The following is a 53,281-nucleotide window of genomic DNA, read 5'->3' as shown; positions in this document are numbered from 1 at the left end:
CACACCGCTACCATTTCAGTCTTCTGAACACTCTCTCGACGTTGAATCCACCCCTGCGAGTGAGACGTCGCCAAGCACAAGCACCAGCGTTACTGAAGACGCCCCACAGCCCACCCTCCCCGCTACGGAGGAAAACGTCGAAGGCGTCAACATAGATCAACCACAAGAGGAAGTCATCGGCTTCACCGAGGCCCCCGGCGCGGCGCAGCCTACTCCGATGGAGAAAACCATCGAGTCCTGCGGTGATGTCTCGCTGCACGAAACCGGTACGGCATTCTTCAGCGATGGAACCTCTGGCTGGACGCAACAGTGCTCGGACGAGATGCTGGCTGCGAATCCTCCAGTTCAAGAAGCCGCCGCGGTGTATGAAGCACCCGCCGTGCAGGAGAACTATGTTCATCCCGGCGCGTATTGCAGCGGCGGAAGCGGCGTATCAAAGAGAGGTGTCCCGATGACGTGCGCACCTGCTTCTGATGGCAGGATGCGCTGGCAAAGCGCGTAACCTCATTCCGGCAGTTGAGGGCCTTTACCCTTCTTCCACAACGCAAAGGCGATGCCTCTGCGAATCAGTGCTGAAAGCCCCACGGGTAGGCAGCACAGGAAGGGCAAAGCGATGAGCATCTGCTCGATCCAGCCGAAGAGACCAACCGCCCCGATAACGACGAAAACGGCATCCAGGCGGAAATCTGTAATGACCTTCCGCTGCATGGGCAGGGAAACAAGGTAAGCAATTCCCAGAAACACGAGTGCGGGAAGAAGCACAAAGACTGCAAGGAAGCCACTCTCAGCATCAGTTCCTTGCGTATCGACGAAAAAGAGGGCCACCAGCAGCCCAACAAGCACGAACTCCACAAACGGTAACCGCAGCACAGGGAAATCTATAAGCCGCGGTGGCAGGGCGGAAGCGGGGCCGAACATACCGACAGTCTAGGTAAAATCATTTCCGCGTGGGCTTCGCCAAAGCTTTTAAGCCTTGCGGAGCGTGAACTCAACGACGTCGACTTCGTCGTCCTCAGCTAATCCGGGATAGTGAGTATCAAGCGCTTCATGAAGCTCAGCAAGAGAGCCAAAGCCATCTCTTCGGGCTTGTTCCTCCGTCAAGGACCTCCGCTGGGTAGAAACAACTGACGTGACCGCTGCGGGAATGGTGACGACCTCTCCGGATTCTTTCTCAAAGACAATCTGGGCGCTTCCTTCATGGAAGGGATCATCCACCCGAATGGTTTGTTGCTTTTCTCCGCTTCGAATTGATTCCTCGTAACCTTCCCACATATAGATGCGTTGCTCTTTGTCCATGTCACGCCAGTTATATGCGAACGGTAAGAGCTCTTCCACAGTGAGTGCTTCAAGTCCATTGCTTCCGCGCACGATGCACCGGATAGACGGATCAGTATCAAATAGCACTTGGCGGCACTTTCCACAGGGCGAAAGCACCTGGCCAGTCGGACCGTGGACGGCGACTACCGCTCGGATCGGATCCTCTGGATGACTAGCAGCGTGGTTAGCTAAGGCCGAGATTTCACCACAGGGGCCACCGAGAAAATGATATGCGTTTAAACCGAGCACGTGTTTGCCGGATTCGGTCAGGAGGGCTGCGGCTACGGTGTGATCTACCCCGTCGTGGAAACGCTGCGCATGGGTCGTGGCTGCGGTCAGTAGTTCTCGGAGTTCATTAGTAATCATCCTTCAAAGGTAGCTGCTACTGCCACAACTCCCAAGCCCAAGGGATCACAAATCTGTCGCTGTCATTCACGGTAAATAAGGGCGAAAAACTTCGAATTTCTGGCCGCTATAATTCCCCGAAGATATCAATAACCCCGGCGATTTACTCCTACTTTCGTAGTGCAGGGATCGTTCCGGGGTTTTCAAAGCGCACATTATCATATCCATATGGATAATCCAAGCCCAGCCCAAGTACAGCTGTCCCAGTGGTTTTCATCTGCGCGAATGAGCAGGTACGCCGATCATCCATCACCAGAAACGCTCTACCTTTGGAATACTCACCTCACGAAAACCTATCTCGCAGACATCGAACACCTCGAAGTACTCCTCCGAAATAGCATTCACAATGCCCTAACCGGAAGGTACGGCGAGCGATGGTTTGACGACGATCGAATCCCTTTCAACGATGCAGCGAAGAAGAATATCCGCAAAGCGAAGAAACGGGCCGGGAAGGAAGGTGCACCACCAGGAAAAATCATCGCTGAACTCAGCTTCGACTTCTGGCGTTTCCTCTTGAGTAGTCACTATCAGGCGAGTATCTGGCCCCAGGTAAAGAAGGCGTTGAAGAGAACGCCTGACAGTAGACAGCAGTTTGAAGAACTTGTAGTCATTGTTTACAAAATGAGGAATAGGTGCTCTCACCACGAATCAATCGTTCAACAACGCGATAGAGCCCGTGAAGTCGCACATCTCGACTCCGTTGATAACGCTATTCAAGAAGTAGCGGACTTCATTGATCCTCACGCCGCGGTATGGATCAAAGACAATTCACGCGTCCCCGCTATACGGGCACAACGACCTTAATCCATTGACGCTTTCTTGATACGTCGTACTGGCCTAGCGAACTCAGGCCACTGAAAAAGAAAAATCTCGAGACACCGACCGGAACGATGTCTCGAGACTTCACAGCGTGCCCGGGGCGGGACTTGAACCCGCACGTCCTATAAGGACACTGGCACCTGAAGCCAGCGCGTCTGCCAATTCCGCCACCCGGGCAGGGTATTGATGTCTTGGCGACTAGCTAACCTTAGCACGCAGTCCAACAGATTCTACAAATCCGCTGGCAAACCCGAACTTTCCAGGGAACTATAGGCCGCGCGTCTACGTTAAATAGAGGAAAGCAACCTATACTGATCGCTGCTATACCTCTCCCTTGAACATCCCGAAAGGAGGACGGCGTTACCCTATGGCATTTCTTGACAAGCTCGCCAAGCTGGATTCTTCCTTGCAACGCGGACTGGACAACGGCATGGCCTTTGTCTTCGGCGGTAAAGTCGTCCCCGCAGAGATTGAGGAGCTTCTCAAGCAGGAGGCGCAAGACAATCTGTCCCGCGGTGATGATGGCAAGCTTTATAGCCCCAACGTCATGACCGTCGGCGTGTCCTCCAAGGACATCGAGAATCTCTCACAGGACCGGGATGTTCCCAAGGATCTAGCTGATCAGCTCACCCGCTTCATCCGTAACAGTGGCTGGTCCCTCGCCGGGCCGGTCATCGTCCGCATCGCGGAGGAGTCGGGGCTGCGGACTGGGCAGTTGCGCGTGTCCTCTTTTTTGGATCACGAGCCCACCGAAGAAACCGGATTCGATGCGATTTTCCACCACGACCATGGTCAGGAGGACTCTATGACCCAGCCGCACAACGCCGACGAGGCCGCAACCACCGCCTTCATGGCCCCCACCCCGAATCAGCCAGCGCCGCAGGGCCCTGCGGTGACGCTCATGTTGCAGGACGGCTCCTCCCGCGTCTACCACGTGCAGGAGGGCTCCAATATTCTGGGCCGCAGCAACGACGCGGACCTGCGCCTGCCGGATACCGGTGTGTCCCGCCAGCACGCGGAGATCACCTGGAACGGCCAGGACGCCGTGCTGGTGGACCTGCAGTCCACGAACGGCACCACCGTCAACGACACCCCGATTGAGAACTGGCTGCTTGCCGACGGCGACGTGATCACCCTCGGTCACTCCCACATCGAGGTGCGCATCACCGGCCTCGAAGACCAGGGCTACTAAGCCGCCCGGCAAGTGTTCCCAGATTCTTAGCGTAAGGACTTTTCATGGATTCGATCGTGCTGCTCTCGCTGCGCATCGGCCTGCTGGTGTTGCTGTGGCTGTTTATCTTGGTCGCGCTCAACGCCATGCGCCGCGACGCCAATAAGGCCGCCGGCGTCTACCAGGCATCGTCCCCGGTGAAGGGGGCCCAGAGGCGTCGCGAAGCGCCGCGTGAAATCGCCATCGTGGACGGGCCGCTGCGCGGTTCCCACATGGAACTGGGCACGCTCGAAGACTGTACGATGGGCCGCGCGCAAGACTGTGACTTTGTCACCGGTGATGATTTCTCCTCCGGCCACCACGCCCGCCTGTTCCGCAGGGGCAGCGAGTGGTTCGTGGAGGACCTCGAATCCCGCAACGGCACCTTTGTTGGTGGCGTTCGCATTGACCAGCCAGAACGAGTCGGAGTCGGCTCCGATATCAAACTTGGCCGAACGACCGTGAGGTTGATGGCATGACTTTAAGCCTGACTTTTACTGCAGTGACGGACCGCGGATTGGTCCGCGAAAACAATGAGGATTCCGCCCACGCGGGCCCGCACCTGCTGGTGCTGGCCGACGGCATGGGTGGCCACGCTGCCGGCGAGGTCGCTTCCACCACCATGGTGGAGCACATGGCCTCCCTCGAGCGTGATCCGGGCGACAACGACATGCTGGCCCTGCTCGGCGCGGCGGCGGAAGACGCCAATGCGGCGATCCGCGAGCACGTGGATGAGCACCCGGAGACGGAGGGCATGGGCACCACGCTGACCGCCCTGCTTTTTAACGGCTCCGAGTTCGGCGTGTGCCACGTGGGTGATTCCCGCGGCTACCGGCTGCGTAAGGGGAAGCTGACCCAGATCACCAAGGATGACACTTATGTGCAGTCCCTAGTGGATGAGGGAAAGCTCGATCCGGAGGATGTCTCCTCCCATCCGCAGAAGTCGTTGATCCTCAAGGCCTACACGGGCCGCCCGGTGGAGCCGACTCTCTTTATGCTCGATGCTGAACCGGGCGACCGCCTCCTGCTGTGCTCGGATGGCCTATCGGATCCGGTAACGGCCTCCACCATCGAGCAGGCGCTGAAGCAGGGCACGGTCGAAGAGGCCGCTACCACCCTGCGGGATCTGGCGCTGCGCTCCGGCGGCCCTGACAACGTCACCATTGTGGTGGCGGAGGTCGTGGAAGCGGAGGGTGACGAGGACTCCCCCATCACCGTCGGCGCCATCCAAGGTGTTGTTCCGGAGCCGACGCACCCGGATTCTTCCGCGAGCCGCGCCGCAAAGCTGATCTCGCCCCCAAAAGCCCAGGCCGCTGAGGAGAAGCCCCAGGAGGAACCACAGCGGCGGCCCCAGCGAAGCCGGATTGGGTGGAAGGTGATTGCATGCCTTGCCATCGTCATCGTGCTCGTCGTCAGTGGCGGGCTCTGGATGAAGAATTATCTGGGCAATAACTATTACGTGGCTACGGATGAGGGTGGCACCCTCACTATCCAGCAGGGTGCGGATTATGAAATCTTTGGCCGCCCGCTGCACCACACGTATCAGAATGCGTGCCTAGGCAAGGACAATGCGCTCAAGCTCGGGCACGGAGAGTGCGCGGGCGACTTTGCGCCGTTCACGCTGAAGGATTTGCCCGAATCTGAACGTGCCGCTGTGGGCAACCTGCCCTCCGGCTCCTATGACGAGGTGCAAACGCAGCTGTCGCAGCTCTCGGACAAGGCGCTCAAGCCTTGCCCGAAGGCCTCGAAAGACGGAAAAGACGGAAAAGATGACAAGAGCGCGTCCAAAGGAAACTGCCGGGAGGTGAAGTAGGTGAGTAAATTCTTCTCCCGCGGCACCGAATTCGGCCTGCTCGTGCTGGCCACCGTGGTTTTCGCCATCACCTTGGTCAGCCTTGAGCTGTCCCAAGGCAACGTGCTGACACTCGATGTGCTCTACCTCGTCGGCGGTTTCATCGGCGTCTTTGCTGTCGCTCACTTGGTGCTCTGTTTCCTGGCACCCTATGCGGATCAGCTCATGCTGCCCATCGTCGCGGTGCTCAACGGCACCGGGCTCATTCTGTTGCAGCGCCTCGATCTAGCTAACGGAGGCGGGCTGGCGGTGCGGCAGGTGATGTGGACCATCGTGGGCCTCATTCTCTTCGCGCTGGTGCTCGTCCTCCTGCGTGATCACCGCTCGCTCACCCGATACTCCTATATCTTGGGTGCGCTCGGCCTGATCCTCCTCGCATTACCCCTGGTGTGGCCGCAGCCGCCGGGCGTCGACGCCCGCATCTGGCTGTGGCTCGGACCCTTTTCCATCCAGCCGGGTGAGTTCTCCAAGATCCTGCTGATTTTGTTCTTCGCCATGCTGCTGACCCAGAAGCGCTCACTGTTCACGGTGGCCGGCTACAAGTTCTTGGGTATTTCCCTGCCGCGCCTGCGAGATCTCGCCCCCATCCTGGTGATCTGGGGCATCGCGATTGTCATCATGGGCATTTCCAATGACTTCGGCCCGGCTCTGCTGCTGTTTAGCACCGTGCTCGGCATGCTCTTCATGGCCACCAACCGCGTGAGCTGGCTGCTCATTGGCGTCATCCTCGTGGGCATCGGTGGCTTCGGCATCTACCAGGTCTCGGAGAAGATCCAGCAACGCTTCTCCAACTTCCTGGATCCGCTGGCTAACTATGATTCCACCGGCTACCAGCTCTCCCAGGCGCTCTTCGGCATGTCCTCCGGCGGCATTACCGGCACCGGCCTAGGCCAGGGCCACCCGGACATGGTGCCGGTAGCGCACTCGGACTTCATCCTGGCCGGAATCGGTGAAGAGTTCGGGTTGGTTGGCCTCGCCGCGGTACTTGTGCTGTTTGCCATGCTCGTCTCCCGCGGCTTCCGCACCGCGCTGACCTGCCGTGATACCTATGGCAAACTGGTCTCTTCAGGGCTGGCCCTGACGCTGGCCGTGCAGGTCTTCGTCGTCACCGGCGGCATCTCCGCGCTGCTGCCCATGACGGGCTTGACCACGCCGTTCATGTCTGCGGGTGGCTCCTCGCTCATGGCCAACTACATGCTGCTGGCCATCCTGCTGCGCATCTCCAACGCGGCACGCCGCCCGGCGCGCGAGCTGAGCTCAAACGCACCCACTGACACGTCCATGTTCCCCGCCGTCCAGGAGGCCATCCGATGAACCGATCGATCCGCCTCGTCGCCCTTTTTTCCCTCATCCTCACTGCCATCCTCCTGGTAAACCTCACGGTGGTGCAAGCGTTTTCGACGGATAAGTACGCCCATAACCCTAAGAACGTTCGCGGCTACCTGGAGATGCGCACGACCCCGCGTGGCCAGATCTTCGCTGGCAACACGGTGCTGGCGCAGTCCACTGCCGACGCCGAGGGCAACTACTCCCGCTCCTACCCCGCCGACTCCCCGGCCTTTGCCAACATCACCGGCTACCTCTCGGAGCGCTTCGGCGCCTCCCAGCTGGAGGCCTCCCAGAATGACATCCTCAATGGCAAGGATGATTCGCTCCTGGCGCGCAATTGGCTCGATATACTCTCCGGCAAGCCGCAAAAGGGCGCGAACGTCGAAGTCACCGTCGATCCAGCCCTACAGCAAACCGCCTACGATCAGCTCGCTGGACCGGGCTATAACGGCGCGGCCGTAGCCATCCAGCCCTCGACGGGCAAGATTTTGGCCATGGCCTCCTCCCCCAGCTTCAACGTCTCCGACCTGCTCGGTGATAACGCTGGCGAGAAGTGGGAACAGCTGCAGAACCAGGAAGGCACCCCGCTGGTCAACCACGCCACGCAGGACACCCTTCCCCCTGGCTCCATCTTCAAGATCATCACCACTGCAGCAGGCCTGAACAACGGCTTCGAGCCGAACTCCACGCTGACCGGCGCAGCGTCCATTACGCTGCCCGATACCGTCACGGAGCTCACCAACTACGGCAACCAGTCCTGCGGCGGCGCGGACAGCGTCACCCTGCAGACGGCCTTCGCGCTGTCCTGCAACACGGCCTTTGTGCAGATGTCGGAGAGCATCGGCGCCGATGAGCTGCGCAAGTACGCCGAGGGCTTCGGCGTGGGTGAGAAATACTCGTTGGGTGTTAATACTTCCGCTGGCGCGCTCGGTGAGCTTGGCGACGGCGCCCAAGTCGCCCAATCCGCCATCGGCCAGCGCGACGTGACCATGTCCGCCCTCCAGGCAGCCATCATGGCCGGCACCATCGCCAACCAGGGCAAGCGCATGGAACCCTACCTGGTCAACCGCATCACCGATGCCCAAATGAATGAGCTGCGCACCACCACACCACGTCAGGCCGCCGAAGCTGTGGATGAAGAAACAGCCAACACCATCAAGGACCTCATGTTCGCTTCCGAACGCAGCACCTTCGGCTACGACGGAAACGGTTTTGCCTCGAAGACTGGCACCGCCGAGCACGGTGAGGGCCTCGCCCCGCACGCGTGGTACGTGGCCTTCGACCCAGACAAGGACATCGCGGTGGGCGTCGTGGTCAAGGACGGCGGGCACCTTGGCCAAAATGCCACCGGTGGCCAGGTCTCCGCGCCCATCGGCCGTGCCATCCTGCGCGCATACGGAGGTGAGCAGTAGTGAATAGTGCAGATAACAAAAAGCACCTCCAAGAACTGATCGGTGAGGACTACCAGCTGCAGTGGATCGTCGGCCACGGCGGCATGTCCACGGTGTGGCTGGCGGATGATGTCCACAATGACCGCGAAGTCGCCCTCAAGGTCCTGCGCCCCGAGTTCTCGGACAACAACGAGTTTCTCTCGCGCTTCCGCAACGAGGCCAAGGCGGCAGAGTCCATTGATTCCGAGAACGTCGTGGCCACCTACGACTACCGCGAGCTCGAGGACAACGGCCGCACCTTCTGCTACATGGCCCTGGAGTACATCCGCGGCGAATCCCTGGCAGACCTCTTGGCTCGCGAGGGCGCGCTGCCGGAAACGCTGGCGCTCGACGTCATGGAGCAGGCCTCCCACGGCCTGTCCGTGATCCACCACATGGGCCTGGTGCATCGCGATATCAAGCCCGGCAACCTCATGATTACCCAAAACGGGCAGGTCAAGATCACCGACTTTGGCATCGCCAAGGCCGCCGCCGCCGTGCCGCTGACCCGCACCGGCATGGTCGTCGGCACCGCCCAGTACGTCTCCCCCGAGCAGGCCCAGGGCTACGAGGTCGGCCCAACGTCGGATGTCTATTCACTCGGTGTGGTGGGCTACGAGATGCTGGCCGGCAAGCGCCCCTTCAGCGGTGATTCCTCGGTATCGGTGGCGCTGGCGCACATTAGTCAGGCGCCGGAGCCCTTGTCGACGTCGATTAGCGCGCCCACCCGGGAACTGATCGGCATGGCCCTGCGCAAGGACCCCAACACCCGCTTCGCTGATGGCAACGAGTTCACCAATGCGATCTCGGCCGTACGCCAAGGCCAGCGCCCGCCGCAGCCCAAATCCGCAGCACTCGCGCCCATCGCCGATGAACCCTCACCCTCCGCCTCGACGGAAATGCTGGCCAACATGGCGCAGCCCACCACGGTGCGACCAGCCGTCCAGCCTTCTACACCGCAGCCGGAGGAGCGCCCCGACAAGAAGGGTGGTTTCGGCACCGGGTTGCTCATCGCCGTGGCCATCGCCGCCCTCGTGGCCGTCGGACTCATGGCCTACCGGATGTGGGGGAACACGGCACCGACCCCACCACCAGCGCCGACGGAGGTCATCGTGACGGAGACAGTTGTGCCGGAGACCACGGAGGAAGAGGAAACGGAAACCCCCGAGACTGTCGAGATCACCACCGTCGAGGAGGAGCCGACCCGGGTCACCGTTACCACGACGCACTCGGTCATCCCCGCCCCGCCGGTGACCACGGAACGCACGACCCATCAGGAGCCGCCCGAGTTCCCTACGGAGGAGACGCAACCGCAGGTCAATGACAGCCCAACGCCCGCGCCCGAACTAGACTCACAGAGCAACCCCACCGAAGAATCCGCACTACAGGGAGGCCAGTAACCCACCATGGTCAGTGATCGGTACCACCTCCGCCAGTCCATCGGCACCGGCGGCATGTCCGAGGTGTACGAAGCCGAGGACTCCGTTTTGGGGCGCACCGTCGCCATCAAGATGCTGCGCCCCGACATGGCGCGCGACGTCAACTTCCGCGAGCGTTTCCGCCGCGAGGCCCAGAATTCCGGCAAGCTCAATCACCCGAACATCGTTGCCGTCTTCGACACGGGTGAAAAGGACGTCGAAGGCCTGATGGTTCCCTATATCGTCATGGAATACGTGCAGGGCCGCACCTTGCGCGACATCGTCCGTGAGGATGGCCCCATGCCGGTCGAAGAAGCCGCGCGCGTGCTCAAACCGGTGGCGGATGCTTTGCAGTCTTCCCACGAGGCCGGGATTATCCACCGCGATATCAAGCCGGCCAACATTATGCTGACCAACACCGGCCAGGTGAAGGTCATGGACTTCGGCATCGCCCGCGCGCTGGATGATTCCACGTCGGCGATGACGCAAACCTCTGCTGTCATCGGCACCGCGCAGTACCTTTCGCCGGAACAGGCCCGCGGCAAGCCTGCCGACGCCCGCTCTGACGTCTACGCTTTGGGCTGCGTCATGTATGAAACGGTTACCGGCCGCACGCCGTTTGAAGGTGAAACACCTTTTGCGGTGGCTTACCAGCATGTGCAGGAGGATCCGGCACCACCCTCGGAGCTCATCACTGAAGATCTGACGGAACGGCAGCGGCTCGGCGTCGACGCCGTCGTGCTCACGGCGATGGCCAAGCACCCTGCGGACCGCTACCAATCTGCTTGGGAGATGGGCGATGACCTCGAGCGTTTGGCCCAGGGCCAGCTGCCGGAGGCAGCACGCTCCCACGTCAACGATGAGGATCACCCCACCACGATGGTGGCACCCGTGGCCGCGCAGCACCGCGCACCGGTGGCCTCGACTCGTCCCTCTGAAGACGATGAGTCCGGCTCCGGTCTGAAGTGGCTGGCGGCGCTGCTCGCGGCCTCTCTCGTCGCCATCATTGGTTATTTTGCCTGGGACTTCTGGGATAGCTCCCGCCAAGAGGCCCGCGAGCGCGAGCAGGAGCAGCATGAAGCAGCCCAGCGCGCGAACATGGTGACTATCCCGAAGGTGGCCAACCGCCCGCGCAACGAAGTCGTGGAGGAACTAGAGAAGCTTGGCCTGCTGGTAAGCATCAACGAGGAAGCCAGCCCCGATGTACCGCGCGGCAAGGTCATCCGCATCAACCCTGCGGAAGGCTCAGAGCTGCAGAAGAACTCCTCGGTCACGCTGACGGTGTCCTCCGGCAAGGAGGTCACCGAGGTCCCGGATCTCACCGGCATGAAGCTGGATGAAGCCACCGCCGCGCTGGAGGAAGCCGAGCTAGAGCTCCACACCGACGTCGAGCAGGTGAATGATGAGGCCCCCGCGGGCGAGATCATTTCCCAGAACCCGGCGGGCGGTACGCAGCTGTCCAAGGGCTCGAAGGTGCGGATCACCGTCTCCAAGGGTCAGAAGGAAGTTAGCGTCCCGGATGTCAGCGGCATGGATCGTGACCGCGCGGTCGAGATGCTGTCCTCCATGGACTTTGACGTCAACGTGAACTCGGTGGACTCTGAGCTTCCGGAAAACCAGGTGCTCAGGGTCGTCGAGAAGGGCCAGAAGCTGCCCAAGGGCAGCCAGGTCACCCTGGAGGTCTCGAACGCGATGCTCATCCAGGCACCGGACCTGACGCATTCCACCCAGCAGGAAGCCGAATCCGCGCTGCGCGCCAAGGGCTGGTCTGGCTCCCTCGACGTGGGCGAGCGCATCCCAACGTCTAACCCGATCGACAGCGACAAGATTGGGTGGGCGTCGGCAAGCCGCGGCGATGTCATCCGCAAGGATGCGACCATCCACATCCGGTTCTGGGAGTTTGACCCTGCGGCGCTGCTGCCGCAGTAGCTCTAATTGCCGCAGCTGCTAAGGTATTCCACAGATTAACCCCCCTATTCTTCGTGAAGGTGTAACAATGCCAAAGTCCAAGATCACGACGGAGGGCTCCGCACTCCCGCAGTCCTCCAGCTCTGCTACTAACCGCACCCCGGTCAAGATCAACTCTGAGGGCACCCCGAAGTGGTACATCGCCATCATGCTGGGCCTCATGCTCCTCGGCCTGCTCTGGCTGGTCGTGAACTACCTGGCGGGCGAGTCCATTCCGTTCATGCAGGAGCTGGGCCCGTGGAACTACGGCATCGGCTTCGGCCTGGCCATCATCGGCCTGTTGATGACGATGGGCTGGCGTTAGTTTTCATCGCCGCCAATGAACTCCTCGAGGTTCTATAGCATCGCCGGTGTCGGCTGCATCATTCTGGTGATGCTCACCGTCACGGTGGACAAAAGCTTCCTCACCCCTGGCGCACTCGTACTCGCCGGCCTCGGTGTCACGCTGACGCCGCTGGCCCTCCGCTACCCTCTTGTGGCGGCCTGCGGATACGGTGCGCTTTTTGCGCTGACGGTGTGGCTCTCGGAGTGGCGGTCTTTCCTGCTCTTGGCGTGGAGCCCCGTCATCGTGGGCATCGTGGCGTTTCGCACGCGCTGGCTGTGGGCGGTCCTTCCAGCGGTGGCGTACACCTACCTCGTCACGACGGATCCTGCGAACAACTATCTTCCGGATTTCGATCCCTTGAACCTGTCGCTGCCTCTCATCTTGTATGCGGTAGCCATCGTCATTGGGGCCGCGCTGCGCAAAAACCGGGACCAGCGTCTTGCCGCCGAACAGCGCGCCGCCGAGCAACGCGAGGCGCTGATGACCGCCCTTCATGATTCGGTGGCTGCGACGCTAACCTCCGTGGTCATGCGCTCCGAAACCTTGGCGCTGACCCAAACGGACCCTTCCGCGGCTGACTCCGCGGAAGCGATTGCTAACGACGCCCGCCGGGCCATGGGCGAGGTCCGTGATCTATTGCGCGTGATGAAGAATGAGAGCGTGACTCAGGGAGTTAAGTCCTTGGAAGAAGACCTCGACACCATGGTTAGCTTCCTGAGCAGCCACGGCTTCCACTGCGAAGCACAGATCAATGTAGGCAAGAACGGTGAGCTCGCGCTACCGGAAAAGCTCTCCCTCGTGTTCTCTGAACTCGCCATTAACATCCTCAAGTACGCTCGCCCTGAATCCCGTGTGAGCATCGAGGCCACCGGCAGCTCCAAATCCATCGACCTCGTGATCACTTCCGAGATTGCGGCGCAACAATCACGCCAGTACATGACGACGAATCTGGGCTTGGGGGAAATCGCCCGCCGTGTTCGCAGGATGCACGGCAGCTTCGGCAGCGGCAAAGAAGGCAATCTCTGGGTCACACGCCTTTCTCTTCCGGCCGCCTGCCTAAGGAAAATATAGTAAGATTGCCCGATAGTCCGCTATTTCTTAGATTTTAAAAGGTTCGACATGCGTACTTCCCTCGCCGTTGCCGCCGCAGCACTCGCGCTGTTCTCGGCACCAATTGCCAGCGCTGCTGAGACTCCTGTTGAAGCTACCGCTGCAACCACCGCAACTGAGAGCACTGAGTCCACCGGATTCACCTTCTACAGGTCGTACGCGAGCGAATTCGCCGACCACTTCCGTTGCTCCACCAGCCCCCAGCGCTGGTGGTGCGGCTAAACTGTTTCTCCATGAGCATTCGGGTTTTCCTCGTTGATGATGATGAGCTCGTTCGCTCGACGCTCCGCGTCTATTTCCAGACCACCGAAGACATCACGGTGGTCGGTGAGGCAACCAATGGTGCGGATTGCTTAGCGCAGATTGAAGAAGTCAATCCGGACCTCGTCCTCGCCGATATTCACATGCCACACATGGACGGCATTACGCTGCTCAAGCACCTTAATTCTGGACCGAATCCCCCGACGTTTTTGGCGGTGACCGCCTTCGACTCGGATGACACGATGCTGAAGATCCTGCGGGCGGGCGGCGCGGGTTATATCTTGAAGAACCAACGCCCGCGCTCCATCATTGAGGCGGTTCGCGCCGCTGTGGAAGGTGGCACCGTCGTGGCGCCCGCCGCCATGCACCGTTTGGTCGACTACATCGGTGAGCCCGCCACCCCACGCGATCCCGTCGCCGCCGCCATTGAGAGCCACGAGCTTCACGACGCCGAAATAGCCGTCCTCAAACTCCTCCTCGCCGGCAACTCCAATTCAGAGATCGCCGCCGCCACCCACTATTCGGAATCGGCCGTGAAGAAGCACGTCTCGCGCCTCATCACCATCTTCGGCGCCAGCACGCGCCTGAACCTGGTGACCAAGATTCTGGGTGGCGCTGGCTCCTGAGCCCGACTTCGCTCTAGCGACAGAACCGACCTAGGACATGGGTGGGTGAGCTACGCCACTCTTGGCACTGCTACCTGGTGGTTTTCGGCGGCAGGGCGGGATTTTTCCGCACTAAATTGACCCAAGTCAGGGCATCCCTGGAAAAGGCATCTGACAAAAGGCATCTTTGGGTCTAAAAACGCCATCTGCAAGGCGTAAAAGGCGTTTTCAGCCGTGAAAACGCCTTTTGACGGATGCCTTTTATCAGACGCCATTTGTCGGATGCCTCCAGCATGTCGATGGAGGCACGCAGATGTTGCGCGTTGCGAGGGGATCGAAGAAGGTAATCCGTTTCGCGAAGATACGTGCAGTGCTCTACGGAAACGGTCATTGTGACCCGATTTTGGTCATGAGCGGGTGAGCAACGCCACTCTTGGCACTGCTACCTGGTGGTTGTCGGCGGTGGGACGGGATTTTTCCGCACTAAATTGACCTAAGTCATGCCAAACACCCCGCAACCAGAGCACTGTTAACACCTTGGGTACAAAGTTATCCACAGGGTGGGGATAACTCTGTGGACAACGAATTCCACAGCCTTTCTCCACACCCTGTGGATAAGTGTTTTCACGCTTCCCACAGCCCGCACAAAAACTTCGAACACAACCTAATACGCTGCTGATCTGCGGTTATCTTGGCCCACACGTTCGGTAAATTACAAAAATGTAGTTATCCACAATGTGGATAACTGATGTGGAATTCTTTCGCACAAAGGTTTTGGTGGATAACACGCCCAAGTTATCCCCAAAGCCCAGCTCCCAGCGCCGCTGCAACAACAGCTATCGCCCCGATAAGCCATATCCCTAGCCAACGCAGCCACGCGCGCTGACGAAAGAGAAATGGTGCCAACAGCAGTCCTGTGAACAAACCACCCAAGTGCCCCCACACGGAGACGTTCTCCGCCACGAAGCTGTAGATAACGTTGGCCACCACGAGGACGATGGGCGCTCGCAGATCCAGACCGCGGCTGCGGTACACACCAATGAGTAGTCCCATGAGCGCAAACAGGGCGCCGGAGGCGCCCACCGTGGGTGTGCCGAAATCCATCCACAGCACTGCGGCGGAAGAGCCCACAATGGAGATGAGATAGGCCGCTACATACAGCGCGCTGCCCAGAGCGCGCTCTACTTCCCTGCCCACAAAGAACAGCATCACCATGTTGACCAAAAGGTGCCCGGCATCGAGATGCATAAAGCCTGCGGTAATGACAGTTGTGGGGTGCTCGGACACTTCAGGGCCCCACAGCGTCCAATCTTGGGCCAGCAAGCTGCGATAGTAGGGCGTAGAGAGGGTCTTGGCCTGGATGGCCGTGACCAACCATGCCCCAATGCACAGCACCATGAGCACCAGAGTGGCCGGTGCTGATTTCAGATAGTTCTTCACGCAGACTCCTAAAACAACGAGCCCGCCACCACATCACGTGGCAGCGGGCTCAGATGAAAAGCTAAGAACGCTTAGGCGATCTCGATGGACTCGATGACGACGTCCTCAGCCGGACGGTCCATGCGGTCGGTGGAGACCTTAGCAATCTTGGACACGACCTCCTGGGAAGCCGGGTCGGTGACCTCACCGAAGATGGTGTGGTGGTTGTTCAGGTGCGGGGTCGGCGCCACGGTGATGAAGAACTGGGAGCCGTTGGTGCCCGGGCCGGCATTCGCCATGGCCAGCAGGAACGGGCGGTCAAACTGCAGCTCCGGGTGGAACTCATCTTGGAACTGGTAGCCGGGGCCACCACGGCCGGTGCCGGTCGGGTCACCGCCCTGGATCATGAACTGGTCGATGACGCGGTGGAAAATAGCGCCATCGTAGAACGGGCCGGACTGCTCGCCCTTGGCGTTCTGGGTGGTGTAGTCCTTCTCGCCCTTGGCTAGGCCGATGAAGTTCTCAACGGTTACCGGTGCGTGGTTACCGAACAGGTCGATAACGATATCACCGTAGTTGGTGTGCATCGTTGCAGTTGCGGTCTTCTGAGTCATGCCAGCCATTGTATGGAAATTTCCACCATTGCGTTGTTCCGCCGCGACGCTGTCAGCGATCTGCGTAGGGTTACAAGCATGATCCGCGCCATTCTCTTCGATCTCGATGACACCCTCATGGACCACACCGCCGCGATGCACGCAGCCGTTGAGGAGTGGTTGCCAGGCGGGCATCACGAGCGCTTCGCGGAAATTGAAAAGAAGTGGTTCGCCGCCTACGAGCGCGGCGAGGTGTCTCATCAGGGCCAGCGCGTAGAGCGCTGCCGCGAGTTCCTGGGCCGCCCGGAGATGACGGAGCAGGAGGCGCTGGCGGAATATGCCAAGTACCTAGCCGCCTACGAGAAGCATTGGTGCGCGGTGGAGGGCGCGCGGGAAGCACTCGAGTATGTCCTGGATTTAGGGCTCAAGGTCGGTGTGCTCACGAATGGGGCGCGAGACATGCAAATGGGCAAACTGCGGGCAGGCGGGCTCGACCTACCAGGAGTGGAGTTATTCCCCACTGTGGAGATGGGTCATCCGAAGCCGCACCGAGAGGCCTACCTTGAGGCTTGTCGGCGCTTAAAGGTGGAACCGGGCGCCACTCTCATGGTGGGTGATTCGGTGGCCAATGATGTCGAGGGCGCCCGGGCCGCGGGTCTCAAAGCGCTGCACTTCGATAGGTCCGGAAACGGAGACATCGCCGCGCTCAGTGAGCTGACGGCGATGGACGGTTTAAATCCAGAGATTTAAACCCCTACAGGCTGGAGCGGACCTCGTCACGGGCGAGGACCATGTTGCGCAGGGAGGCCTCGGTCTCCTCGTAGCCACGGGTCTTCAGGCCGCAGTCCGGGTTGACCCACAGGCGCTCGACCGGCACGTTCTTGAGCGCTGCGCGGATGAGCTCAGCCATCTCCGCCACGGACGGGATGCGCGGGGAGTGGATGTCATAGATGCCCGGGCCGATCTCGGAGTGGAACTTCTCATCGATGTCCTCGAGCAGCTCCATGCGGGAGCGGGCCGCCTCGATGGAGGTGACGTCGGCGTCCAAGCCGGCGACGGCATCGATGATCTGGCCAAACTCCGAGTAGCAGAGGTGCGTGTGGATCTGGGTTGCAGGCTTCGCCTCGAGCGCTACGAGGCGGAAGGAACGCACCGCCCAGTCGAGGTAGGCCTTGCGGTCCTGCTCGCGCAGCGGCAGCAGCTCACGCAGGGCGGGCTCATCGATCTGGATGATGTCGATGCCGGCTTCCTCGAGGTCGCGGACTTCGTCGGCCAGCGCCACGCCGAGCTGGTCGGCGGAGACGGACTGGTGGACATCATCGCGCACGAAGGACCAGGCCAGGATGGTCACCGGGCCGGTGAGCATGCCCTTGACGTGCTTCTCGGACAGGGACTGCGCGAACTTCGCCCACTCGGTGGTCATGGCCTTCGGGCGGGAGATGTCGCCGACGACGATTGGCGGACGGGTGCAACGGGAGCCGTAGGACTGGACCCAGCCGTTCTCGGTGACGACGAAGCCGTCGAGAAGCTCGGCGAAGTACTGCACCATGTCGTTGCGCTCCGGCTCGCCGTGGACGAGGACGTCCAGGCCTAGACGCTCCTGCAGCTCGATGACAGACTTGACCTCGTTGCGCAGTGCCTCGGTGTAGTCGGCATCGGAGAGCTCGCCCTTGCGGTGTGCGGCGCGGGCGGCGCGAATCTCAGCAGTCTGCGGGAAGGAGCCGATGGTGGTGGTCGGCAGCTGCGGCAGACCGAGGGCCTCCTGTGCCTTGTTGCGCTCGGCGAACTCCGGCTGGCGCTGAACCTGGCCCTCCGGCAGCTGCGCGGTGCGATCCTGCACTGCCTGGTCGTGGGTGCGGGAGGACTCGGCGCGGGTGCGCACGGCGCGGTCGGCCTGTGCATAGGCCTCCGGGGTGTCCAGCGGGCCGGCGGCGAGTGCTACAACCTCGCGGATCTTCTCGTCAGCGAAGGCGAACCAGGTGGCGACGTCCACCGGCAGGGAGGTCTCCGCCTCCACGGTGTGCGGCACGTGCTGGAGGGACACGGAGGTGGTCACGGTGACGCCTTCGCCGAGGCTCTCGAGCTTCTCGCGCAGGTCGCGCAGGTTGGCGGCCCAGACGTTGCGGCCGTCGACCAGACCGGCGGAAAGGTGGGTGGCCTCGGCCAGCTTGGCCACGCGCTCGAGGTAGGAGTTGTCTAGGGCCAGGGTCCCGACGGACAGATCCACCTGGACCGCTTCCGGCTGCAGCTCAGCGATGACATCGAGGCCAGCGTTGAGGGAACCATAGGGCGTGGTCAGGTAAACCTGCGGGCGCTTCTCCGCGCTCAGGATGCGGCCGTAGGCACTCTTGAGTGCGGCGGCGAGGGTGGAGTCGTCAGCGGCGGCGAGGTCGGCGACCAGGGCGGGCTCGGCGAGCTGAATCCATTCGACGCCGGCGTCGTGAAGCTCAGCCAAGACGGTGAGGTAGGACTCGACTGCCTGATCGAGGTGGTCCAGGGGCTGCTTGGTGGCACCCTCGGCCTGCTTGGACAGCGCCAGCAGGGTCACCGGGCCGACGAGGACTGGGCGCACGGTGTGACCGGCGGCGCGGGCCTCCTCGACGATCTTCAGCACGCGCTGCGGGCGGGCGCTAAAAGCCTGGTCATCGGTGATCTCAGGAACGATGTAGTGGTAGTTGGTGTCGAACCACTTGGTCATCTCCAGCGGCGCGGTGTCCTTGTTACCGCGGGCCAGGGTGAACTCATCATCGAGGCTCTCGCCCTGGGCAGCGCCCACGGTCAGTGCGGTTTCGAGGACGTGATCGTAGTAGGCGACGTCGGCCGGGATGGCGTAATCCTCAGTGAGACCCAGCTCCTTGAGGCGAGCGTAAGTATCGAGGCGCAGGGAGTGCGCGGCGGATTCGAAGGTCTCGGCGTCGATTTTGCCGGACCAGTAGGACTCCAGCGCGCGCTTGAGCTCGCGGTGGGCACCGACTCGTGGGTAGCCCTCAATCGTGGCCTTGGGGAAGGATGCGGTCATGGGATGGCTCCAATTCGATGTAGCAGGTCAGTCGTAATGTCTGGATTGTTGTGCGTGTAGATGTGCAGCCCGTCGGCGCCGGCGTTCATCACCGACTTCGCCAACGAGGCCGTAATCTGCATGCCGATTTCTTTCTCTTCCTCGGGGGAGGTCGCTGCCGCGAGCTGGTCAAGGACCTTGGTCGGCCCGTCCAACCCGGACAGCTGGCACATTCGCTCCACCCGAGCACGGCTGGTCATCGGCATGATCCCGGGGATGAGCGGAATGCGCACACCCGCCAGCCGGGCGCGCTGGGCGAAGCGGACGTAATCCTCCGCGTCGAAGAAAAGCTGGGTGATGGCGAAGTCTGCGCCGAGGCGCTGCTTGGCCAAGAGGACATCGATGTCCTCGTCCGGCGTCGCGGACTCGGCGTGGCCGTTGGGATAGCAGGCCACGCCCACCGCCAAGCGGCCGGCCGCCAAGCGCGCCACGCGGTCGGATTCCCAGCGGCGGATGAGCCGGACCAGGGAATCAGCGTGCGGCAGGTGACCTTCGGGCATGCCGCCCTCCGGCAGATCACCGCGGAGGGCGAGCAGGCCGCGGACGCCGGCGTCGACCAGCGTGTCGATCCAGCCAACGAGCTCTTCCTCCGTGCCGGCCGTGCAGGCCAGGTGGGCCAGGGGACGCATCGCGGTATCGCGCGAGATCTTCTCAATGAAGGCCGCGGTTCCCTCCAGCCACCCGGAACGCTGGGAGCTGGTGACGGCGATGTAATCGGGGTTATACGCGGCGAGCGTGGCGAGCAAACGGTCGATCTTGGCAGCGTCCGCATCGTGGCGCGGCGGGATCACCTCGAAGGAGAGAGCGGTGCGCTTGAGCTCCCTAGGCGTATCTTCGCTGATTTGGTCTAGTGGCGCGGATGCGGAGAGTCGCGGGGACATGCTCACCTCCTCTGCAGGTTATCGTTGTTTATCGTCGGTGTTGATGTCCCAAAACGTACCAAGCTGTCCATTTCTCGCGAAAGCGTTTTAGCATTGGTAATACCTTTAGAACCCAGTCAGCTGCGCCGTTAACGCAAACCCACAATGAATAAAAACCCGTCCCATCCGTACAAAGCTGTCTATTTTCTTTGAACAGCTCGCGGCCTTGCGCATATGGTGGCGGGACCTGCGCGCCGCCACTACGCTGAAAGGGAGTATCCAGCGCGAACGCGGGCACACCCCGGTTCGGCGCCGACAATCACTCCATAAACAGTTGTCCAACACAAATCACCTCAGTATTGACTAAAGGAGCACCTGAGCCCATGAACCCCGCCGCCCTGTCCACAGCCATCAGCGCCACCTCCGCCCTGGTGGAGCGCCTCAAGGAACGCCGCGATGAAAAGGCTCGCGAGGCCTACTCCGTCCTAGAGACCGCCGCCGCCCGCATGGAAGAACGTGATGGCGACTGGTTCTCCGAGGCCCGCCGCGAAGCGGGTGCCGTAACCAAGGCCGCGCACTCCCGCCTCGAGCGCGCCCTGGAGGAGCTGAAGGAACGCAGCGAAGAAGCCACCGAAAAGCTCTCCGAGGCTGCCGCGGAGGCCCAGGACAAGGCCTCCAAGAAGTGGGAGAAGACCCAGAAGCAGGCGGAAAAGAAGGCCTCCAAGGCCCGCAAGCAGGCTAAAAAGAAGGCTTCCAAGGCCGAAAAGAAGGCCCGCCGCATCAGCGGTAAGGACAAGAAGAAGGGCTCGAAGGTCTGGCTGATCTCCGCGCTCGTTGCCGCCCTTGCGGCCATCGGCGGCGGCATCTACTACTTCTTCACCCAGAAGAAGGAGAAGGAGTCCGCCGTCCCGCCGCGCGTGGAGGATTTCTCCTCCCCGTCTGCACCGCAGGGCTCCACTTTGGTCTACACCTCCACCACTGAGGACGATGCCAAGAAGGAGTCCGACCTGGCTGAGGAAGGCGTCGTCGAGCGCGACGAGGAGCTGCTGGGCTCCCTGGATGAGCAGCTGGCCAAGCACCGCGAGGAAGAAACCGCTATTCAGGACGCCGTCGAGACCGAAATCGAGGTCAGCAACGCCGACAAGAAGGATGCCGACACCTCCCGCATCACCGACGACCACGAGTCTGAGGGCAAGCACCGACTCCACACCGAAGAGGAGAACTAATCCCCCATCCTTGGGGGTGCGTGTTTCGTTGCCTTGATCTCACTCCTTTGCCTGCACGGGCCCGACCTGCTTGAATCGAGGGTTAATCGGCATCGATCGTGAAGGATCGGTGCCCGCGCGCAGTTTTGCGCCGCTACCCTATCAGCAGCAGGCAAGGAGATCAGGAATGAGCTTCGAATCACTCATCGTCAAGCTCAAGAGTGGGGACACCTTCTATTTTCCGGCCGGTGCCGTCAGCGGTGATCCGTCCACCCGCGTGGATAACCTGCGCTTTGCCATCGAAAACGGCACGCAGTTCACCTCAGTCGATGACTACGGCGTCGACCGCGAGTTCAACGGCTACGACGTGGACAACTACCACTTGGCTTAAGCCGCGCAACCCGTTACAGCGATCCTTCTTTGCTGTAATCTGAATCACCACCGTATGCGCATTCCGCTATAAGATGAGTCCTTATGACTCACTATCCACGCATGCGGACGTGGTCGTGGTACCTCCCCGATGAACCACCTACCGGGGAGGTATCCCTCACTGAGACCACCGACTTCTCTCGGCCCGGCGCCGCCACGTGGCGGATGCTCGGGGCCCAACGCACCGGCGTCATCGGCATCTTCATCGCCACCCTCATCAACGCACCGCTGGGCGCATTGGTCTCGGTCATCATCGGCCACACTACGCAGTATGCCTTTTCCGATCCCTCCTGGCGCACCGTAGCCTTGCCGCTTGCGGCCACCGCGGTCATCCTCTACGTCGCCTATATCTGCGAAGCCACAGCGGATGCTTTCACGGATCTGAGTCAAGCCCGCACCACCCACACGCTGCGCCTGAATCTGCTGGATAAGCTGCTGGGTGCCTCGACCGCCGGAATTAGCCCCGGCCGGCTGCTCAACACGATGGATGAGGATTCGCACTACATCGGCCAACTCAAGCAGATCCTCAACTTCCCACTGGTCATGGTGGGCTACCTCTTAGGCGCCGTGGTCAGCCTCGCCCCGGTTTCCTGGCAGGTCTCCGCCGCCCTGCTCATTGGTGCCCTCGCCACCGCGCTGGCCTCGTGGGCCACCACCAAGCCGCTGACCAAGGTTGCTGCGCGCCGCCGCCAGCTGGAAAACACCGCGTTATCACTCGCCACGGACTTCGCCCAAGGTTCCCGCGTTATCAAGGGCCTGGGCGCCAAGGACATTGCCCGCCAGCGCTTTTCCGACGCCGCTCACGAAGCCCTAACCACCATGCTCCACGAGGCCAAGCTGTCCTCCCTCATGGCCTGGGTGCGGCAGATGGTCCCCGCCTCCTTCGCGGTAGGCATCCTGGCCTGGACCTCCTGGGAAACCTTCGAAGGCCACATTGCCCCCGGCGGCATGATGGCGATTACCATGCTGGCTCCTCCGGCATTGACGGCGCTCGGCGTATCGCTGGGCCTACTAACCGAAAACTGGGCTAGAGCACGCGCCTCCGTGGAGCGTGTTGGCGAGCTGCTGGGCCAGCTCGATACCACTACCGAGAAGACAACCGGCACGCCTATCGAGCTCTCCCCTGGCCTGCACGTGTGGATGCCCACGACCGCCGCGGGTCGCAGCACCGTGGATTCCTGGGTGCGCTACCTCAACGACAACGGCGCTTTGTGCCCGCCGCACCGCATCTCCGTGCTGGAGGGCACCCTGCAGGACAACGTCGATCCGCTGCGCGCGGCAACCCAAACCCAAACCCACGACGCCTTGCACGCCTCCGCCTGCGAGGACATTGTTATCCGCCTCGGCGGGCTGAGCCCGGACGGCGAGCTTCCCACCGCACCCATTGGTGAGGCGGGCCTCAACCTCTCCGGCGGCCAGCGCCAGCGCGTCGCCCTGGCCCGCGCACTCGCACTCGATCCCGACGTTCTCGTCCTGGACAACCCCACGACGGGGTTGGATTCGTTGACCCTGGCGGACGTCGCCAAGCGCGTGCGCGAACTGCGCGCCGACAAGACCACCGTGGTCATCACCTCCGCCTCCACGTGGGCCGCCAACGCCGATGAGGTGGTGGAGCTATGAGCCAACAGGATCGCGCGGATGCCTTAGCGCCCGCCTCCCCACAGGAGTGCCTGCGTTTTCTGAAGTCCCTGCCCAGTGCCCCCAGCAGGCTCGGCATCGCCCTCTTCTTCGGCCTTTTTACCGTCACCGTCATCATGATGAACCTGGTCTCCCAGGTGCTCGGCCGCGTCGTCGACATCATCCAGGGCGTGGAGCTCCCCGTCCTTGGCACGGGACGCACAGCCATGGTCGGCGCACTCATCGTCATCGCGGTGGGCTTCCTCGTGGAGGTCACCGGCCGCACCCTGGGCCGCTACCTGGTCACCTCTACCACCCGCCGCCTCTCGGTAGATCTGCGCACCTCAGCGCTGGATTCCACCCTCGGTGCTCCCGTGCCGGCCGTCATGGAACTAGGTACCGGCAACATCATCACGCGCCTGTCCAAGGATATCGACACCGTGGTCATGGCCATCTCCATGATGGGTGACCGCCTGGTGCTCACCCTCTTCATGCTGCCGCTGACCGCGCTCATGATGATCTTCATCCACCCCGCCTACGCCCTGCTCTTCATCGCGGTGAGCTGCCTGCTCTACCCCTTCATCCGCGGTACCATGCGGGATATCCCCGCCATCGCCAACGAAGTCTCGTCAGTAGAGGCCTACCGCAACAACGTGCTGCTGGACACCATCCGCGCACTGGAGACCCTCCGCCAGTTCTCCCTCAAAGACTGGGCACACGCGCGCATGGAGCGCTACTCCTGGGACACGGTACAGGCCTGGGGTGACAAGGTTCCGCTCATCAACCGCATCGTTGGCCAGGGTGCCCTCGCCTTCGCGGTGCTGCTGCTGGGATCGGTCCTCATGTCCGTGCCCATGGTGATCTGGGGCTGGCTTACCCCTGGTGAGGCCACCGCCGCCGTGCTCTTGGTCATGCGCCTAGAGATCCACGTCTTCAACATCCTCTTCTTCGCCGGTGAGATTCAGCATTCCGTGACCTCCCTCGGCCGCGCCGTCGCCCTGGCCACCCTCGAGGACAGCGCGCACACCAGCGCGAAACTGAAGGACACTCCCCGGCTTAGCGACGCCCCCACCATCACCATCGAGCACCTCTCCTACGCTTACCCCGGTGGGGCGCCAGTGCTTAACGACGTCTCCCTGACCCTCACCGCCGGCACCACCACCGCCCTCGTGGGCACCTCCGGCGCGGGCAAATCCACCCTCGCCTCCCTCGTGGCGGGCCTGCAGTACCCCACGAAGGGAACCATCAGGCTCGACGGCATCGATACCGCCACGGTGCCGAATACCTGGATCACCGAGCACGTCGCCCTCATTACTCAGGAAGTCCATCTCTTCTCCGGCACGCTGCGCAGCGACCTGCTGTTGGCCAAGCCCGATGCCAGCGATGAGGAACTCTGGCGCGCGCTCAACACCGTGGGCCTTGATGAGAATTCGCGCTGGCTTCCCCAAGGCCTAGACACGCTCATCGGCGCCGGTAACGAAGAGATCGGCGCGGAGGCCGAGCAACAGCTCTCACTGGCCCGCATGATCCTGCGCCAACCGCCAGTACTCATCATGGATGAGGCCACCTCCGAGGCCGGCTCCGAGCACGCCGAGGTACTCGAACACGCCGCCAAGGCCGTCACCAAGGACCGCACCTCACTCGTCGTTGCCCACCGCTTGGACCAAGCCCGCGAGGCCGACCGCATCATCGTCATGGAACAAGGCCAGATCGTCGAGGATGGCACCCACGCCGACCTCATCGCTCTGGGCGGGCGCTATGCCTCGGCCTATGCCCAATGGGAGCATGGGAAATAGGTCTTCTCCGCGCCTACCATGGAGCTCATGCATCTTCTTTCCCTTACTGAAGCCGACCGCACCTATCTGGCCCGTATCAACTTCCTTGCCGATACTTTCGGCGATGAGCACAAGGAACTTCCTGAAGGTTTCGAGGAAGGTTTCGACTATTACCTCGGTGGTTGGGAGCCTTCCCGCGGAGGTTTCATCGCTTGGGAGGGCCACGTCCCCGCCGGTGGAGTCTGGCTGAACTGGGGTACGGCTGAGCGCCATGGATTTGGACACGTGGCGGAAGGTATTCCAGAGCTCGCCTTGGCCGTGGAGCCCCGCTTCCGGGGCCAGGGTGTCGGTACCCTGCTGATCGACGCCGCCACCGACCTCTCCCGGGAGATGGGCGCCCCGGGCATCTCACTCTCAGTGGCTAAAGACAACGACCGCGCACATCGCCTTTACCTCCACTTGGGTTTCGAGCCAGTGAGCGAGAGGGACGGCCACATCGTCTTAGTCAAGCGCTTCGACAGCAACGCCGATGCCAAAGACATCGACAAGGCCACATCAGAAGACAACTGATCAACAAGACCAGAAAGACCAGAAAACCTAAAAGGCGCTCACACAGTGAGCGCCTTGTGGAGCATAGGAGAATCGAACTCCTGACCTTCTGCTTGCAAAGCAGATGCTCTACCAATTGAGCTAATGCCCCAGCAGCTACATAGCGTACTCCTTGTGCGCGCATCTACGAAATCATGACCGGCAGAGTAGTCCTCACCAAGCGCGGTAACTTTCGTCACTTTAGTTAACTCACACCTCTTTAGTTGCGTGTCACCACGGAAAACAGCACGCGAAAGAGGGACAATGAGTCGTCTCTGAAACTTTAGTGGAAGGTCGTCATGCGCCGAATAATCCTCCGCTCCGTAGCCGCACTCACGTTGGCTGCCACCGTCACGGTCCCACAGCAAGCAACTGCCCAGGAGCTGCCCCCGCTGCCGCAGCCACCCATCCCGCAGCCAACGATTCCAACCGTGCAGGACATGCGCAAGGAAGTAGACCGCATCGAGTACGAGGCCTACAAGGCCCTGCCCAAGGAGCTACAGGACAATCCAGCTTTCGCCGGGTCCTCACGCCCGGCGGCGACTCAGAGCGGCAAGCCACGAACAGACAAGCCCAACCAGACTGACAAGGCGAAGTCCCAATCAATAGCGGACAAAACCTGCTCCAATTGCGTAGCCATCACTTACGACGATGGCCCGGATGCATTGACGGGCCAGCTTCTCGACACCTTGAAGGCCAAGAACGCCCACGCCAGCTTCATGGTCCTAGCTCCTCATGCCTATGCCCATCCCGAGCTCCTCCGGCGAATGGAAGCGGAGGGCCACACCGTGGGCAACCACACCGATACACACCGCGAACTGAACAAGCTTCCCGCGAATGACGTTGACGCCGAAATCAAATCAGGTGCCGCTGCCATCAAGGCAGCAACAGGCGAAAGCCCCCGTTGGCTGCGACCACCCTACGGTGCAACGAACCAGACAGTCGCTAACGCAGCCAAAAACAACGGACAAGCACAAGCCCTGTGGAGCATTGACACCCTAGATTGGAAGGACCGCAACTCCGACCATATCTGCGCAGCGGCCGTTGACGGCGCCCAAGCAGGCGACATCATCCTCATGCATGACATTCACGTCACGACTGTCGACGCCGCCCCATGCGTTATTGACGGCCTCCGCGCCAAAGGTTTAGAGCCTGTATCGTTGGACACCCTTATCCCTAACCCCGAACCTGGACGCCAGTACCTCAATAGATAGACCAAGAGGTAACGGCCCAAGATCAGGTCATGCCGTAGGAGCAAGCTAAGACAAAAGCTTGCCCTACGGCATTTTCTTTGCGTAGATCCGTCTGAGGTCGCAGCCCTCCATATACCCACTTTGGAGTCGGGCTAAAAAACAAAGAGAGGCACCCCACCAAGTGGTGGAGTGCCTCCTAAGCTCTGGCTCCGTTAGGGGCGAAGCCGATTCAAGCTAGCTTGAATTAGAAGGGGAGCTTGATGTTCAGAGCCTTAGCAATTGCCGGGAAAGCAGCTGCGATTGCGGCCAGGACACCAGCGACGATGCCGAAGATAGCGAGCGGGGTCGGCTTGCCATCGTTGGACAGCTTGTCCTTGATGCCGGAGGACTTGTCATCCTTGTTGTTGCCCGGCTTGGTAGCGTCGTCGGAACCGTTGTCGCCGCCCTTGTTGCCGCCTGCCAGGTTCTCGAGGGCGTCAGCGATACGCTGGCGGTCCTTGGCCTCCTGCTCAGCGCGCTCGCGCTCAGCCTTAGCCTGCTCCTCAGCAGCCTTGGAGTCAGCGATCTCCTTCTGAACACCATTGTCAGCGTTCAGAACCTGGCGGTAAGCCTCTTCGTACTCGAGGTTGTAGTTGTTCGGACCGAACCAGAGCTGCTGTGCAGCAACCTTCATTGCCAGGTAGTCGAGGCGCTCCTTGTCGGTGCCACCGTCCCAGACAGCAACCGGGGAGTCACCGTACGGGCGCTCCGGGTTCACGAAGTTGCCCGGGATCTTCGGGGTCCAGATGCGGTTGCCGTCGAAGTTAGCCTCGTCGGAAGCCCAGTTCTTGAAGCCCTTGAAGTTGGCAATCTGCTCCTCGTAAACATCCATGTTCTTCTGCTTAGCGATGGAGACGATGCCGGTCTTGTGAGCGATGAGCTCTTCGTAAGCCGCGCGGAGGGTCTTCTGCTCACCGTTGACAACGACGGTGCCGTTCTCGTCGGACTCACGCAGCTCCAGGACACGAGCGCCGATGGCGAACTCAGCCTCCATTGCGCGCAGGACGCGAACCTGTGCGTGTGCCTGGTCCAGGTAGCCCTGGCGAACCAGGATGTCGGCACCCTGAGCGCCACGGGAAGCCTCGAGGGCAGCCTTGCGAGCCTCCTCCAGCTCTGCACCGTCAGCCTTGAGCTGCTCCAGCAGCATCTCAGCGTCAGCGATCAGCTGCTCAAGGAGCGGAACGTAGTCACGAGTGATGTAGCTATCCTCGCTCTTGTCAGCACCGCGCCAGCCGGCGTAGTCGAGGCGATCCTTGTAGGTCTTGATGGTGTCTTCGAAGATCTTGATGTTCTTCGCCGGGGTCTTCTGAACGGACTCGAAGTTCTCCGGGTCGACCGGGCTCAGCTTCGGAGCCTTAAGCGGCTCGAGGCCAGACTTGTCCTCATCGTTGACCTTGTTCTCAACGTACTGGTTAGCCTTGTTCAGGTCGCTCTCCAACAGGCCGAGCTTGGACGCGTCCTTGCCGTGGCGCTGGCCGCCAGCGGCGTTGGTAACGGTGTTGTTGTAGTCGAAGGCCTTCTCTTCGTAGTTAGCCCAAGCCTTGTCAGCGCCCTTGTCGTTCTCCAGTGCGTAAGCTACGGAAGCGCGAGCAGCCTGAACGTTCTTCTCAGCCTGTGCGAGCTGCTTGGTAGCCTCGTTGGCTGCAGCCTGGTAAGCCTTGTGGTCTGCCTGCTCGGAGCGGTCAAGACCGTCGGTGTTAGCAGCAGCAGCAGCTTCGTAGAGCTCGTGGAACTGGTTGTTGTTGACGATGTAGTGGTGGGTTGCACCTACGAGGTCGCGGAGCTGAGCCTCGGTGACGTTCTTAGCTTCAACGTCCTTGCCCAGGGATGCGTCCGGCTCGTTGAAGCCGCCGCCCTGGATGTTGGAAGTGTTGGTGTCCTGAGCGAAAGCCGGGACTGCAACACCGGAGACACCGGTGGCAACTGCGATAGCACCTGCGAGAGCAGCGGTGCGAACACGGTTCTTGAACATGTAATTCCCCTATGAGAGTTGAGGTCGGACTGTGAAAATTATCTTACGATAACCGTCGTGTAGGGCGACGCTAGCAATCGTTCTTCATGAATGATCTTCACATTCTCAACGAGTAGTGCAGCTTTTGTCGCTGCAGCAAGATTATCGAAGTCTGGCGGGTCTTTCCAGTCAAACACAACTTATTTTTAAACTTTTTCCAACCAGCTGGCGGCGATGCCTCGCATTTTTGCTGGTAGATGGCCTTCTTCTATACAGGAGTTGAAATTGAAACTATTTCGAACCTTTATGACAGCTGTGAATGAACTACCCCTATCTGGGTAATAATTACACGAATGTCATTGCACTTGCTAGGGTGTCGGCCCAATTTTCACCCCTCACTCCCCCTGATACCTGGAACGGGTGGTTCCTGTGGGCCTTCGTGGGGCTTAAGTGGAAAAAGGAAAGACACCCAGCTTCGTTGTCGTCGCTGAGCGTCTTTCCTTATTTATATTGTGGAGCATAGGAGAATCGAACTCCTGACCTTCTGCTTGCAAAGCAGATGCTCTACCAATTGAGCTAATGCCCCATTGTTCCGTGGTGGGCCTAGCTGGAATCGAACCAGCGACCTCATCGTTATCAGCGATGCGCTCTAACCGACTGAGCTATAGGCCCTTGACCGGAACGAGTAGTTACTCTACATAGGACCGGCGATTTATTACAAATCGCCTGGTCATATGCAGTATTTGAAGCTGGTTTTACTTCACTTTGTATCGCTATTGATGCGGCTCATCTTGCAGGCGGATCTTGAATCCACCGAAGACGTCCACGATGGCGTTATATATAACAGCCATGAGCGGCGCCAGGATCGTCATCAGGACGGCGATGATGGCGCCGAACAGGGCGGCTGCAGAGACGACCAATCCGAAGGAGACCTCAAATCCGCCGCCGACACCGCCAACAAGGCTGTTGAGGGAATCCCAGATGCCCGCCTGGTCAAGGCCGATGTACAGCAGGCACACGGCGATGATCCAGGCCACGAGGCCGACGAGGGACATGGCCAAGCCAACGCGGAACGCCGACATGGGCGAAATCCGGGCTAGTTGAAGCTCTCGTCCAATCATGGGTTACTCCTCGTCCTTATCGGAGTCCTTGTCTTCGCCCTTGGTCGCATCCTTCGACTGCTTGGAGTCTTCTCCAAGCTTGAGGTGCTCGGGCTTGACGTCCTCAACGGACTTTTCACCCTTGGCAACTGCCTGGGCGTCTTCTTCGCCGTCGTCCTCAACGTTGCGGTCGATGGCCAGCAGCTCGACGTCGTCGGCCAGGTTGACCAAGCGCACGCCCATGGTGGCGCGGGAGCTCGGGCGAATCTGGTTGACTTCGGTGCGGACAACACCACCTGCAGAGGTGATAGCGAAGATCTCGTCGTCCTCGTCGACGGCGATTGCTGCAATGAGCTTGCCGCGCTTGGGTGTGTACTTGAAGGTCATCACGCCGAGGCCACCGCGGCCCTGCGGGGTGTACTCCTCAATGGCGGTGCGCTTGCCGTAACCGCCGGAGGTAGCTACCAGGAGGAACTGGCCGTCATTGACCACGGACATGGACAGCAGCTGGTCATCGCCGCGGAAGCGCATGCCCTTCACGCCGGCGGTAGCGCGGCCCATCGGGCGCAGCTGGTCATCGTCCGCGGTGAAGCGGATTGCCTGACCCTGCTCAGAGGTCAGCAGGATGTCATCGCCCTCGTTGACCAGCTGGGCGCCGATCAGCGCATCGCCCTCGTTGAGGTTGATAGCGATGAGGCCGGCGGAACGTGCGGACTCGTAATCGGTCAGTCGGGACTTCTTTACGCGGCCCTGCTGGGTAGCAAGGACCAGGTATGGGGCGTCCTCGTAGGACTGGATCTGAATGACCTGGGCAATTTTCTCCTCTGGCTGGAACTCCAGCAGGTTAGCCACGTGCTGGCCACGAGCGGTGCGGCCCGCCTCCGGGAGTTCGTAGGCCTTGAGGCGGTAGACGCGGCCGAAGTTGGTGAAGAACAGGATCCAGTCGTGCGTGGAGCAGACGAAGAAGTTCTTGACAATATCGTCCTGCTTCAGCTCCGCGCCGCGCACGCCCTTGCCGCCGCGCTTCTGTGCCTTGTAAGCATCGACCTTGGTGCGCTTGGCGTAGCCAGTAGCGGTAATGGTGACCACGACGTTCTCGCGGGCGATGAGGTCCTCATCGCTGACGTCGCCGGAAGCGGCAACGATTTGGGTGCGGCGCTCATCGCCGTATTTTTCGACGATCTCCTCCAGCTCATCGTGGACGATCTGACGCTGGCGCTCCTCACGGGCCAGGATGTCCTTGAGGTCCGCGATGATCTCCTCGATCTCCGCCAACTCATCGATAATCTTCTGGCGCTCCAGCGCGGCCAGGCGGCGCAGCTGCATGGCAAGGATGGCATCGGCCTGGACATCGTCGACGTCAAGAAGCGCCTTCAGGCCCTCACGTGCCTCATCAACCGTGGGGGAACGGCGGATGAGCGCGATGACCTCATCGAGCATGTCGAGCGCCTTGACCAGACCGCGCAGAATGTGGGCGCGCTTTTCGGCTTCATCGAGGCGGAACTGGGTACGGCGGACGATTACCTCGATCTGGTGGGCCACGTAGTAGCTCAGCATCTGATCCAGGCGCAGGGTGCGCGGCACGCCATCCACGATGGAAAGCATGTTGGCGCCGAAGGAGGTCTGCAGCTGGGAGTGCTTGTACAGGTTATTAAGGACAACGCGTGCTACGGCGTCTCGCTTGAGGGTGACCACAATGCGCATACCCACGCGGTCAGAGGACTCGTCCTCGATCTTGGCGATTCCGGCGATCTTGCCGTTGACCACAGACTCCGCGATATTGGAGATCATGTTGTCCGGGTTGACCTGGTAGGGCAGCTCAGTGATAACGATGGTCTGGCGGTTGCCCACCTCCTCAATGGAGGTCACGCCGCGCATCCGGATGGAGCCGCGGCCGGTGGTGTAGGCATCCTTGATGCCCTGGTCACCTACGATGAGTCCCGCAGTCGGGAAATCCGGGCCCTTGACGCGCTCCATGCAAGCAGCCAAAGCTTCTTCCTCGGAAGCATTCGGGTTATCCAGCAACCAGTAGATGGCATCCGCCAACTCGTTAAGGTTGTGCGGCGGGATATTGGTGGCCATACCGACGGCGATACCGCCGGAGCCGTTCATCAGCAGGTTCGGAACGCGGGAGGGCAGAATCGTTGGTTCCTGCGTCTTGCCGTCGTAGTTCGGCGCGAAATCGACGGTGTTTTCGCGGATATCGCGGACCATCTCCATGGCCAGCGGCGTCATGCGGCACTCGGTGTAACGCATAGCTGCCGGGCCGTCATTACCGCGGGAGCCGAAGTTACCTTGGCCGTCGACCAGCGGGTAGCGCATGTTCCACGGCTGTGCAAGGCGCACGAGGGTGTCGTAGATGGCGACGTCACCGTGCGGGTGGAACTGACCCATCGTGTCCGAGACCGGGCGGGCGGACTTTACATAGCCACGGTCTGGGCGGTAGCCGGAGTCATACATGGCGTAGAGGATGCGGCGGTGAACCGGCTTGAGGCCGTCGCGCACCTCCGGCAGGGCGCGGCCGACGATGACGGACATGGCGTAGTCGATGTAGCTCGACTCCATCTCCTCATTGATGTCAATTGGTTGGATGCGATCGAAGAGATCACCGTTGTTATCACTCATAAGGCCCTATCGTACCGTTTAAGGACCTCTGAGGCTGTTTCTGGCGCAGTAGTGGTATCACAGTGATACCATTCCCACCATGGCTATGACACTGCGCCTGACCCCAGAGCAAGACCACGCGCTGACCTTATTGGCTTCCGCGCAAGGTACTTCCAAGCACGAGGCGGTGGTCCGCGCCGTCGTCGCGGCCGCCGCGCGGACCTTGTCGGATGCCGCCGTGCAAGACACCGCACGCAGGTTGTTGCCCGGGCGCTCGGAATTGGAGGCGGAGATCCGCCGGGCACGAGGGGTGCGTCAGTGAATGTTGAGCAGCTGGTCTTAATTGCACGGGAGTTCTGCCGGGTATATCGCGTACGGATTACTGACTTCGCCGCCTTGGCTGCGGCAGCTGCCGCGAGCACGGCCTCCGTCGAGGGGATTGCAGTGCATGGCAGCCGCGCTGCAGCGGCACAGTCGCTGGAGAAGGTTTTGTGCTCAGTGCCCGCGTTGAGCGGAAAGAATGAAGAATTCGCGCGATTGTGCGCGCAGGTCTATCTTTCTGTTGCAGAAGTTATGTAAGTTAAACGTGATAAAGAAGTCTCTATTCCCTTCTGAGAAAGGAATTCCCTATGTCCTCCATGTCCTTGAAGAAGTTCCTCGCCGCCGGCGTTGTGGCTACCACCCTCACCACTGCCGTAGCCCCCGCCGCGAGCGCTACGACCGCCGATAATAACTGGCCCACCAACCCCGACTTCCAGCAGGGCGAAGCCGGCTCCTCCCTTACCGGCTCCACGCCCATCGACATGACGCTCATCATCGGCGGTTCCATTGCTGCTGCGATGGCGCTGCTCAAGCTCGTCGTGGATAACAACCCAGCCCTGCGCGCCCAGGCAGATGAATTCGCCGCGCAAATCGGCATGGCAGGCTCCTCCGGTTCGTCCGAGCACAACCGCCTCTACGAGGGTGGTCTCGACTTCGACCTCGAGCGCCTGGCCCGCACCAATGGTTTCCCAGAGATTGCTGACCAGATTGCCGCGCTCAAGGCAGGCTCCAGCGCCCCGGCACAGTAAGCTCGCCTGTATGACAAACCTCTCCCAACTCCTCCAGTCCCCTACCCGCAACGCCGTGGTGGCGGACTTGTCCACGGCAGCAGATGACGCCGTAGCATCGCTGACTGGTATCACCGGCATGGCCTTCAAGGGCGCCCTAGTGGCCGCAAAGAAGGCGGATTCCAAGGTTCTGTCCAAGGGAATCAACCAGATGCTGCCGGAGCTGCTCAACACCCTGGATTCCTACTGGAAGGAATTTGAAGGCTCTGAGCAGTCCGATTTCGGCACCTACCTCGACGGACGCAGCGGCGAAGTTACCGAGGCCATCATGGCTGCAGCTGATAGGGCCGCCAAGGACATTAAGGCCCCCGGCATCGCGCGCACCTACAAGTCGCTGCGCGGCAAGGCCTCCTCCATCTTGGAGCCCAACGTGGCAACCATCGGCCGTGTTCTGCAGCGCCACATGGATACCGTATAAGTGGATTAACTCTCCGTGCCGTAGGCACCGACAAAAAAGACCAGCACCTCTTTCTGAGGGCTGGTCTTTTTCTTGCTTTCTCTTGTTCCCCTGTGGGCTCGTGCTTTGAGACGTCTTAGACGTCGAGGAAACGAACGTCCTTCGCGCGGCGAGTAATGAAGGAGCGGCGGGCGGCCACGTCATCACCCATGAGGATGGAGAAGAGCTCATCGGCGCGCTGCGCATCTTCGAGGTCCACGCGGCGCAGGACGCGGGTCGTCGGATCCAGGGTGGTCTCCCAGAGCTCGGAGGCGTTCATCTCACCCAGACCCTTGTAGCGCTGGATGCCGTCGTCCTTGTTGATCTTGCGTCCCTGCTCCAAGCCTTCGGCAAGCAGCTTGTCACGCTCAGCATCGGAGAAGGCGTAGCCCGGCTGGCCCTTGCCCCACTTCAGCTTGTACAGCGGCGGATTCGCCAGGTACACGTGACCATCCTCGACCAGCTGCGGCATGAAGCGGAAGAGCAGGGTCAGAAGCAGCGTGGCGATGTGCTGGCCGTCCACGTCGGCATCGGCCATGAGCACGATCTTGTCGTAGCGCAGCTTGGAAATATCGAACTCTTCGTGGATACCGGTGCCCAGGGCGGTGATGATGGCCTGGACCTCAGCGTTCTTGAGAACCTTGTCCATGCGGGCCTTTTCCACGTTGAGGATCTTGCCGCGCAGCGGCAGGATGGCCTGGAACATGGAATCGCGGCCGCCCTTCGCGGAACCACCTGCGGAGTCACCCTCCACGATGTAAAGCTCAGAAAGCTTCGAATCCTTGGAGCGGCAATCCGCCAGCTTGCCGGGCAGGCCACCGAGGTCGCCGGCGGACTTGCGGCGCACCAACTCACGTGCCTTACGCGCGGCTACGCGGGCGTGTGCGGAGGACACGGCCTTGTTGATAATGACCTTGGCCTCAGCCGGGTTGGCGTCGAACCAATCGTTGAGGTGCTCGTTGACAGAGCGCTGGACAAAGCCACGGATCTCCGAGTTACCGAGTTTGGTCTTGGTCTGGCCCTCGAACTGCGGATCCGCCACCTTCACGGAAATAACGGCAGCAAGGCCTTCACGGCAGTCATCGCCGGAGAGGTTGCCATCCTTTTCCTTGAGGAGCTTGTGCTCCTTGGCGTAGCGGTTCATCAGGGTGGTCAGAGCCGCGCGGAAGCCTTCCTCGTGCGTGCCGCCTTCGTGAGTGTTAATGGTGTTGGCGAAAGTGTGGACGGACTGCTTGTAGCCCTGGTTCCACTGCAGCGCTATTTCCACCTCATGGTCCTCACCCTTAACGTCGAAGGCAACGATGGTGGGGTGGATGGCGGACTTATTCTTGTTGAGGTGCGCAACGTAGTCCTGCAGACCGTTCGGGTAGTGGTAGGTGACTTCCTTCTTCTTCTTGGAAGTCTTGCCCTCGCCGTCCTCGCCCTCCTGGCCGGCTTCGTCCTTGTTATCCAGGGAGCTCAGGCTGACGGCGGAATCGCCGGCCTCGGCGATCTCCTCGAGCTCGGCCTGCTCCTTGGAGATGGCGCGCTCGTCACGCAGAACAATGGTCAGACCCTTGTTCAGGAAGGCCATCTCCTGCAGGCGGCGAGCGATGGTGTCGTAGTTAAACTCGACGGTTTCAAAGATCTCCGGGTCCGGCCAGAAGCGGATGGTGGTGCCGGTGCCGCGGGCATTATCGCCCTCCACCAGCTCATCGGGGATAGCGTTGTTGAAGTTCTGGTACCAGTGCTTGCCATCGCGTTTGATGTCCGCCTCGACGCGGGTGGACAGGGCGTTGACCACGGAGATACCCACGCCGTGCAGACCACCGGACACGGCATAAGATTCAGAGTCGAACTTACCGCCGGCATGCAGCTGGGTCATAACCACCTGGACGGTAGGGATACCGGAGGCGTGCATTTCGACCGGGATACCACGGCCGTTATCGATGACCTCGATGCCCCCGTCCTCACGGAGGGTGACAATGACCTTGTCGGCATAGCCCGCCATTGCCTCATCGACGGAGTTGTCGACGATCTCCCAGATCAGGTGGTGCAGGCCGCGGGCACCGGTGGAACCGATGTACATACCGGGGCGCTTACGGACGGCCTCAAGGCCCTCCAGAATCGTAATTGACCCCGCATCATATGCGTGTTGTTCAGCCACGGATTCGTGTACTCCTTTTGGCTAGAGCTAAATCTAAGACTTTAGCCATTCTACACTGTGTCCCCCCACGCAAGGACAGTGCACGCCCGTGAGAGCCCCAAATTTGCGTGAATTTCGCGATCGCCCCGATCAGCCGTACGTATCCTGTGAGCCTTGCGGCTTGACCCATTGGCGGCCCTCATAGTTGCGGTGCTGCTTAGGCCCTTGAATGTGGAGCTTAACCACCACGTCCGGACCTAGGCGGTCGGCGATCTTCTGCAAGATGGGCCGCTGCAGGTAGCGCAGCTCGGTGGCCCAGCTGGAGGAATCGCACGCCACGTAAACAACCTGCTCCTTGATGTTCTGCGGCTGGGTATGCGCGGCGATGCGCTCGCCCACGAGGTTTTCCCAATTGCCCATGACCCAGCCATGAGCTAATTCGTGCTCCCAGCCGCGCTTGCCAATCTCGCGTTGGATCTGCGCGCCCAGGCTAGGGATCTCGAGGCTCCGGCGCCGGCGGCGACCGTCGGGGCCGCTGGGACGCCCGCGCCGAAAAGGCTTCGGCTGCTGGTCATTCGATGTAGCCGCCAGGTTCATCTTGGGGGCCGGTTTATTGAGCTTCGGCGGATTTTTCGACGTGTTTCGGGTGCGCTCAAAGAGCGCTTTGACCGGATCAAATTCCTGCTCAGTCATCGCTTTCACCGCCCGCATCGTACGGTGCGACCTCTGATACCCGGCCCTCGTCGGTATCGCGCACGCTGACGGTGAAGCGCTCAATGGGCTGCAGGTTGCCGGGCAAATCCTCATCCACCGCCGCGGTGATGAGTACCTGTTCCGCACCTGTGGCGAGATGGACGAGCTTCTCGCGGCGCTTGGCATCGAGCTCAGCAAAGACATCGTCAAGGATGAGGATCGGATCCGTGCCATCCTGGCGCAGCAGGTTGAACTCCGCTAGGCGCAAGGAGATGGCATAAGACCAAGTCTCACCGTGGCTGGCAAAACCCTTAGCAGGGCTCGTCCCCAGGTTGAGAATGAGGTCATCGCGGTGCGGGCCGACGAGCGACATGCCGCGCTCGATCTCGCGCTGGCGTTTATTTGCTAGCTCGGTGAGCATCATGGCCTCGATAACCTCGCGGTCGGAGGTATCCACCGTGGACTTGTACTCGATGGCCGCCGGGCGCGATTCCGGGGCCAGGCCGGCATAGGCGGCGGGGATGAGCTCGCGGAGTTCGTCGACAAGCGCCAGGCGTGCCTGGATCACCTTCGCGCCGAGCGAAGACAACTGCGTATCCCACACGTCGAGGGTTGCCAGCGCTGAGGCGCCGTCGCTGTCGTTGTAGCCGCGGCGCAGGCTCGGTGACGCCGACTTCAACAGCGCGTTGCGCTGCTTGAGCACCTTGTCATAGTCGGCCTTGATACCCGCCAGGCGCGGAGTGCGGGAGGCAATGATGTCATCCAAATACTGGCGGCGCGTTGCCGGTTCGCCCCGCACGAGAGATAAATCCTCCGGGGAAAAGAGCACGGTTTGCACCACGCCGAGCAGCTCCCGCGGGGATTTCAGGCGCGTGCGGTTGATCTGTGCCTGGTTAGCTGCATGGGGTTTGATGAGCAGGTGCGCGGTGAGCTCGCGCCCCTGGTTGACCGCCGTGGCGGAAATGCGGGCGTTGGTTGCGCCGTGGCGCACGAGGGGGGCGTCGTGGGCGACGCGGTGCGAGGACAGGTGGGCAACATAGCCGATGGTTTCGACGATATTGGTCTTGCCAAAACCGTTGCGGCCGATAAAAAGGGTAATCCCCGGTTGCAGCCTGAGAGTGAGCTCGGGCCAGGAGCGAAAGTCCCTGACATCGAGATCGCGAATAAACATATGGCCTAGCCCGGCAAGCGCACTGGCATCAGCAGGTAGGTGAAGTCAGTCTCCGGGGTGGGGAAAGAGCCATCCTCGTTGGCCTCCGGCAGCTCCTCCGGCTCCGGAATCATAATCGCCGGGCGCGAGGGCTCGGTAAAGCCGAAGACCACGCGGTCCGTGTGGACCACGGCCAAACCATCCTTGAGGTAGGACGGGTTAAACGCAATGACGAAGTTGTCGCGGCCGTTGAAAGCACAGGGCAGGGACTCGCTTGCGCGGCCGGAATCGGCGCCGGCGGCCAAGGTCACTTCACCTTCGCTGAACTCCATGCGGATCTGAGCGTTGCGGTCCGTCAGCAGGGATACGCGGCGGATGGCTTCCTGCAGCGGTGCGACCTCAATGCTGGCCATGGCCGTGTGGGTCTTCGGCAGCAGGGGTGCCACATTCGGGAAATCTGCATCGAGCATGCGCGTGGTGGTCTCGCGGTTATCGGCATGCAGGCCGAATAAACCTTCCGCAGCGATGTTCTCACCCGTGCCTACGGCGATCTCCACCGGGATGTTGAGGTGTGTGTCGAGGGAGCGGCCGGTCTCCTGCAGCGTCTTTGCCGGGACGAGGAGCTTGGCCTCCACGTCGGGGGATACCGGATCCCACTCGAAGGTGCGCATGGCCAGGCGGAAGCGGTCCGTCGCCGTCATCTGCACGTGGGAGCCATTGATATCGATGTGCACGCCGGTGAGCATGGGCAGGGTGTCATCCTTGCCGGCAGCGGCGACAACTTGGCTGATGGCTTCCACGAAAAGCTGCGGGTTGATCGTGCCGGTGACCTCCGGAAGGACCGGCAACTGCGGGTAATCATCCAGCGGGATGAGCGGCAGCTCGAAGCGGGAGGAACCACAAACCAAGAGAACCTTGTTGTCCTCCTGCGTCATCTCAATTTCCTTGTTGGGCAAGGAAGCGACGATGTCAGAGAGCAACTTACCGGCCACCGCGATACGTCCCGGCTCATCCACCATGCCGGCGATGCGCACGCGAGTCGACACCTCGTAGTCGAAGCCCGTGAATTCCAAACCATTGTCATCCGCGGTGATCAGCATGGCGCGCAGTACTGGTTGGGTGACCTTCGAAGGAAGGCTGCGCGCGACCCACGCTACGGCGTTAGCGAGATCATCTTTGGCAACGCGAAATGACACGGACTGCTCCATGATGGTGAGACGCTCCTCTAGTTCCGGATGGAAGATTCTTGCAAGCTCACTCCAACTTACAGGATCAGCACCGAACCACAGGAGTTTTGTCATTCGCCTCTTCGGCCCTCGATGAGACCGTGCGGCCAGGCTGGGCGCCGGCGAATCACACACATCCTTTTTCTTCTTAGTTAGGGAGAAAACAAAATAGGAGTAGTAATAAGCGCTGTGGGATCTGTGGACAACCCAGCAAAGGCCAAGCTCTCAGCCGCGAACCGATCTGTGAGTGAGGGTGTGGGATCACTGTGATCAAATGACAAGAAATGTGAGTAACTCGGTCGGGGCCGAAGTTATCCACAATCCATCCCCAGATCTATCGCCGCTGATCACAGGGTTGCTCACAAGGCTGAAGAGGCTGCTGATCTGCTGTGGAAGAAGAAAACGTGACGAGGATCTACAAATTACAACAGTGAAATTACACAGCTGTGAATAACTATGTGGATAAGTCTTCACCGATCAAAAAGACGCCCCGGCCCACGCCCGCGCGGAGGTTGTGCGGGGTGGGAGGGGACGTCGCCAAGCGCTGCGTGGTGCTAACGCTGGTTGTGGTTCTTCACGCGCTGGGTCAGCGCCTGGATCTCGTCGTAGGTGTTGCGGTTTTCTGTCATTTCCTTGCGGATCTTGCGGTCGGCATAGATGACGGTGGTGTGGTCCTTGCCGCCGAACTGATCACCGATCTTCGGCAGGGACAGCTCGGTGAGTTCGCGGCACAGGTACATAGCCAGCTGGCGGGCGTGAGCAACGGCCCGCTTCTTACCGGAACCGCGCAGGGTGTCCACGTCGATGTTGAAGTAGTCTGCCGTGACCTCGATGATGGCCGCCGCGGTGATCTGGCGATCTGCAGAATCAGGGGCCAGATCGTGTAGGGCAATCTCCGCCATCTCTAGGCTGATCGGTTCATTGACTAGGGAAGAATAAGCAGACACACGAATGAGCGCGCCTTCCAGCTCGCGAATTGAGGATTCGAAGCGGGAGGCGATGAGCTCGAGGACCGAGCGATCGACGTCTGTGCCGTCCGCTGAAGCCTTCTTCATGAGGATGGCGATGCGGGTCTCCAGGTCTGGCGGCTGAATATCCGTAATCAGACCACCCTCGAAGCGGGTGCGGAGGCGATCCTCCAGCGTCGTTAGCTGCTTCGGCGGGCGGTCGGAGGACAAAATGATCTGCTTGTTGGCCTGGTGCAGGGCATTAAAGGTGTGGAAGAACTCTTCCTGCGTGGATTCCTTGCCTTCCAAGAACTGGATGTCATCGACCATGAGGATGTCCAGGTTGCGGTAGCGGCGCTTGAAGGACTCCTGGCGGTCATCACGCAGCGAGTTGATGTAGTCGTTGGTGAATTCCTCCGAGGACACGTATTTCACCCGCAGGCCTGGGTGCAGGACCTGGGCGTAATTGCCGGCTGCGTGCAACAGGTGCGTCTTGCCCAGCCCGGAGCCGCCCCAAATAAAGAGCGGGTTATAGGCGCGGGCGGGGTTTTCCGCTACCGCCACGGCGGCACCGTTGGCAAAACGGTTGGAGGAACCGATGACGAAGTTCTCAAAAGTGTGTTTCGGGTTGAGAGACTTTTCGTGGTTCGGGTTATGCGCGGGTTCCTCGCGCGGAATCCGCGCGCCGGCTGCCTCCGAGTAGTCCGGGTAGCCGCTGGGAGCGGTGCTTTGCTGTTCGCTGTAGTGCTGCGCCAACTCATCCAGGCTGGCCGGGGAATGCGCGGCATCCCACGAGCGCGGCTGATGATGAGCGGGTTGGGCCGACTGGGCCGGTTGGGCCGGTGGCGTGGGCGGCATGGCTTGCTGGAAAGACTGAGCCTGGTGGCCCATGCCGTACTCCGGTGCCTCGGTCTGAATGGGGCGCTGGGGGGCGGGAGCTTCGGGTTCTTCCTGCGGAGCAGGCTGCGGGGGCGCGGCAATGGTCACGGCCAAGGAACACGGCCGGCCCATGTGCTGCGACAGAGCGCGGGTGATGTACTCCCCCAGCTCAGCCTCAATAACACTCTTGGCATTCTCGTGCGGGGCGGCAATCAACGCGTAGCCATCCCCGATCATGATGGGCTCTACGAGCTGGAGGTTGAGGCGTTGGCTGTGGGTGAAGTTGGGAACGTCCGAGTTCGGTTGTTCGGACTGTGCCAGCAAATCACTGACCACAGCTTTCCAGCTGGCCCTTAGGGCTGCTTGCGGATCAGACAAAACGCCTACCTTCTGTGTGCTTCACGGCCACGCGGTGCCGGCGGGTGGGGCCGGCCACAGCTACTTACGTGCCTGAAAGAGAGGCTTCAGGGCCGCAGTATGTACTGCGTGAACGTGGGTTGGATCGGGGACGGATGGACGGATGAGGAAGAGACGGGGATGCGGAAATTCCAATTTCTTGTGATTTCCACCGGGGATTCCACACGATGTTTTAGTGTGTAACCTCGGATTCCACAAAGTTATCCACAGGTGTGAATAGGTGGTTTATCCACAGCCTATCTCATGGCTGTGGATAACTTTACATCGGCTCCTTAATGCAGTTGACCTGCTCAAATAGCAAAAGTCTCAAGTCATGATTGAGAGTTATCCACACCCTGTGGGCGGCTGTGGAATTAGATTCCTCAGTTGTACCGCGTTATGGGGATGCTGTCTAACGCACTTCTTTGCACGCCTGGCGCGACCGCGGCTCGACCGCGCCACGGTCGGTGGGAGGAGGCGTTGACCGCGCAGCATGTGGGTGAAAAGTGGCGCTCTAGCTGCGGATAAAAACATCCTTGTAATTTCGGGGACACCCAGTGTGTCGATTTGTTTAGCGCGCTACCTGTCACGTAACCTGTGATGGTCTATCGCAACAGTGCATGGTGCACATGTTGCATGTGGGAATGCCTCGCCACGCCTCATGGCGCTTCAAGTGCGAAGCCTCATCCCCACGTACACCATTCATCAGTGGATGTTTAAGCCTGAGCGCCGGCGGCGCTGGGCTGTGCCATCCACCAACAACTTCAAGGAGTTAATCGTGGCAAAGGGTAAGCGTACCTTCCAGCCGAACAACCGTCGTCGCGCTCGCAAGCACGGCTTCCGTACCCGCATGAGCACCCGCGCCGGCCGCGCTATCGTCGCCGCTCGTCGCAAGAAGGGTCGCGCTAAGCTCACCGCTTAATTCATGCTTCCAGCCCAGCACAAGCTCACGTCCCCGAGGCAGTTTCGGCGGACCATCAAGGGCGGGCGCCGGGCGGGCACGCGCACTGCCGTCGTGCATTTGCGCTTTAATGACGGTGAAGACGACATCGCGGCCACTGGGCCGCGGTTCGGCCTCATTGTGTCGAAAGCCGTCGGGAATGCCGTGGTTCGCCACCGCACCTCCCGGCGGCTTCGTCATGTGTGCATGTCGCTCATGCGCGATGGAGTCAACGGGAAAGCTTTACCCGCCAATGTCGACATCGTTATTCGTGCGCTGCCCGCCAGCAGCGAGGCCACCAGCCAGCGTCTTGAGCGTGATATCCGCAAAGCGTTAAGCACATGGGATATCTGAACTCCCAAGGCCAAGAGATCCCCGAAGCCCGCGGGTTCGGCAGGGTCTTGGTTTACGGGGTGCGCTTCTACCAAAAGCATGTGTCAGGCCTTAAGATGGTCTCCACCTGTCGTTTTGAACCGACGTGCAGTGCCTATGCCCTCGAAGCCATCTCCATCCATGGAGCCTTCAAGGGAACGGGCATGGCGCTCGCCAGGTTATGCAAGTGCGGTCCCTGGCACCCGGGTGGGTTTGATCCGGTACCGACCAAACAACAACTGAGGTAAACAACTCTCGTGCTTAATTTCATCTATTGGCCAATTTCAGCCGTCTTGTGGTTCTGGCATTGGCTCTTGAGCTTCGTCCTCGATTCCGCATGGGGCGGAACCTGGATCATCGCCATCGTCCTGCTGACGTGGACGCTCAAGGCCATCATGGTCAAGCCGACCATCACCCAGCTGCGCTCTTCACGCAAGATGCAGGAGATCCAGCCGCAAATCCAAGAGCTGCGCACCAAGTACGCCAATGACCAGACCAAGGCGGCGCAGGAGATGCAGCGCATCTACAAGGAAGCCGGCGTGCGTCCCGTGGCGGGCTGCCTGCCCATGTTCGCGCAGATCCCCATGTTCATTGGTCTCTTCCACGTGCTGCGTTCCTTCGACCGTACTGTGGCCGTCGCCGGTGGTATCGGGCACCCGGCCGGTGAGGCGATGTCAGAGGAAATGAACGCCTCCATCGCCAACTACATCTTCAAGCCCGAGCTGGTGAAGCAGTTCGTGGATGCGAAGATCTTCGGCGTGCCGCTGGTGGCCAACCTGCGCCTGAACTCCGGTGTGGAGATCGTTAAGGAAACCACCACCATGCAGGCGGCCGTTATTATCGTGCCGCTCATCGCCATCATTGCGGTGCTCACGCACTTCAACGCCCGCATGTCCCTCAACCGCCAGGAGGCACGCCGCGCCGCCGGCAAGACCGCTACCCCGCAGGGCCAGAACGCGGAAATGATGCAGCAGCAGATGGCCATGATGAACAAGATGATGCTGTGGTTCATGCCGGCCATGCTGGTCTTCTCCGGCTTCATTTGGCCCATCGGTCTGCTCTTCTACATGCTGGCCAACACCGTGTGGACCTTCTTCCAGACCCGCATCGTCTACGCCAAGATGGACCGCGAGGAAGAAGAAGAGGCAGCCGCCAAGGCTGAGCTCAAGCGCACCTCCGCGCCGAAGCCGGGCGCACGCAAGAAGGACAATCGCTCCAAGAAGCAGCGCCGTAAGAACAATAACTAGAAATTAACCCAGGAGTTTTCACAGTGACTGAAACTGTGTCCGACACTGTGCCACTGGACCCGTCTGACGTCTTCGGATCGCGTCTGCCGCTCGCGCAGAAATACCACGATTCGCTAGCCACGGACGGGTCCACTCGTGGTTTTATCGGCCCCCGCGAGGTCCCGCGCCTGTGGGAGCGCCATCTCATCAACTGCGCCGTGGTCGCGGAGGTCATGCCGCAGGGCGCCACGCTTATCGACGTCGGCAGTGGCGCCGGTTTGCCCGGCATCCCGCTCGCCATTGCGCGCCCTGACCTGAAGATCACCCTCATCGAGCCGTTGCTCAAGCGCTCGACCTACCTCAACGAGGTCGTCGACCTGCTGGGTCTGGATAACGTCACCGTCATCCGCGGCCGCGCCGAGGAAGGCCCGGTGAAGAAGGCTGTCCAGGGCGCAGACATCGTGACCTCCCGCGCGGTGGCCCCGCTGGGCAAGCTGGCCAAGTGGTCCTTGCCGCTGGTGCGTAAAGGCGGCGAGATGATCGCGTTGAAGGGTTCCTCAGTGCATGAGGAGCTGGAGCGCGATGCTGCTGATATCAAGCGCGCGGGTGGCGGAAAAGCCGAGGTCATGACCATCCACGGCACCACGATTATCCGTGTCCCGCGCGTGAACTAAAGTAGACGGCATGACTCATCCTCGTCTTATCACCATCGCGAACCAGAAGGGTGGCGTGGGTAAAACCACCTCCGCCGTCAACCTTGCCGCCGCGCTCGCTGAGGCCGGCAAGAAGGTCTTGGTGATCGACTTGGACCCGCAGGGCAACGCCTCCACCGCGGTAGGCGCGGAGCATACCTCCGGCACCAAATCCAGCTATGAGGTCCTTTTGGGTGACTGCAGCGCGGACGAAGCAATGCAGCACTGCCCCGACGATGAGAACCTCTACTGCATCCCGGCCACCATTGATCTGGCCGGCGCTGAGATCGAAATGGTTTCTCTGGTCCGCCGCGAGTTCCGCCTTTATGACGCCCTGCACAACGGTTTTCTTGAGGAGCACGGCTTCGACTACGTCTTCATCGACTGCCCGCCCTCCCTGGGCCTGCTGACCATCAATGCGATGACGTGTGCGGAGGAAGTCATCATCCCCATCCAGTGCGAGTACTACGCGCTGGAGGGCGTGGGCCAGCTGTTGGGCAATATTTCCATGATCCGTGAACACCTCAACGAGGACCTCCACATCTCCGGCGTGCTGCTCACCATGTTCGATGCCCGCACCAAGCTGGCTGAGCAGGTGGCCAACGAGGTGCGTGAGCAATTCGGCGCCGTCGTTTTGGGCAACGTCATCCCGCGTTCCGTGCGCGTTTCGGAGGCGCCGGGCTATGGTAAGACGGTTATCGCTTATGACCCGTCGTCGACAGGCGCCCGCGCCTACTCCGCCGCCGCACGCGAGCTGGACAAGCGCGGAGACTACACGCCGCACCCCACCACGGGTGCCATCGGCGTGAGCCCAGAGATTTTCGCGGAATTGGAAGGATAGGACACCATGGCAGATAAGAAGGCAGACCAGAAGCCGGAGCAGCGCCAGGGCGGACTAGGCAAGGGACTGGCCGCTCTCATTCCGTCTGGCCCGGGTGCTCCCTCCCGCAAGCCGCGTCTTGGGGATTCGGCGGCTGACATTATCCTCGGCGCTTCGACCGGCGGGGCTCAGGGCTCTGCGGCAAAGAAGGTGCAGGGTGCGCCGACCATCCAGCAGTCCACTGGCTCGAAGAAGCGGCAGGCGAAACCTTCGGTGATTGGTGCGACGTACCGGGAGATCTCCGTCGGGGACATCATGCCCAACCCGAAGCAGCCGCGTTCTGTCTTCGACGAAGATGAGTTGGCGGAGCTGGTCCACTCCATCAAGGAGTTTGGCCTGCTGCAGCCGGTCGTTGTGCGCCCCGCCGAGGAGGGCGGCTTCGAGCTCATCATGGGTGAGCGCCGCTGGCGCGCCTCCTCCAAGGCGGGCCTGGCCACCATCCCGGCCATTGTGCGCGATACCAAGGATGATGATCTGCTGCGGGATGCGCTTCTGGAGAACATCCACCGCGTGCAGCTCAACCCGCTGGAAGAGGCCCACGCCTACCAGCAGCTGCTGGAGGAATTCGGCGTGACCCAGAACGAGTTGGCTGATCGCATCGGCCGCTCCCGCCCGCAGGTCACCAACATGATTCGCCTGCTCAAGCTGCCGGTCAGCGTGCAGAAGCGCGTCGCCGCTGGCACCTTGTCCGGTGGCCATGCCCGCGCGCTGCTGGGTCTGCCGGATGCCGAGGCCATGGAGCTCATTGCGAACCGCATCGTGGCCGAGGGCCTGTCCGTGCGCGCCACGGAGGAAGCCGTCACCCTATACAAGCGCGACGGCAAGCCGGCCGAGCCAAGCAAGAAGCCTGCCGCCCCGCAGCCGCAGTTCTTTACCGATTCCGCTGAACGTCTGGCCGATCGCTTTGACACCAAGGTCACCGTCACCATGGGCAAGCGCAAGGGCAAGATGGTCGTCGAATTCGGCGACCAGGAAGACTTCGAGCGCATTCTGGCCCTCATTGAGGGCAAGGAAAGCAGCTAGTCCACCATGCTTGTTCAGGCCGTCAAGGAAGGTGTTGCCATCAACCCCTTGGCGGCCCGATCCATCTTTTGGGAGTTGAAGACCACGGCCGCTGATCCTGTCTTCGAGAAGGAAGCATGGATCAGCGCCACGCTGCTGCGCTGTGGCGAGTGCGGTTTTACCGTGGGTGATGAGGCCACAGTGTTCTTCTGCCCGCCCGATCTTGCCCCCGGTGCCGCGAAGCTGCCCACCTCCCCCGTCTCGGAGGACGCGGTGCTGGTGTCCTCGCTGTTCGTGAAGTCGCATCGCGCGGCGAAGGGCTTGGAGGCGGTGCTTCTCGATGCCACCATTATGCACCTCACTTCCCGCGAAGCCAGCGCCGTTGAGGCCTTTGGCTTCCGCGATGCCCGCGCCGCCGAGAATCTTTTGCGGGATAAGCCCGGCCGTATCGGCCTACTACCGGTAGAAACGCTGGAATCCGCCGGTTTCAGGGTGGAGCGCGATCACCCCATCACGCCGCGCCTGCGCCTCGAGCTGCCGCCTGCCTTCGATCTGCTGACCGCAGCCGCCGTGGAAGACCTCCTCGCCCGCGCCTTGGCCTAGATACAGGATGGTTCTAGTAAGAAGGTTCTACTCAAACGGTTCTGTTGGGGGCAAGGGAACCTTTTGGAAAGTCCTAGAAGGTTTGTTTGGGGGCAAGGAAACCGTTTGACTGGAACCATTTGAGGGGAACCGTCTGGGACGGCACCCCCTAGGCTCCATTAGGAGGAGCGCTCCGCGCGCAGGAGCTCGTCGAAGCGGTACGTGCCGGTCACGGCGGTGTCGTCGTCGAGGAGGTAGAGGCGCTTGACGGAGACGACGATGGCCTCGGCGATGTCATCGCGGCACTCCGGGTTAGTCAGAATCGCCACGTCCTTCGGGCTGGTCAGGTAACCCAGAACTACCTGCACCACCGGCATCTGCGTCAAGCGCAGCAGCGCCCACGTGCGGCCGTGGTTGCGGCAGTTGCCCAGCTCGGTACGGGCAACGATTTCGCGCTGGATGAAGCCGGAGAGCGTCTCCCCAATGAGGGAGGAATTGCCGGACTCAGAACCGAAGTAGAAGGTGGCTACGCCATTGGCTTTTTCCGTGGGGTACTCATCGCAGGCGAGTGAAATGACCAAGTCAGCGCCAAAGGCATTGGCAATGTCGGCGCGATCGTGGATGGAGGGATCATCGGTACGCGGGCGGGAGATGATGGTCTCCATGCCGGCGGCAATCATGCGGCCGGCAACACGCTCGGCCAGATCCCAGAGGATCTCTTCTTCCGTGATGTCGCCATAGCGGCCCCTGACCGTGCGGCCCTTGTTGAAGCCGCCGAGGCTGGGGTCGATCACCACGCGCTTGCCCGCCAGCTTGGGCCCCGCGTTGCGCACGCGCTCGCGCTCTTGGATATTGTGCGCCGAGCCGCCCGTGATCCGCCGACCCAGCAGATTGAGCGCGTTGATGGTGGCCGGGCCGCAAATGCCATCGCTGCGCAGGCCGGAGTTCAGTTGGTATTCCGCCAGCGCCGCGTAGGTGCGGGCCCCAAAATGGCCATCGATGCGTTCTTGGTAGAAGCCGAGTTCCTGGAGCTGTTGCTGCAGCTGGGATACATCATCTCCCACCTGCACGTTGCCCGGTTCATAAGCCAGTACCCGCGCGCCTAAGGTGTAGGAAGCCTGACGCAGCTCACGCAAAGTAAGGTCATCAATATCGCCGCTGGGCACGATGCCGCGGGATTGCTGGAAGGCTTTGAGCACTTGCGCCAGCTCGCTATCAAAGTGCTTATCGGCTTCGGAATACTTCTGCTTCTTCCAGTCGGACAAGGTCCCCTGGTAGTCAGTCATCAGGCCGAGGCGGGCAAGGGTTGCGCGTGCTTCGGCGACCCGAACGCTCTGGTCACCTACACGTAAAACGCGGTTCACACCTACCCCTTTCGTGATCAAGGAGGCGCACCTTAGTGCGCCGTCAACGAGTTAAAGACTACCAGTTAGAGCTGCTTCTTTACCTGTGCCACGATGTCGGCCTTAGAACGCAGGCCAACGAACTCATCGACCTTCTCGCCGTTCTTGAAAATCAGGACGGAAGGGATGGACATGATCTGGAACATAGCACCCAGGGTGCGCTCTTCATCCACGTTGACCTTGACCACGGAGACGTCATCACCGAGCTCGTCGGCGACCTCCTCGAGGATCGGGGACAGCTTCTTGCACGGCCCACACCATTCGGCCCAGAAGTCCACGACGACGGGCTTGCCAGCCTCCACGACATCCGCGCGGAAGGAATCAGTAGTGACGTTTTTAATGTTGCTCATGTGATCACTAACGGTTCTCGGCCAGGAAATGTTCCGCATCAATCGCCGCGCGGCAACCGGAGCCCGCAGCGGTGATGGCCTGCTGGTAGTGGTCATCCACCAAGTCACCACAGGCAAAGACACCTGGCAGCGAGGTCTTGGTGGAGGGCTGCTCCACCACCACGTAGCCAGCTTCATCGGTCTCTACCTGGCCGTTGAGGAAGCCGGAGCGCGGATCGTGGCCAATGGCCACGAACATGGCGGTCAGATCGAGCTCGCTGGTCTCACCGGTCAGTACGTTCTTGACCTCGAGGGCACCGACCTTGCCGTCCTTCTCCAGGACGCGCTCGACGGTGGTGTTAGTCAGCCACTTAATCTTTGGATTGTCCTTGGCTCGCTCCAGCATGATCTTGGAGGCGCGGAAGTTCTCCGAGCGGTGGATAATGGTGACGGTCTCGGCGAACTTGGTGAGGAAGGTAGCCTCCTCCATGGCGGAATCGCCGCCGCCGACGACGGCGATGTTGTGGTCCTTGAAGAAGAAGCCATCGCAGGTGGCGCATGCGGACACGCCGCGGCCGGTCAGCTCTGACTCGCCGGGAATACCCAGGTAGCGCGGAGCGGCACCGGTAGCGAGGATGACAGCGCGGGCTTCATAAACCTCGTCGCCCACGTGCAGCCTCTTCACCTCGCCTTCGAGCTCGACGGAATCTACGACTTCCATGCGCAGGTCGGCACCGAAGCGGATGGCCTGGGCGCGCATCTCTTCCATGAGCTCAGGGCCCATGATTCCCTTCTGGAAGCCCGGGTAGTTCTCTACCTCGGTGGTGTTCATGAGTTCGCCACCGTATTCAAAGCCCTCGAAGACGATGGGATTGAGCTCGGCGCGTGCTGCGTAGAGCGCTGCGGTGTAGCCGGCGGGGCCGGAGCCGACGATGGCGACATCGTGGATAGTCACTAAAAACTCCCTTGAAACGATAATTTTTAAGTAAGACTCAGATTCTACTCGCCCTCAGTCTATCGCCGCACGCAACACTTGCCGAGCCCGGGCTCGGCGCGACTTCACCGTGCCCGGCGCAACCCCCTGCACCTTGGCCACGGTATCGATGGGATAGCCAGCCACGTCGGTGAGGTACAGCGCCTCGCGCTGGTCCTCGCGCAAGGTTTCCATCGCTTGGGCCACCGTGATGCGTTCCGCCAGGTTTTCGCTGGGGTTGTGTGCGAGCGCATAGTTGCGGTCATCCTCAATGATCTCCGCATCCAGGGATGCGTTCTCTCGGTTCGATCGGTGGTTGAGGAAGTCATAGCCGGAGTTCATCACCAGCCGGTGCAGCCACGTACTCAGGGTGGCGTCGTGCCGGTAGGAGGCCATGTTGCAGCTGGCCTTGAGCAGCGCCTCCTGCACGATGTCCTGCGCATCATCATCGTTGCGCGTGTAGCGTCGCGCCATGGCGGTCAGGCGCGCGCGGTGCTTCTCGACGATTGCCGAAAAAGCCTTAGTATCTCCGCCAATGAAGGCGTCGACGAGTTCACGATCGGTCGGCTGTGCTGACACTAAGAATCCCCCCGGAAACTTGAGCAATGACATTTGGGTCAACACAGCCCCCAGCCGAAGCCGATGGTTTGTGATTGTCCCCCCGTTAATGTGTCTGCGAGTTTACGGGAAGATTCTTCTGTCCGCTACGCGAAGCGCTTATTGCGCGGCACGGACGCGTTGCGCGCGACGCAGCGCATCCTGGCATTCCAGCAGCACGCGGCGCAGCGCACGTGGGCGCTCGGTGGCCAGGAACTCGCTGGTGGCGGCGTCGGCCATTGCGAGATCCGGGTAGAGCCCGCGCACGAGGCGGTTGGCAATTTCGATGGGGTGCTCCTCCCACAGCTGAGACAACGAGTCGAAGTATTCCTGGGCAAAGGCCTCGGTGAGGTGGGCCGAGCGCGGCGCGTTGAACGCCGCGAGCAGGGAATCCACCTCCGCGTTGGAGTACTTACCCGGCGTGCGCACGAGGTCGAAGACTTCGCGCTTGAGCTCGGCAGACGGGAAGGCGTGGGAGGCGCCCAGGTAGGCGGCGGCACCGGTGAGCGTGTTATCGCGCTCCTTCTCCGCCTCGAGCTCCTCGGCGCTGACGGCATCGCGGGCGGCCAGCGCGCGCAAGATGGCCCAGCGGATGTCCGGGTCGAGGGCGAGGCCGTCGAGGGAGCCGTCGTAAAGCGCGCGCAGGCGCTGCGTGCCGGACTCCGCCGGGGTGGCGGCAAGTGCCTGGATGGCGGCGCGGGCGACGGTGAGCTGTGCGTCGGAGCCTGCCGGTGCTTGCTGTAGCACCTCCCAGAGGCGCTCGGCGTAGTCGGCGCGAATCTCCTCGCGAGCCTCCTCGCCCACAAAGTGGTTGATGGCATAGGCGGCGTTGGCGAAGGCCGTGGTCAGAAGCGTCGGGTTGGACTCCGCCGGAGCGTGCTTCAGCACGGTGTCGAGGTAGGAGCGCACCGGCCACTCGCCATCGCGGGTGAGGTTCCACAGGGAGGTCCAGATGACCGCGCGGGAGAGCTCATCCGGGACTTCAGACAGGCGCGTGCGAATGGTCTCCAAGGAGGTCTCGTCGAAGCGGACCTTGGCGTAGGTGTGGTCGCCGTCGTTCAGCAGCAGCAACGCCGGCGCCTGAAGCCCAGAAGCCTCGTCGAGGATGGTGCGCTCGCCCTCCAGATCGACGTCAAGGGTGGCGTATTTGTTCAGGGAGTCATCGAATAGCGTCACGTTGAGGCGGTGCGGGCGCGTGGTGTCTTCGGCCTCGACCACGATGGCGAGCTCGTGAATCTTGTCGCCGTCCGTGTGCAGTTCCGGGGTCAGCGTATCCGGGCCCCACGTGCGCAGCCAGGCGGTGGACCAGGCATCGAGGTCGCGGTCGGTGTGCTTCTTCAGCGCCTTGAGGAGGTCGTCGAAGGTGGCGGCAGCAAAGGCGTGCTCCTGGAAGTAGTCGCGCGCGCCGGCGTAGAAGTTCTCGCGGCCCACGTAGTGCACCAGCTGCTTGAGCACCGCCGCTCCCTTGGCATAAGTAATGCCGTCGAAGTTCTGGCGCGCGGCATCCACGTCCGGGATCTCGGCCTTGATCGGGTGCGTGGTGGGCAGCTGATCCTGCAGGTAGGCCCAGTTCTTGCGCTGGCCTGCGAAGTTGACCCATGCCTCGGTGTAGTCGGTGGCATGCACCGAGGAATCCGCGCCCATGAACTCCGCGAAGGACTCCTTGAGCCACAGGTCATCCCACCACTGCGGGGTGACTAGGTCTCCGAACCACATGTGCGACATCTCGTGCAGGATGGTGTTCGTGCGCCCGGCATGCTGCGCGCGGGTGGCGGCGGAACGGAAGAGGTAATGCTCCGTAAAGGTCACCAGGCCGGGGTTCTCCATCGCACCCAGGTTGTACTCCGGCACGAAGATGGAATCGTACTTGCCCCACGGGTAGGGGTAGCCGTAATTGCTGTGGAAGAAGTCCATGCCCTGCGCGGTGACCTGCAGGATCTCATCATCCAGGTACTCCACCATGGAGGCGCGGGCGAAGGCGCGCAGCTCCACCTCGAGGGATCCATCGGGTGCGGTCCAGGTGCTGTGCTTCTCGACGTACGGCCCCGCCGCAAACGCCGTCAAATACGTTGACAGCAGAGGGGTCGGCGCGAAGTGTGCCACTTCCCCGCCCTCGGTCTTCTCGCGGCCAACCTCCGGCTGGTTGCTTAAGAGCTGCCAGCCTTCCGGGCCGGTGAGGTGCACCTCGTAGCTGGCCTTGAGATCCGGCTGGTCAAAGCAGGGGAAGATGCGGCGGGCATCAGATGGCTCGAGGTGCGAGTAGAGGTACGTGGTGTCATCGGCTTGGTCGTGCATGCGGTGCAGACCCTGGCCGGTGCGGGAGTAATAGGAGGAGCCGGTGATTTCTACGGTGAGCTCCTTCCCCACCGGAAGATTGCTCAGGTACACCCGTCCGCCGTCGAAGGTGTTCTCTACCTCCTCGCCGTTGACGCGCACTGCGTGCACGGTCTTGCCCAAGTAATCCACGAAGGTTTCGGGTTCGGTGGTGGTGAATGTAATACGTGAGGTGACCTCGTAGGAATCGGCGTCGGTTGGTGCGCTCGTGACGTCGAGGTGCAACTCGTAGGTGCTCAGGCGCAGCGCGGCGCTGCGGGCGGAAGCTTCAGCATGGGTGAGGTTTGCGGTAGTCATGCGCTACATCTTAAACGTCACTGCGGTGCGTATCACAGGTAAGCCGCCCGGAGTTGTTTCAGAGTTGTTTATTACTCCATTGTTGTCCCTCTAGTTGTTAAAAAGTTGTTGCCCGCAGTACCGAAATGGGCACTACGGGCAACAACTTAGAACTACTTCCTACGGTGAGGTTTCGCGCTTTATGGGCCCTTCCGGTTTTAGAGTGCGTTGATT

General features: G+C 61.1%; 52 protein-coding genes and 4 tRNA genes. 32 read left to right on the top strand and 24 right to left on the bottom strand.

Annotation, left to right across the window (positions count from 1 at the left end; all coding sequences use genetic code 11):
• Positions 1-502: hypothetical protein (locus tag HMPREF3056_RS12980; RefSeq protein WP_083317783.1), on the top strand; the 502-nt coding region annotated here is incomplete at its 5' end.
• A 2-nt stretch (positions 503-504) separates the two neighbouring features.
• Here the strand turns inward: HMPREF3056_RS12980 and HMPREF3056_RS05370 are convergent.
• Positions 505-918, bottom strand: coding sequence for a hypothetical protein (locus HMPREF3056_RS05370; protein WP_070512818.1), 414 nt, complete (start codon positions 916-918; stop codon positions 505-507).
• Positions 919-966: 48 nt separating this feature from the next.
• Positions 967-1,683 carry an ASCH domain-containing protein gene (locus HMPREF3056_RS05365; RefSeq protein WP_070512821.1) on the bottom strand — a complete coding sequence of 239 codons (717 nt, stop codon included), beginning with the start codon at positions 1,681-1,683 and terminating at the stop codon, positions 967-969.
• A gap of 207 nt (positions 1,684-1,890) precedes the next feature.
• Between HMPREF3056_RS05365 and HMPREF3056_RS05360 the strand changes: the two genes are divergently transcribed.
• On the top strand, positions 1,891-2,526 hold the full coding sequence (locus HMPREF3056_RS05360) for an Abi family protein (RefSeq protein ID WP_070546042.1): 636 nt from the start codon (positions 1,891-1,893) through the stop codon (positions 2,524-2,526).
• Between the two features lie 107 nt (positions 2,527-2,633).
• Here HMPREF3056_RS05360 and HMPREF3056_RS05355 read toward each other — a convergent pair.
• A tRNA-Leu gene (locus tag HMPREF3056_RS05355) sits at positions 2,634-2,718 on the bottom strand.
• A gap of 190 nt (positions 2,719-2,908) precedes the next feature.
• Between HMPREF3056_RS05355 and HMPREF3056_RS05350 the strand changes: the two genes are divergently transcribed.
• The 11 genes from HMPREF3056_RS05350 (at position 2,909) to HMPREF3056_RS05300 (ending at position 14,070) form a co-directional block, all read left to right on the top strand.
• Positions 2,909-3,733: a DUF3662 and FHA domain-containing protein gene (locus HMPREF3056_RS05350; RefSeq protein WP_070512829.1), complete on the top strand. Its 825-nt coding sequence runs from the start codon at positions 2,909-2,911 to the stop codon at positions 3,731-3,733.
• A gap of 44 nt (positions 3,734-3,777) precedes the next feature.
• Positions 3,778-4,230 carry an FHA domain-containing protein FhaB/FipA gene (locus HMPREF3056_RS05345; protein WP_046648650.1) on the top strand — a complete coding sequence of 151 codons (453 nt, stop codon included), beginning with the start codon at positions 3,778-3,780 and terminating at the stop codon, positions 4,228-4,230.
• Positions 4,227-5,564 carry a protein phosphatase 2C domain-containing protein gene (locus tag HMPREF3056_RS05340; RefSeq protein ID WP_070517668.1) on the top strand — a complete coding sequence of 446 codons (1,338 nt, stop codon included), beginning with the start codon at positions 4,227-4,229 and terminating at the stop codon, positions 5,562-5,564. Before HMPREF3056_RS05345 ends, HMPREF3056_RS05340 begins: the two co-directional genes overlap by 4 nt.
• Positions 5,565-6,917, top strand: coding sequence for an FtsW/RodA/SpoVE family cell cycle protein (locus tag HMPREF3056_RS05335; RefSeq protein ID WP_070517667.1), 1,353 nt, complete (start codon positions 5,565-5,567; stop codon positions 6,915-6,917). It abuts the gene before it with no gap.
• Positions 6,914-8,344: a penicillin-binding transpeptidase domain-containing protein gene (locus HMPREF3056_RS05330; RefSeq protein ID WP_070517666.1), complete on the top strand. Its 1,431-nt coding sequence runs from the start codon at positions 6,914-6,916 to the stop codon at positions 8,342-8,344. The genes HMPREF3056_RS05335 and HMPREF3056_RS05330 overlap by 4 nt, the downstream gene beginning before the upstream one ends.
• Positions 8,344-9,762: a serine/threonine-protein kinase gene (locus HMPREF3056_RS05325; protein ID WP_070512838.1), complete on the top strand. Its 1,419-nt coding sequence runs from the start codon at positions 8,344-8,346 to the stop codon at positions 9,760-9,762. Before HMPREF3056_RS05330 ends, HMPREF3056_RS05325 begins: the two co-directional genes overlap by 1 nt.
• Positions 9,763-9,768: 6 nt before the next feature.
• Entirely contained in the window at positions 9,769-11,709 is a 1,941-nt protein-coding gene (pknB, locus tag HMPREF3056_RS05320; protein WP_070754303.1) for a Stk1 family PASTA domain-containing Ser/Thr kinase, read from the top strand.
• Positions 11,710-11,776: 67 nt separating this feature from the next.
• Complete coding sequence (gene crgA, locus HMPREF3056_RS05315) at positions 11,777-12,052, top strand: cell division protein CrgA (RefSeq protein WP_010188168.1); 276 nt, start codon at positions 11,777-11,779, stop codon at positions 12,050-12,052.
• A 15-nt stretch (positions 12,053-12,067) separates the two neighbouring features.
• A complete protein-coding gene (locus HMPREF3056_RS05310; protein ID WP_070512845.1) occupies positions 12,068-13,144 on the top strand; it encodes a sensor histidine kinase in 1,077 nt (358 codons plus the stop codon).
• A 48-nt stretch (positions 13,145-13,192) separates the two neighbouring features.
• Positions 13,193-13,405: a hypothetical protein gene (locus HMPREF3056_RS05305; RefSeq protein ID WP_070517665.1), complete on the top strand. Its 213-nt coding sequence runs from the start codon at positions 13,193-13,195 to the stop codon at positions 13,403-13,405.
• A gap of 11 nt (positions 13,406-13,416) precedes the next feature.
• Positions 13,417-14,070, top strand: coding sequence for a response regulator (locus tag HMPREF3056_RS05300; RefSeq protein ID WP_049156612.1), 654 nt, complete (start codon positions 13,417-13,419; stop codon positions 14,068-14,070).
• A 172-nt stretch (positions 14,071-14,242) separates the two neighbouring features.
• Here the strand turns inward: HMPREF3056_RS05300 and HMPREF3056_RS13610 are convergent, their stop codons facing one another.
• The 3 genes from HMPREF3056_RS13610 to HMPREF3056_RS05290 form a co-directional block, all read right to left on the bottom strand.
• Complete coding sequence (locus HMPREF3056_RS13610; RefSeq protein WP_141759844.1) at positions 14,243-14,440, bottom strand: hypothetical protein; 198 nt, start codon at positions 14,438-14,440, stop codon at positions 14,243-14,245.
• Positions 14,441-14,844: 404 nt separating this feature from the next.
• The gene (locus HMPREF3056_RS05295) at positions 14,845-15,489 is read right to left on the bottom strand and encodes a rhomboid family intramembrane serine protease (RefSeq protein WP_049156609.1); all 645 of its coding nucleotides are present in this window, start codon (positions 15,487-15,489) and stop codon (positions 14,845-14,847) included.
• A gap of 71 nt (positions 15,490-15,560) precedes the next feature.
• Complete coding sequence (locus tag HMPREF3056_RS05290; protein WP_046648667.1) at positions 15,561-16,091, bottom strand: peptidylprolyl isomerase; 531 nt, start codon at positions 16,089-16,091, stop codon at positions 15,561-15,563.
• A gap of 69 nt (positions 16,092-16,160) precedes the next feature.
• On the opposite strand from HMPREF3056_RS05290, the gene HMPREF3056_RS05285 reads away from it, so the two are divergent.
• Entirely contained in the window at positions 16,161-16,811 is a 651-nt protein-coding gene (locus tag HMPREF3056_RS05285) for an HAD family hydrolase (protein WP_070754302.1), read from the top strand.
• Between the two features lie 4 nt (positions 16,812-16,815).
• On the opposite strand, the gene metE is transcribed toward HMPREF3056_RS05285, so the two are convergent.
• Together metE and HMPREF3056_RS05275 are read right to left on the bottom strand one after the other, a co-directional pair.
• Entirely contained in the window at positions 16,816-19,080 is a 2,265-nt protein-coding gene (gene metE, locus HMPREF3056_RS05280) for a 5-methyltetrahydropteroyltriglutamate--homocysteine S-methyltransferase (protein ID WP_070754301.1), read from the bottom strand.
• On the bottom strand, positions 19,077-20,000 hold the full coding sequence (locus tag HMPREF3056_RS05275) for a methylenetetrahydrofolate reductase (RefSeq protein WP_070754300.1): 924 nt from the start codon (positions 19,998-20,000) through the stop codon (positions 19,077-19,079). The genes metE and HMPREF3056_RS05275 overlap by 4 nt, the downstream gene beginning before the upstream one ends.
• 362 nt (positions 20,001-20,362) lie before the next feature.
• Here HMPREF3056_RS05275 and HMPREF3056_RS05270 point away from each other — a divergent pair, with 362 nt between their 5' ends.
• The 5 genes from HMPREF3056_RS05270 to HMPREF3056_RS05250 all read left to right on the top strand — a co-directional run bounded on the left by HMPREF3056_RS05270 (position 20,363) and on the right by HMPREF3056_RS05250 (position 25,575).
• Entirely contained in the window at positions 20,363-21,205 is an 843-nt protein-coding gene (locus tag HMPREF3056_RS05270; RefSeq protein ID WP_070754299.1) for a hypothetical protein, read from the top strand.
• A 166-nt stretch (positions 21,206-21,371) separates the two neighbouring features.
• Entirely contained in the window at positions 21,372-21,575 is a 204-nt protein-coding gene (locus HMPREF3056_RS05265; RefSeq protein ID WP_049156598.1) for a hypothetical protein, read from the top strand.
• 83 nt (positions 21,576-21,658) lie between these two features.
• Complete coding sequence (locus HMPREF3056_RS05260) at positions 21,659-23,233, top strand: ABC transporter transmembrane domain-containing protein (protein ID WP_070754298.1); 1,575 nt, start codon at positions 21,659-21,661, stop codon at positions 23,231-23,233.
• The gene (locus tag HMPREF3056_RS05255; protein ID WP_070754297.1) at positions 23,230-25,026 is read left to right on the top strand and encodes an ABC transporter ATP-binding protein; all 1,797 of its coding nucleotides are present in this window, start codon (positions 23,230-23,232) and stop codon (positions 25,024-25,026) included. Before HMPREF3056_RS05260 ends, HMPREF3056_RS05255 begins: the two co-directional genes overlap by 4 nt.
• An 18-nt stretch (positions 25,027-25,044) precedes the next feature.
• Complete coding sequence (locus HMPREF3056_RS05250; RefSeq protein ID WP_070754296.1) at positions 25,045-25,575, top strand: GNAT family N-acetyltransferase; 531 nt, start codon at positions 25,045-25,047, stop codon at positions 25,573-25,575.
• A gap of 57 nt (positions 25,576-25,632) precedes the next feature.
• On the opposite strand, the gene HMPREF3056_RS05245 is transcribed toward HMPREF3056_RS05250, so the two are convergent.
• Positions 25,633-25,705, bottom strand: a tRNA-Ala gene (locus HMPREF3056_RS05245).
• 187 nt (positions 25,706-25,892) lie between these two features.
• Here HMPREF3056_RS05245 and HMPREF3056_RS05240 point away from each other — a divergent pair.
• Positions 25,893-26,807 (top strand): polysaccharide deacetylase family protein, encoded by a 915-nt coding sequence (locus HMPREF3056_RS05240; RefSeq protein ID WP_070547236.1) that lies wholly within the window; start codon positions 25,893-25,895, stop codon positions 26,805-26,807.
• Between the two features lie 223 nt (positions 26,808-27,030).
• On the opposite strand, the gene HMPREF3056_RS05235 is transcribed toward HMPREF3056_RS05240, so the two are convergent.
• The 5 genes from HMPREF3056_RS05235 to gyrA form a co-directional block, all read right to left on the bottom strand.
• Positions 27,031-28,797: a hypothetical protein gene (locus HMPREF3056_RS05235; RefSeq protein WP_070754295.1), complete on the bottom strand. Its 1,767-nt coding sequence runs from the start codon at positions 28,795-28,797 to the stop codon at positions 27,031-27,033.
• 492 nt (positions 28,798-29,289) lie between these two features.
• A tRNA-Ala gene (locus tag HMPREF3056_RS05230) sits at positions 29,290-29,362 on the bottom strand.
• A 9-nt stretch (positions 29,363-29,371) separates the two neighbouring features.
• Positions 29,372-29,448, bottom strand: a tRNA-Ile gene (locus HMPREF3056_RS05225).
• 101 nt (positions 29,449-29,549) lie between these two features.
• Positions 29,550-29,897, bottom strand: coding sequence for a DUF3566 domain-containing protein (locus HMPREF3056_RS05220; protein WP_046648692.1), 348 nt, complete (start codon positions 29,895-29,897; stop codon positions 29,550-29,552).
• 3 nt (positions 29,898-29,900) lie between these two features.
• Entirely contained in the window at positions 29,901-32,501 is a 2,601-nt protein-coding gene (gene gyrA / locus HMPREF3056_RS05215) for a DNA gyrase subunit A (protein ID WP_070754294.1), read from the bottom strand.
• 79 nt (positions 32,502-32,580) lie between these two features.
• Between gyrA and HMPREF3056_RS05210 the strand changes: the two genes are divergently transcribed.
• The 4 genes from HMPREF3056_RS05210 to HMPREF3056_RS05195 are packed head-to-tail and all read left to right on the top strand — an operon-like array spanning position 32,581 to position 34,007.
• Positions 32,581-32,802, top strand: a complete 222-nt coding sequence (locus HMPREF3056_RS05210; protein ID WP_070754293.1) for a CopG family transcriptional regulator — start codon at positions 32,581-32,583, stop codon at positions 32,800-32,802.
• Entirely contained in the window at positions 32,799-33,059 is a 261-nt protein-coding gene (locus tag HMPREF3056_RS05205) for a cell filamentation protein Fic (RefSeq protein ID WP_070517656.1), read from the top strand. Before HMPREF3056_RS05210 ends, HMPREF3056_RS05205 begins: the two co-directional genes overlap by 4 nt.
• 50 nt (positions 33,060-33,109) lie before the next feature.
• Positions 33,110-33,550, top strand: coding sequence for a hypothetical protein (locus HMPREF3056_RS05200; protein WP_070517655.1), 441 nt, complete (start codon positions 33,110-33,112; stop codon positions 33,548-33,550).
• A gap of 10 nt (positions 33,551-33,560) precedes the next feature.
• On the top strand, positions 33,561-34,007 hold the full coding sequence (locus HMPREF3056_RS05195) for a DUF6918 family protein (protein ID WP_070517654.1): 447 nt from the start codon (positions 33,561-33,563) through the stop codon (positions 34,005-34,007).
• Positions 34,008-34,122: 115 nt separating this feature from the next.
• On the opposite strand, the gene gyrB is transcribed toward HMPREF3056_RS05195, so the two are convergent.
• The 5 genes from gyrB to dnaA form a co-directional block, all read right to left on the bottom strand.
• Positions 34,123-36,171, bottom strand: coding sequence for a DNA topoisomerase (ATP-hydrolyzing) subunit B (gyrB, locus tag HMPREF3056_RS05190; RefSeq protein ID WP_070517653.1), 2,049 nt, complete (start codon positions 36,169-36,171; stop codon positions 34,123-34,125).
• 129 nt (positions 36,172-36,300) lie between these two features.
• The gene (locus HMPREF3056_RS05185; protein WP_070754292.1) at positions 36,301-36,843 is read right to left on the bottom strand and encodes a DciA family protein; all 543 of its coding nucleotides are present in this window, start codon (positions 36,841-36,843) and stop codon (positions 36,301-36,303) included.
• Entirely contained in the window at positions 36,836-38,014 is a 1,179-nt protein-coding gene (recF, locus tag HMPREF3056_RS05180) for a DNA replication/repair protein RecF (protein ID WP_070754291.1), read from the bottom strand. Before recF ends, HMPREF3056_RS05185 begins: the two co-directional genes overlap by 8 nt.
• 5 nt (positions 38,015-38,019) lie before the next feature.
• Entirely contained in the window at positions 38,020-39,201 is a 1,182-nt protein-coding gene (gene dnaN, locus HMPREF3056_RS05175; protein ID WP_046648700.1) for a DNA polymerase III subunit beta, read from the bottom strand.
• A gap of 572 nt (positions 39,202-39,773) precedes the next feature.
• Positions 39,774-41,423, bottom strand: a complete 1,650-nt coding sequence (dnaA, locus tag HMPREF3056_RS05170; RefSeq protein ID WP_070754290.1) for a chromosomal replication initiator protein DnaA — start codon at positions 41,421-41,423, stop codon at positions 39,774-39,776.
• A 796-nt stretch (positions 41,424-42,219) separates the two neighbouring features.
• Between dnaA and rpmH the strand changes: the two genes are divergently transcribed.
• The 8 genes from rpmH to HMPREF3056_RS05130 are packed head-to-tail and all read left to right on the top strand — an operon-like array spanning position 42,220 to position 47,156.
• Positions 42,220-42,363: a 50S ribosomal protein L34 gene (gene rpmH, locus HMPREF3056_RS05165; RefSeq protein WP_003847033.1), complete on the top strand. Its 144-nt coding sequence runs from the start codon at positions 42,220-42,222 to the stop codon at positions 42,361-42,363.
• Positions 42,364-42,366: 3 nt separating this feature from the next.
• Entirely contained in the window at positions 42,367-42,735 is a 369-nt protein-coding gene (gene rnpA, locus HMPREF3056_RS05160; RefSeq protein ID WP_046648702.1) for a ribonuclease P protein component, read from the top strand.
• On the top strand, positions 42,723-43,001 hold the full coding sequence (yidD, locus tag HMPREF3056_RS05155) for a membrane protein insertion efficiency factor YidD (protein WP_175975006.1): 279 nt from the start codon (positions 42,723-42,725) through the stop codon (positions 42,999-43,001). Before rnpA ends, yidD begins: the two co-directional genes overlap by 13 nt.
• Positions 43,002-43,010: 9 nt before the next feature.
• On the top strand, positions 43,011-44,000 hold the full coding sequence (yidC, locus tag HMPREF3056_RS05150; RefSeq protein WP_070547228.1) for a membrane protein insertase YidC: 990 nt from the start codon (positions 43,011-43,013) through the stop codon (positions 43,998-44,000).
• Between the two features lie 23 nt (positions 44,001-44,023).
• On the top strand, positions 44,024-44,653 hold the full coding sequence (gene rsmG, locus HMPREF3056_RS05145) for a 16S rRNA (guanine(527)-N(7))-methyltransferase RsmG (RefSeq protein ID WP_070754289.1): 630 nt from the start codon (positions 44,024-44,026) through the stop codon (positions 44,651-44,653).
• 10 nt (positions 44,654-44,663) lie between these two features.
• Positions 44,664-45,512, top strand: coding sequence for a ParA family protein (locus HMPREF3056_RS05140; protein WP_046648705.1), 849 nt, complete (start codon positions 44,664-44,666; stop codon positions 45,510-45,512).
• 6 nt (positions 45,513-45,518) lie between these two features.
• Positions 45,519-46,574 (top strand): ParB/RepB/Spo0J family partition protein, encoded by a 1,056-nt coding sequence (locus HMPREF3056_RS05135; RefSeq protein WP_046648706.1) that lies wholly within the window; start codon positions 45,519-45,521, stop codon positions 46,572-46,574.
• A 6-nt stretch (positions 46,575-46,580) separates the two neighbouring features.
• On the top strand, positions 46,581-47,156 hold the full coding sequence (locus HMPREF3056_RS05130; protein ID WP_070754288.1) for a hypothetical protein: 576 nt from the start codon (positions 46,581-46,583) through the stop codon (positions 47,154-47,156).
• 158 nt (positions 47,157-47,314) lie between these two features.
• Here HMPREF3056_RS05130 and HMPREF3056_RS05125 read toward each other — a convergent pair whose 3' ends face one another.
• From HMPREF3056_RS05125 to pepN, 5 genes are all read right to left on the bottom strand, one after another.
• On the bottom strand, positions 47,315-48,499 hold the full coding sequence (locus HMPREF3056_RS05125) for an N-acetylmuramoyl-L-alanine amidase (protein WP_070754287.1): 1,185 nt from the start codon (positions 48,497-48,499) through the stop codon (positions 47,315-47,317).
• 65 nt (positions 48,500-48,564) lie between these two features.
• Positions 48,565-48,888 carry a thioredoxin gene (gene trxA, locus HMPREF3056_RS05120; RefSeq protein ID WP_070754286.1) on the bottom strand — a complete coding sequence of 108 codons (324 nt, stop codon included), beginning with the start codon at positions 48,886-48,888 and terminating at the stop codon, positions 48,565-48,567.
• 7 nt (positions 48,889-48,895) lie between these two features.
• Positions 48,896-49,822 carry a thioredoxin-disulfide reductase gene (trxB, locus tag HMPREF3056_RS05115; protein ID WP_070754285.1) on the bottom strand — a complete coding sequence of 309 codons (927 nt, stop codon included), beginning with the start codon at positions 49,820-49,822 and terminating at the stop codon, positions 48,896-48,898.
• A 54-nt stretch (positions 49,823-49,876) separates the two neighbouring features.
• The gene (locus tag HMPREF3056_RS05110) at positions 49,877-50,452 is read right to left on the bottom strand and encodes an RNA polymerase sigma factor (RefSeq protein WP_158396865.1); all 576 of its coding nucleotides are present in this window, start codon (positions 50,450-50,452) and stop codon (positions 49,877-49,879) included.
• Between the two features lie 105 nt (positions 50,453-50,557).
• Positions 50,558-53,068 carry an aminopeptidase N gene (pepN, locus tag HMPREF3056_RS05105; RefSeq protein ID WP_070754284.1) on the bottom strand — a complete coding sequence of 837 codons (2,511 nt, stop codon included), beginning with the start codon at positions 53,066-53,068 and terminating at the stop codon, positions 50,558-50,560.
• Positions 53,069-53,281 lie beyond the last annotated feature (213 nt).

It is taken from the genome of Corynebacterium sp. HMSC056F09 (assembly GCF_001815785.1).
GTDB classification, from domain to species: Bacteria; Actinomycetota; Actinomycetes; order Mycobacteriales; family Mycobacteriaceae; genus Corynebacterium; species Corynebacterium hiratae.
This window is presented reverse-complemented; position numbering and strand designations above follow the sequence as displayed.

What these genes read in the sequence shown, in the direction of transcription:
- HMPREF3056_RS05370 (WP_070512818.1), bottom strand. Translation starts at nt 918, where the DNA reads ATGTTCGGCCCCGCTTCCGCCCTGCCACCGCGGCTTATAGATTTCCCT.
- HMPREF3056_RS05365 (WP_070512821.1), bottom strand. Translation starts at nt 1,683, where the DNA reads ATGATTACTAATGAACTCCGAGAACTACTGACCGCAGCCACGACCCAT.
- HMPREF3056_RS05360 (WP_070546042.1), top strand. Translation starts at nt 1,891, where the DNA reads ATGGATAATCCAAGCCCAGCCCAAGTACAGCTGTCCCAGTGGTTTTCA.
- HMPREF3056_RS05350 (WP_070512829.1), top strand. Translation starts at nt 2,909, where the DNA reads ATGGCATTTCTTGACAAGCTCGCCAAGCTGGATTCTTCCTTGCAACGC.
- HMPREF3056_RS05345 (WP_046648650.1), top strand. Translation starts at nt 3,778, where the DNA reads ATGGATTCGATCGTGCTGCTCTCGCTGCGCATCGGCCTGCTGGTGTTG.
- HMPREF3056_RS05340 (WP_070517668.1), top strand. Translation starts at nt 4,227, where the DNA reads ATGACTTTAAGCCTGACTTTTACTGCAGTGACGGACCGCGGATTGGTC.
- HMPREF3056_RS05330 (WP_070517666.1), top strand. Translation starts at nt 6,914, where the DNA reads ATGAACCGATCGATCCGCCTCGTCGCCCTTTTTTCCCTCATCCTCACT.
- pknB (WP_070754303.1), top strand. Translation starts at nt 9,769, where the DNA reads ATGGTCAGTGATCGGTACCACCTCCGCCAGTCCATCGGCACCGGCGGC.
- crgA (WP_010188168.1), top strand. Translation starts at nt 11,777, where the DNA reads ATGCCAAAGTCCAAGATCACGACGGAGGGCTCCGCACTCCCGCAGTCC.
- HMPREF3056_RS05310 (WP_070512845.1), top strand. Translation starts at nt 12,068, where the DNA reads ATGAACTCCTCGAGGTTCTATAGCATCGCCGGTGTCGGCTGCATCATT.
- HMPREF3056_RS05305 (WP_070517665.1), top strand. Translation starts at nt 13,193, where the DNA reads ATGCGTACTTCCCTCGCCGTTGCCGCCGCAGCACTCGCGCTGTTCTCG.
- HMPREF3056_RS05300 (WP_049156612.1), top strand. Translation starts at nt 13,417, where the DNA reads ATGAGCATTCGGGTTTTCCTCGTTGATGATGATGAGCTCGTTCGCTCG.
- HMPREF3056_RS13610 (WP_141759844.1), bottom strand. Translation starts at nt 14,440, where the DNA reads ATGACCGTTTCCGTAGAGCACTGCACGTATCTTCGCGAAACGGATTAC.
- HMPREF3056_RS05290 (WP_046648667.1), bottom strand. Translation starts at nt 16,091, where the DNA reads ATGGCTGGCATGACTCAGAAGACCGCAACTGCAACGATGCACACCAAC.
- HMPREF3056_RS05285 (WP_070754302.1), top strand. Translation starts at nt 16,161, where the DNA reads ATGATCCGCGCCATTCTCTTCGATCTCGATGACACCCTCATGGACCAC.
- metE (WP_070754301.1), bottom strand. Translation starts at nt 19,080, where the DNA reads ATGACCGCATCCTTCCCCAAGGCCACGATTGAGGGCTACCCACGAGTC.
- HMPREF3056_RS05275 (WP_070754300.1), bottom strand. Translation starts at nt 20,000, where the DNA reads ATGTCCCCGCGACTCTCCGCATCCGCGCCACTAGACCAAATCAGCGAA.
- HMPREF3056_RS05270 (WP_070754299.1), top strand. Translation starts at nt 20,363, where the DNA reads ATGAACCCCGCCGCCCTGTCCACAGCCATCAGCGCCACCTCCGCCCTG.
- HMPREF3056_RS05265 (WP_049156598.1), top strand. Translation starts at nt 21,372, where the DNA reads ATGAGCTTCGAATCACTCATCGTCAAGCTCAAGAGTGGGGACACCTTC.
- HMPREF3056_RS05260 (WP_070754298.1), top strand. Translation starts at nt 21,659, where the DNA reads ATGACTCACTATCCACGCATGCGGACGTGGTCGTGGTACCTCCCCGAT.
- HMPREF3056_RS05255 (WP_070754297.1), top strand. Translation starts at nt 23,230, where the DNA reads ATGAGCCAACAGGATCGCGCGGATGCCTTAGCGCCCGCCTCCCCACAG.
- HMPREF3056_RS05250 (WP_070754296.1), top strand. Translation starts at nt 25,045, where the DNA reads ATGGAGCTCATGCATCTTCTTTCCCTTACTGAAGCCGACCGCACCTAT.
- HMPREF3056_RS05240 (WP_070547236.1), top strand. Translation starts at nt 25,893, where the DNA reads ATGCGCCGAATAATCCTCCGCTCCGTAGCCGCACTCACGTTGGCTGCC.
- HMPREF3056_RS05235 (WP_070754295.1), bottom strand. Translation starts at nt 28,797, where the DNA reads ATGTTCAAGAACCGTGTTCGCACCGCTGCTCTCGCAGGTGCTATCGCA.
- HMPREF3056_RS05220 (WP_046648692.1), bottom strand. Translation starts at nt 29,897, where the DNA reads ATGATTGGACGAGAGCTTCAACTAGCCCGGATTTCGCCCATGTCGGCG.
- gyrA (WP_070754294.1), bottom strand. Translation starts at nt 32,501, where the DNA reads ATGAGTGATAACAACGGTGATCTCTTCGATCGCATCCAACCAATTGAC.
- HMPREF3056_RS05210 (WP_070754293.1), top strand. Translation starts at nt 32,581, where the DNA reads ATGGCTATGACACTGCGCCTGACCCCAGAGCAAGACCACGCGCTGACC.
- HMPREF3056_RS05200 (WP_070517655.1), top strand. Translation starts at nt 33,110, where the DNA reads ATGTCCTCCATGTCCTTGAAGAAGTTCCTCGCCGCCGGCGTTGTGGCT.
- HMPREF3056_RS05195 (WP_070517654.1), top strand. Translation starts at nt 33,561, where the DNA reads ATGACAAACCTCTCCCAACTCCTCCAGTCCCCTACCCGCAACGCCGTG.
- HMPREF3056_RS05185 (WP_070754292.1), bottom strand. Translation starts at nt 36,843, where the DNA reads ATGACTGAGCAGGAATTTGATCCGGTCAAAGCGCTCTTTGAGCGCACC.
- recF (WP_070754291.1), bottom strand. Translation starts at nt 38,014, where the DNA reads ATGTTTATTCGCGATCTCGATGTCAGGGACTTTCGCTCCTGGCCCGAG.
- dnaN (WP_046648700.1), bottom strand. Translation starts at nt 39,201, where the DNA reads ATGGAGCAGTCCGTGTCATTTCGCGTTGCCAAAGATGATCTCGCTAAC.
- rnpA (WP_046648702.1), top strand. Translation starts at nt 42,367, where the DNA reads ATGCTTCCAGCCCAGCACAAGCTCACGTCCCCGAGGCAGTTTCGGCGG.
- yidD (WP_175975006.1), top strand. Translation starts at nt 42,723, where the DNA reads ATGGGATATCTGAACTCCCAAGGCCAAGAGATCCCCGAAGCCCGCGGG.
- HMPREF3056_RS05140 (WP_046648705.1), top strand. Translation starts at nt 44,664, where the DNA reads ATGACTCATCCTCGTCTTATCACCATCGCGAACCAGAAGGGTGGCGTG.
- HMPREF3056_RS05135 (WP_046648706.1), top strand. Translation starts at nt 45,519, where the DNA reads ATGGCAGATAAGAAGGCAGACCAGAAGCCGGAGCAGCGCCAGGGCGGA.
- HMPREF3056_RS05130 (WP_070754288.1), top strand. Translation starts at nt 46,581, where the DNA reads ATGCTTGTTCAGGCCGTCAAGGAAGGTGTTGCCATCAACCCCTTGGCG.
- trxA (WP_070754286.1), bottom strand. Translation starts at nt 48,888, where the DNA reads ATGAGCAACATTAAAAACGTCACTACTGATTCCTTCCGCGCGGATGTC.
- HMPREF3056_RS05110 (WP_158396865.1), bottom strand. Translation starts at nt 50,452, where the DNA reads ATGTCATTGCTCAAGTTTCCGGGGGGATTCTTAGTGTCAGCACAGCCG.
- pepN (WP_070754284.1), bottom strand. Translation starts at nt 53,068, where the DNA reads ATGACTACCGCAAACCTCACCCATGCTGAAGCTTCCGCCCGCAGCGCC.